This is a genomic window from Janibacter sp. CFPM2_SD2 (assembly GCF_057364645.1).
This window is the reverse complement of sequence record NZ_JBNFOF010000001.1, coordinates 1-42,883: the sequence shown is the minus strand read 5'-3', so window position 1 is coordinate 42,883 and position 42,883 is coordinate 1. Positions and strand designations below refer to the sequence as shown.

General features: G+C 71.3%; 39 protein-coding genes and 4 pseudogenes. 13 read left to right on the top strand and 30 right to left on the bottom strand.

Features of this window, described 5'->3' with window-relative positions:
• Both AC2W7J_RS00215 and AC2W7J_RS00210 read right to left on the bottom strand, forming a co-directional pair.
• A partial coding sequence (locus tag AC2W7J_RS00215) for a cupin domain-containing protein (protein WP_485980834.1) occupies positions 1–776 on the bottom strand: 776 nt, incomplete at its 3' end.
• A gap of 105 nt (positions 777–881) precedes the next feature.
• Entirely contained in the window at positions 882–1,088 is a 207-nt protein-coding gene (locus AC2W7J_RS00210) for a hypothetical protein (protein ID WP_485980833.1), read from the bottom strand.
• A gap of 138 nt (positions 1,089–1,226) precedes the next feature.
• On the opposite strand from AC2W7J_RS00210, the gene AC2W7J_RS00205 reads away from it, so the two are divergent.
• Positions 1,227–1,595 (top strand): hypothetical protein, encoded by a 369-nt coding sequence (locus AC2W7J_RS00205; protein WP_485980831.1) that lies wholly within the window; start codon positions 1,227–1,229, stop codon positions 1,593–1,595.
• Complete coding sequence (locus tag AC2W7J_RS00200) at positions 1,486–2,526, top strand: saccharopine dehydrogenase family protein (protein ID WP_485980829.1); 1,041 nt, start codon at positions 1,486–1,488, stop codon at positions 2,524–2,526. Before AC2W7J_RS00205 ends, AC2W7J_RS00200 begins: the two co-directional genes overlap by 110 nt.
• 104 nt (positions 2,527–2,630) lie before the next feature.
• Here AC2W7J_RS00200 and AC2W7J_RS00195 read toward each other — a convergent pair whose 3' ends face one another.
• From AC2W7J_RS00195 to AC2W7J_RS00175, 5 genes are all read right to left on the bottom strand, one after another.
• Complete coding sequence (locus AC2W7J_RS00195; RefSeq protein WP_485980827.1) at positions 2,631–3,485, bottom strand: GNAT family N-acetyltransferase; 855 nt, start codon at positions 3,483–3,485, stop codon at positions 2,631–2,633.
• Between the two features lie 44 nt (positions 3,486–3,529).
• A complete protein-coding gene (locus AC2W7J_RS00190) occupies positions 3,530–4,528 on the bottom strand; it encodes a crotonase/enoyl-CoA hydratase family protein (RefSeq protein ID WP_485980825.1) in 999 nt (332 codons plus the stop codon).
• 114 nt (positions 4,529–4,642) lie between these two features.
• Positions 4,643–5,425 carry a hypothetical protein gene (locus AC2W7J_RS00185; protein WP_485980823.1) on the bottom strand — a complete coding sequence of 261 codons (783 nt, stop codon included), beginning with the start codon at positions 5,423–5,425 and terminating at the stop codon, positions 4,643–4,645.
• Positions 5,426–5,926: 501 nt separating this feature from the next.
• Positions 5,927–6,403 (bottom strand): SRPBCC family protein, encoded by a 477-nt coding sequence (locus AC2W7J_RS00180; protein ID WP_485980821.1) that lies wholly within the window; start codon positions 6,401–6,403, stop codon positions 5,927–5,929.
• A gap of 11 nt (positions 6,404–6,414) precedes the next feature.
• The gene (locus AC2W7J_RS00175; protein WP_485980819.1) at positions 6,415–8,937 is read right to left on the bottom strand and encodes an MMPL family transporter; all 2,523 of its coding nucleotides are present in this window, start codon (positions 8,935–8,937) and stop codon (positions 6,415–6,417) included.
• Between the two features lie 153 nt (positions 8,938–9,090).
• Here AC2W7J_RS00175 and AC2W7J_RS00170 point away from each other — a divergent pair, with 153 nt between their 5' ends.
• The 3 genes and pseudogenes from AC2W7J_RS00170 (at position 9,091) to ppdK (ending at position 13,669) form a co-directional block, all read left to right on the top strand.
• Positions 9,091–10,248, top strand: coding sequence for an MFS transporter (locus AC2W7J_RS00170; RefSeq protein WP_485980817.1), 1,158 nt, complete (start codon positions 9,091–9,093; stop codon positions 10,246–10,248).
• Between the two features lie 80 nt (positions 10,249–10,328).
• Positions 10,329–10,841, top strand: a complete 513-nt coding sequence (locus tag AC2W7J_RS00165) for a GNAT family N-acetyltransferase (protein ID WP_485980816.1) — start codon at positions 10,329–10,331, stop codon at positions 10,839–10,841.
• Positions 10,842–10,952: 111 nt separating this feature from the next.
• Positions 10,953–13,669: pseudogene (gene ppdK, locus AC2W7J_RS00160) on the top strand (pyruvate, phosphate dikinase).
• 280 nt (positions 13,670–13,949) lie between these two features.
• Here ppdK and AC2W7J_RS00155 read toward each other — a convergent pair.
• Positions 13,950–14,189, bottom strand: a complete 240-nt coding sequence (locus AC2W7J_RS00155; protein ID WP_084449710.1) for a hypothetical protein — start codon at positions 14,187–14,189, stop codon at positions 13,950–13,952.
• Between the two features lie 93 nt (positions 14,190–14,282).
• Between AC2W7J_RS00155 and AC2W7J_RS00150 the strand changes: the two genes are divergently transcribed.
• Positions 14,283–15,185: a LysR family transcriptional regulator gene (locus AC2W7J_RS00150; protein WP_255184645.1), complete on the top strand. Its 903-nt coding sequence runs from the start codon at positions 14,283–14,285 to the stop codon at positions 15,183–15,185.
• On the opposite strand, the gene AC2W7J_RS00145 is transcribed toward AC2W7J_RS00150, so the two are convergent.
• Positions 15,094–15,762: a GNAT family N-acetyltransferase gene (locus AC2W7J_RS00145; protein WP_485980814.1), complete on the bottom strand. Its 669-nt coding sequence runs from the start codon at positions 15,760–15,762 to the stop codon at positions 15,094–15,096. The genes AC2W7J_RS00150 and AC2W7J_RS00145 overlap by 92 nt on opposite strands.
• Positions 15,759–16,169 (bottom strand): DUF1801 domain-containing protein, encoded by a 411-nt coding sequence (locus AC2W7J_RS00140; protein ID WP_485980813.1) that lies wholly within the window; start codon positions 16,167–16,169, stop codon positions 15,759–15,761. Before AC2W7J_RS00140 ends, AC2W7J_RS00145 begins: the two co-directional genes overlap by 4 nt.
• A 725-nt stretch (positions 16,170–16,894) precedes the next feature.
• On the opposite strand from AC2W7J_RS00140, the gene AC2W7J_RS00135 reads away from it, so the two are divergent.
• The gene (locus AC2W7J_RS00135; protein WP_485980811.1) at positions 16,895–17,905 is read left to right on the top strand and encodes a hypothetical protein; all 1,011 of its coding nucleotides are present in this window, start codon (positions 16,895–16,897) and stop codon (positions 17,903–17,905) included.
• A 66-nt stretch (positions 17,906–17,971) separates the two neighbouring features.
• Here the strand turns inward: AC2W7J_RS00135 and AC2W7J_RS00130 are convergent, their stop codons facing one another.
• From AC2W7J_RS00130 to AC2W7J_RS00115, 4 genes are all read right to left on the bottom strand, one after another.
• Entirely contained in the window at positions 17,972–18,511 is a 540-nt protein-coding gene (locus AC2W7J_RS00130; protein ID WP_255184650.1) for a type I restriction-modification enzyme R subunit C-terminal domain-containing protein, read from the bottom strand.
• Positions 18,508–18,684: a hypothetical protein gene (locus tag AC2W7J_RS00125; protein WP_255184651.1), complete on the bottom strand. Its 177-nt coding sequence runs from the start codon at positions 18,682–18,684 to the stop codon at positions 18,508–18,510. The genes AC2W7J_RS00130 and AC2W7J_RS00125 overlap by 4 nt, the downstream gene beginning before the upstream one ends.
• The gene (locus tag AC2W7J_RS00120; protein ID WP_485980809.1) at positions 18,657–19,631 is read right to left on the bottom strand and encodes an Abi family protein; all 975 of its coding nucleotides are present in this window, start codon (positions 19,629–19,631) and stop codon (positions 18,657–18,659) included. Before AC2W7J_RS00120 ends, AC2W7J_RS00125 begins: the two co-directional genes overlap by 28 nt.
• Before the next feature lie 140 nt (positions 19,632–19,771).
• The gene (locus tag AC2W7J_RS00115) at positions 19,772–20,518 is read right to left on the bottom strand and encodes an N-acetyltransferase (protein WP_255184653.1); all 747 of its coding nucleotides are present in this window, start codon (positions 20,516–20,518) and stop codon (positions 19,772–19,774) included.
• Between the two features lie 263 nt (positions 20,519–20,781).
• Between AC2W7J_RS00115 and AC2W7J_RS00110 the strand changes: the two genes are divergently transcribed.
• A complete protein-coding gene (locus AC2W7J_RS00110; RefSeq protein ID WP_485980808.1) occupies positions 20,782–22,893 on the top strand; it encodes an NAD(+) synthase in 2,112 nt (703 codons plus the stop codon).
• Here the strand turns inward: AC2W7J_RS00110 and AC2W7J_RS00105 are convergent.
• Complete coding sequence (locus AC2W7J_RS00105; RefSeq protein ID WP_485980806.1) at positions 22,807–23,817, bottom strand: DMT family transporter; 1,011 nt, start codon at positions 23,815–23,817, stop codon at positions 22,807–22,809. The two genes, AC2W7J_RS00110 and AC2W7J_RS00105, sit on opposite strands and share 87 nt — an antisense overlap.
• On the opposite strand from AC2W7J_RS00105, the gene AC2W7J_RS00100 reads away from it, so the two are divergent.
• A complete protein-coding gene (locus AC2W7J_RS00100) occupies positions 23,816–25,222 on the top strand; it encodes an aminotransferase-like domain-containing protein (RefSeq protein ID WP_485980804.1) in 1,407 nt (468 codons plus the stop codon). The genes AC2W7J_RS00105 and AC2W7J_RS00100 overlap by 2 nt on opposite strands.
• Here the strand turns inward: AC2W7J_RS00100 and AC2W7J_RS00095 are convergent.
• Positions 25,215–25,511: a hypothetical protein gene (locus AC2W7J_RS00095; RefSeq protein ID WP_255184655.1), complete on the bottom strand. Its 297-nt coding sequence runs from the start codon at positions 25,509–25,511 to the stop codon at positions 25,215–25,217. The two genes, AC2W7J_RS00100 and AC2W7J_RS00095, sit on opposite strands and share 8 nt — an antisense overlap.
• A 116-nt stretch (positions 25,512–25,627) precedes the next feature.
• Here AC2W7J_RS00095 and AC2W7J_RS00090 point away from each other — a divergent pair, with 116 nt between their 5' ends.
• Positions 25,628–27,091 (top strand): cytochrome P450, encoded by a 1,464-nt coding sequence (locus AC2W7J_RS00090; protein WP_421007928.1) that lies wholly within the window; start codon positions 25,628–25,630, stop codon positions 27,089–27,091.
• Between the two features lie 3 nt (positions 27,092–27,094).
• Here AC2W7J_RS00090 and aztD read toward each other — a convergent pair whose 3' ends face one another.
• Positions 27,095–28,393: a zinc metallochaperone AztD gene (aztD, locus tag AC2W7J_RS00085; RefSeq protein WP_485980801.1), complete on the bottom strand. Its 1,299-nt coding sequence runs from the start codon at positions 28,391–28,393 to the stop codon at positions 27,095–27,097.
• An 88-nt stretch (positions 28,394–28,481) separates the two neighbouring features.
• Here aztD and AC2W7J_RS00080 point away from each other — a divergent pair, with 88 nt between their 5' ends.
• The gene (locus tag AC2W7J_RS00080; protein WP_255184658.1) at positions 28,482–28,811 is read left to right on the top strand and encodes an ArsR/SmtB family transcription factor; all 330 of its coding nucleotides are present in this window, start codon (positions 28,482–28,484) and stop codon (positions 28,809–28,811) included.
• The gene (locus AC2W7J_RS00075) at positions 28,808–29,323 is read left to right on the top strand and encodes an SRPBCC family protein (RefSeq protein ID WP_485980799.1); all 516 of its coding nucleotides are present in this window, start codon (positions 28,808–28,810) and stop codon (positions 29,321–29,323) included. The genes AC2W7J_RS00080 and AC2W7J_RS00075 overlap by 4 nt, the downstream gene beginning before the upstream one ends.
• Positions 29,324–29,326: 3 nt before the next feature.
• Here the strand turns inward: AC2W7J_RS00075 and AC2W7J_RS00070 are convergent, their stop codons facing one another.
• The 12 genes and pseudogenes from AC2W7J_RS00070 to ahpC all read right to left on the bottom strand — a co-directional run bounded on the left by AC2W7J_RS00070 (position 29,327) and on the right by ahpC (position 40,710).
• Positions 29,327–30,829 (bottom strand): acetate--CoA ligase, encoded by a 1,503-nt coding sequence (locus tag AC2W7J_RS00070; RefSeq protein ID WP_485980797.1) that lies wholly within the window; start codon positions 30,827–30,829, stop codon positions 29,327–29,329.
• Positions 30,830–30,887: 58 nt separating this feature from the next.
• Positions 30,888–31,718, bottom strand: coding sequence for an aldo/keto reductase (locus AC2W7J_RS00065; RefSeq protein WP_255184661.1), 831 nt, complete (start codon positions 31,716–31,718; stop codon positions 30,888–30,890).
• Positions 31,719–31,964: 246 nt separating this feature from the next.
• Positions 31,965–32,957: an NAD(P)H-dependent flavin oxidoreductase gene (locus AC2W7J_RS00060; protein ID WP_485980795.1), complete on the bottom strand. Its 993-nt coding sequence runs from the start codon at positions 32,955–32,957 to the stop codon at positions 31,965–31,967.
• Between the two features lie 19 nt (positions 32,958–32,976).
• Positions 32,977–33,764, bottom strand: a pseudogene (locus AC2W7J_RS00055) (SDR family NAD(P)-dependent oxidoreductase).
• A gap of 1,117 nt (positions 33,765–34,881) precedes the next feature.
• Positions 34,882–35,289, bottom strand: a pseudogene (locus AC2W7J_RS00050) (FAD-containing monooxygenase EthA); the annotation flags it as partial.
• 65 nt (positions 35,290–35,354) lie between these two features.
• A pseudogene (locus tag AC2W7J_RS00045) lies at positions 35,355–35,498 on the bottom strand (hypothetical protein); the annotation flags it as partial.
• Positions 35,499–35,540: 42 nt separating this feature from the next.
• On the bottom strand, positions 35,541–35,843 hold the full coding sequence (locus tag AC2W7J_RS00040; protein WP_485980836.1) for a hypothetical protein: 303 nt from the start codon (positions 35,841–35,843) through the stop codon (positions 35,541–35,543).
• Entirely contained in the window at positions 35,744–36,913 is a 1,170-nt protein-coding gene (locus AC2W7J_RS00035) for an FAD-dependent oxidoreductase (RefSeq protein WP_485980793.1), read from the bottom strand. Before AC2W7J_RS00035 ends, AC2W7J_RS00040 begins: the two co-directional genes overlap by 100 nt.
• Positions 36,914–36,937: 24 nt before the next feature.
• On the bottom strand, positions 36,938–37,753 hold the full coding sequence (locus AC2W7J_RS00030) for an alpha/beta fold hydrolase (protein ID WP_485980791.1): 816 nt from the start codon (positions 37,751–37,753) through the stop codon (positions 36,938–36,940).
• Positions 37,754–37,858: 105 nt separating this feature from the next.
• Positions 37,859–38,287, bottom strand: coding sequence for a cupin domain-containing protein (locus AC2W7J_RS00025; RefSeq protein WP_485980789.1), 429 nt, complete (start codon positions 38,285–38,287; stop codon positions 37,859–37,861).
• A gap of 50 nt (positions 38,288–38,337) precedes the next feature.
• The gene (ahpF, locus tag AC2W7J_RS00020) at positions 38,338–40,017 is read right to left on the bottom strand and encodes an alkyl hydroperoxide reductase subunit F (RefSeq protein WP_485980787.1); all 1,680 of its coding nucleotides are present in this window, start codon (positions 40,015–40,017) and stop codon (positions 38,338–38,340) included.
• Between the two features lie 126 nt (positions 40,018–40,143).
• The gene (gene ahpC, locus AC2W7J_RS00015; RefSeq protein ID WP_485980786.1) at positions 40,144–40,710 is read right to left on the bottom strand and encodes an alkyl hydroperoxide reductase subunit C; all 567 of its coding nucleotides are present in this window, start codon (positions 40,708–40,710) and stop codon (positions 40,144–40,146) included.
• Between the two features lie 310 nt (positions 40,711–41,020).
• On the opposite strand from ahpC, the gene AC2W7J_RS00010 reads away from it, so the two are divergent.
• The gene (locus AC2W7J_RS00010; RefSeq protein WP_485980785.1) at positions 41,021–42,184 is read left to right on the top strand and encodes a S1 family peptidase; all 1,164 of its coding nucleotides are present in this window, start codon (positions 41,021–41,023) and stop codon (positions 42,182–42,184) included.
• A gap of 100 nt (positions 42,185–42,284) precedes the next feature.
• On the opposite strand, the gene AC2W7J_RS00005 is transcribed toward AC2W7J_RS00010, so the two are convergent.
• Positions 42,285–42,883, bottom strand: a 599-nt coding sequence (locus AC2W7J_RS00005; RefSeq protein WP_485980784.1) for a 3'-5' exonuclease, incomplete at its 5' end; no start/stop codon positions are given.

Sequence of the window (42,883 nt, the reverse complement as noted above, 5' to 3'; positions counted from 1 at the left end):
CTGCGCAGCTGCTCGTCGACGACGACGAGGTCGTCGGCGATGGCCTCGGGGTCGGCGACGTCCACCCCGGGGCGAAGGGAGGTGCGCTGCGACTCCTGCGCAGCCAGCCCCCTTCGCGCGGCGTCGAGGACGGCCTCGGCGAGGTGTCCGCGGTGCCACACGTGGATGCCGACGGTCAGGTGCGTGCTCACGCCGCCGAGGGCGGTCGCCGAGTGCAGCCAGCCACGGGGCGCGTAGAGCACGTCGCCGGGCCGAAGCGTGACCTCGAGGTGCGGCTCGCCGGTGGCCGCCTGCTCGACGGCCGGGCGCCGGTCCTGCCACGGCTGGTCACGCAGCGGGTGCGGCTGGACGGGGGCGTGCAGGCGCCAGCGCTTCTCCCCCGCGGTCTGCAGGACGAAGACGTCGTGCACGTCGTAGTGGGCGGCGAAGCCGCGGCTGCTCGGCGGGGTGACATAGGCATTGACCTGCACGGGGTGGCCGAGGTCGGCGGCGAGGTCCTGGGCGAGCTCGAGCACCGGCGGGTGGGTGCGGTGCAGGCCCTGCAGGACGAGGGTGTGCCCCTCGGCGAAGAGGCGCAGCAGCGCGGTGTCGTCGAGCTGGTCGGTCACGCCCGCGCCGACGCCACCGCCGCGGGTGAAGTCGGCGTCAGCGAGCGTGTGCCCGTCACGGGCCACGCGCAGGAAGGGAGTGCGCAGGCCACGACGCGAGAGCAGGTCGTCGACGTCACGGGTCGTCAGCAGGTCGTCGAAGGGGGTCGGCAGCGCCGCCGCGGGCACGTGCCGGGGCTCTCGACCCCAGGAGTGCTCGAGCTCCTCGGGGCCGAGGTCGTGACGCGGGCGAGGCCGTGCACCGCGCGGGTGCACCGGCCTCGTGGGCGTCGGTCACTCAGGCTCCGCCGTCGGCGCCACCGTCACCGGCAGCGCCGTCGCCAGCGGCTCCGTCGGCGCCACCGTCACCAGCGGCACCTCCGCGCCACCGTCACCAGCGGCGCCGTCCGCACCGCCGTCACCGGCGGTCGGGGCCTCGACGGGCACGCCGCCGATGGCCTCCTCGGGCAGGTCAGGGGTCTCGTTCGGAGGCTGCGTCATGGTGCTACTCCTTCACAGTCGAGAGGAGGGACGGCATCGTCCCCGGGCTCCCTGTCTATCGGAGAGCGCCCCGCAAGGGAAGGGGGCGAGTCGGTTGAACATGAAACAGGTTGAGGCACAACGGGTTAGTGTCGATTCATGACTGCACCCACCGCTGCCCGCGACCTCGACGTCGTGCTTGTCGGAGCCACCGGCTTCGTCGGTCGACTCACCGCGGCGCACCTGCGCGACCACGCCCCCGACGGCCTGCGCGTCGCCCTCGCCGGACGCTCGCGGGACAAGCTCGACGCCCTCGCCGCCGAGCTCGGTGACGCCGCCGCCGACGTGGCCGCGGGTCGTCGTCGACGTCTCCGACCCCGCCGCCTGCGCGGACCTCGCCGCCCGCACGCGCGTCCTCGTGACCACGGTCGGCCCCTATGCCGCCTACGGGCGCGAGCTCGTCAAGGCCTGCGCCGTCGCCGGCACGCACTACGCCGACCTCACCGGCGAGGTGCTCTTCGTCCGTGACTCCGCCGAGGCCTTCCACGAGGTGGCCCAGCGCTCCGGCGCCCGGGTCGTCCACTCGTGCGGCTTCGACTCGATCCCCTCGGACATCGGCGTCTGGGAGACGGCCCGGGTCGCCCGCGAGGAGGGCGCCGGCGAGCTGACCGACACGGTGCTCTTCGTGCGCCGCCTGCGCGGCGGCCTCTCCGGCGGCACGATCGACTCGATGCGCCGGCAGACGATCGCCGCGCGCGAGTCCGTCGAGGACCGGCGCGTCATCAACGACCCCTACGGCCTGAGCCCCGACCGCGCCGCCGAGCCGACGAGCGCCGACCGGGCCGAGATCGCCCCGACGACCACCGAGCACTCGCGGGTGCGCTCGGCGCTCGGCAAGGTCGGCTCCCGGCTGCCGGTGCGCCGCACCGCCGACGGTCACTGGACCGGCCCCTTCATCATGGCGTCGTACAACACGCGCATCGTGCGCCGGAGCAATGCCCTGCTCGGCTGGGCCTACGGCCGTGCCTTCCGCTACCACGAGGTGACCGACTTCGGCAGCCGCGCGAAGTCCCCCTTCGCCGCCACCGGCATGACCGCCGGCCTGCTCGGTCTCGTCGCCGGCCTGTCCTTCGCGCCGACCCGTCGGGTCGTCGACCGCTTCCTGCCCGAGCCGGGCGAGGGTCCGGACGAGCAGACGCGGGTCAACGGGCGCTTCACGATGGAGGTCGTCGCCTCCACGACCGGTGGCGCGCAGTACGCGACGACGGTCGCGGCCAAGGCCGACCCCGGCTACAACGGCACTGCGATCATGCTCGGCGAGGCCGCGCTGTGCCTCGCCCAGGACGACCTGACGAGCGAAGGGGGCGTGCTCACCCCCGCGGTCGCGATGGCCGCCCCGCTCATCGAGCGCCTGCGGGCGCAGGACTTCGCCATCGAGACCCGGCGCATCGACGCCTGACGCTCCCCGGACTCCGCATTGCCCAAGGGCAATGCAGCAGGGCGGCGACCTGAGGCCGCATTGCCGTTGGGCAATGCGGCCTCAGGTCGTGCGAAGGGGGAAGCTCAGGACTCGTCGAGGCGGGCCTGCGGCACCGGGGCGTCGGTGCCCTCGGCGCGCACGTCGCGGTGCCAGGACTCGGTGCGATAGCGGGTGACCCAGCCCATCGACGCATAGATCCCGTCGGCGCCGGTCGGGCTGTCGGCGTCGACCTCGAGCGAGACGCGGTTGCGGCCGCGGCGAGCGGTGTCGGCGATGACGGCGTGGAGCAGCGACTTGGCCACCCCGCGACCGCGGGCCAGGCGGTGGACGCCGATGTAGTCGATGTAGGTGCCCTCGTGGCCGTCGGCGTCCTCGGGCAGCACCGCTGCGGCCACCGCGCCGCCGGGCACCCACTGGCCCTCGATCTCGATGTCGGCGATCCACCAGTGGTCCCACCGGTGGCCGGGCGCCTCGCGCAGCCGCGAGAGGAACTCCGGGAAGGACTCGCGATAGGAGTTGAAGTGGTCGGCGAAGGACTCCTCGATCATCCGGTAGACCGCCTGCAGGTCCGCCGCGACCGGGGTGCCGTCCTCGCGGCGCGCGACCTGGCGCACGACGACGCCCTCGCGGGTCTCGGCGAGCTCGGCGTCGCCGGGACCGATGGGCCGGCTCATCTGCAGCCACCGACGCGCTCGGGTGAAGCCGGCCGGCTCGAGCATGCTGCGCAGGCGGTCGTCGTCCTCGTGCACCGACACGTCGAGCCGGGTGCCTCCGAGCCCGCGCCCGCGGGAGATGCGCAGCGCGACCGCCTCGGCCCAGGCGAGCAGCGAGGCCGCGAGCGCCTGACCGTCCTCGCGACCGAGCGCCGGGTCAGCGGTCAGGTCGACGTGGACCGGCCGGCGCCCGGTCGTGCACCCGGGCCCACACCCGGATCGCACCCTGCGGATCAGCGACGACGACCTGACGACGGGTCCACGAGCCCTCACCGACGGCCTCGCCGGCGACGAGCTCGGCCTCGACGGCACCGGAGCCGTCGACCGCCCGCTTGGCCGACGAGACGAGCGCGATGAGCTCGTCGACGTCGGTCTCGTCGGGCACCCGGGTCGTCCAGCCCTCGGGCAGGTCCTCCGGGACGATCGGGAGGAAGCCGGTCTGGTTGCGGGGGCCGCCGCTCACGGGACCATCCGTCGCTGACGGGGCAGGAAGTCGGGGGACTCCTTGCGGGCATTGGCCGCTCGTGCCCGAGCGGCGTTGGGCCCGAAGAGCAGGGGCAGCTGCTCCCTTCGCTCACGGGCGAAGGTGTAGCGCGGGCTGCGGTTCCACGTGCCGTCGAAGAGCCGCTTGGTCGCGGCGAGCGCGTCCGGCGAACGGGTCGCCAGCTGCTGCGCGAGCTCGGTGCCGCGGCCACGGGGTCGGCGGCGACCTCGGTCGCGAGCCCGAGCTCGTGCGCCCGGGTCCCCGAGATCTTGTCGGCGGTCATCGTCAGCTTCTTCGCCACGTCGATGCCGACGAGCTCCGAGAGGGCCTGCACGCCGGACATGTCGGGGATGATCCCCCAGCGGCCCTCGAGCACCGACCACGTCGCCTCGGGATGGGTGATGCGGAAGTCGGCAGCAAGCGCGATCTGCAGCCCGCCACCGAGGCAGTGCCCGCTCACGGCCGCGATGACCGGCACGGGCAGGCGGCGCAGCGCCCACGGCGCCTCCTGGAAGGTGTTGGTCCCCCGCCACGGCCGCGGGACGAAGCGCGACGCGATCGCCGACGGCTTCTTCATCGCCGAGCCGAAGTCGAGCCCGGCGCAGAAGGAGTCCCCCTCCCCCGAGACGACGACGGCCCGCAGCCGTCGGTCGGAGCGCAGCCCGTGGGCCGCCGCGGCGAGGTCGTCGAGCATGTCGAGCGTCAGCGCGTTGAGCTTGTCGGGCCGGGACAGGCGCACGTGTCCGATGCCGTCCTGGATGGTCGTCGTGATGTGCCGGGGCATGGCCCCAAGACTAGGTGGGTCCGGGGACGACGGAAGGGCCCCGTCCGAGGACGGGACCCTTCCGGTCGTGGCGGGGACGCGGGTGCGCCGCCGCGTGGGCGGGGTGCTCCCGGGTCAGACCGCCTTGAGGAGCTGGTCGAGGATGCCCGAGACCTCCGAGGCGGACTTCGACGTCGCCGAGGTCACCAGGTAGGTCGTGCCACCCGCCTCGCCGGCGCACTGCGTCGTCGAGGAGAGCTTGCCGCAGTGGTTGTCGCCGACCTTTTCGTCGCCGTCCCAGATGGCCTCGAAGTCGGCCGGCTTGACGCCCTCGCCGATGACGACGGAGATCGTGTCCGAGCCCTTGGTGTAGACGGCCGTCTGCTGGCCGCTGTTGTCGCTCGTCGTGCCACGCTTCCAGCCGTCGAACTCCTCGGGGAACTCAGCGGTGCCGCCACCGGCGGTGGAGGAGGACGAGGTCTCGGAGGTCGGCTCGCTCGTCGACGAGGTGGTCGGCTCGCTCGTCGTCTCGGAGGTCGGCTCCGTGGTCGAGGACTCGGTGCTGCTCTCGGTGGTCGACTCGCTCGTCGTGGTCGACGAGCTCGACTCGTCGTCGTCACGGTTGGCGATGACGACGCCGCCGATGCAGCACAGGACCACGACGAGGGCGATGACGCCGGCGATGGCGGCGATCAGGCCCTTGCTGCGGCTCTTCTTCGGCGGTTCACCCGGGCCACCGGACATGCCGTAGGGCTGGCCGGGGCCACCGGGACCAGCAGGACCACCGGGGCCGCCGCCGTAGCCCTGGCCGGGCTGGCCCTGACCGAACTGCCCGGAGGGCGGCTGGGTCTGGCCGAAGGAACCGCCCGGGGGCGGAGGGACGTTCGGGCCGCTCGGACCCCCTGCTGGTGTGGACATGAGCCAATCGTGGCACAGCCGGTGCGCACGACGCGGCGAAGGGCGGAACTCCCCCTGTCGAGTTCCGCCCTTCGCGTCGGTCCGGAACCCCCCTGCAGGCTCCGGACCGGTGTCGGGGGTGGCGTCCCCTGTGCCCTTCCGACACCGACAAACCTATGGATGTGCTGGGAACCGGTCGATGGGGAGAAGTACCCATCCGACCCGGGGGCTGGCCCCCGGGCGCCTCATCGGGCGAAGGGAGGCTGCCTCGAGTCAAAGACACAGCGCGTGAGCGAACACTCGCTGTGTCTGTGTCCGAGGGGGGGCGTCGGTGGGCGGAGGGCCAAGGGAGCCGCAGGACGAAGGGGGATGGCTGCGCACATCAAGCCGAAGTCAGGCACGACAACGCCGGCGAAGAGGAGAACGAAGGACTTCGGCGGGCGCAGCCGCCCCCCGTCGTCCGGAGGCCAGCAGTCGTCCCCCGTCGCCCGGAGGGACGCACCTCAGCCGGAGGGACGCACCTCAGCGCGCCTCGAGCAGCTCCTTGAGCCGGCGCAGGGTGACGGCCATGCCCGCCTCCATCTCGCGGTCGAAGTCGGAGACGCCACCGAGCACCTTGTCCTGCAGGGTGCGCGAGATCTGCGTCGTGCCCTGCGGGGCCTCGCGGCGGTGGGTCACGGTCGTGCCACCCGCGGCCGAGGGCGCGAGCTCGAAGGACCAGATCGTCGCGTTGTCCTTGACCCGGAAGGCGTAGTCGCGCGACGGCTCGAAGCGCACGACCTTGGCTCGGGTCGGCCACAGCAGCGGACCGCGACGGTTGATGTTGATCGTGCGCGTGCCGAGCCCGACGGGGGCCGTACCCACGACGTGGGTGCGCACCACCTGATCGGACAGTCCGCCGAGGGCTCGCGGATCGGTGATGACCGCCCAGACCTGCTCGGGCGTGGCATCGATGTCGGTCGTGGACTCAAGGAGCGGGGCGTTCTGCGTCGTCGTCATGCGACCCGACCCTATGAGCCGCTGACGGGCTCCGCTGTGGCCGAGGTCTCCCCCTTCGTCACCGGACCCTGCTCCAGGGCGGCGCCCTCGACGTCGAGGTCCGGCAGGATCCGGTCGAGCCAGCGGGGCATCCACCAGGCGCCCTCACCGAGCAGGTGCATTACCGCAGGAGTGAGGGTCATCCGCACGAGGAGCGCGTCGACGAGGACTCCGACGGCGAGCGCAAAGCCGATCGGCCGGATCATCGTCAGGTGGGCGAAGATGAAGCCCGCGAAGACCGCCGCCATGATCAGGGCCGCGGCGAGCACGACCTTGGCGCCGTGGGTGAAGCCGTGCCGCACCGCAGCGCGGGCGTCGGCGCCGTGAGCGTGCGCCTCCTTCATCCCGGACACGAGGAACATCTGGTAGTCCATCGCCAGGCCGAAGAGGACGCCGATGAGCATGATCGGCATGAAGCTGAGCATCGGCCCGGGGGTGTCGACACCGAGGATCGAGCCGAGCCAGCCCCACTGGTAGACCGCGACGGCGGCACCGAAGGACGCGGCGACGGACAGCAGGAAGCCGGCGGTCGCGACGAGCGGCACGAGGATGCTGCGGAAGACGATGGTGAGCAGGACGAGCGAGAGCCCGATGACGATCGCCAGGTAGGGAGGAAGCGCGGCGGCGAGCTGCTCGGAGATCTCGATGTTGGCGACGGTCTGGCCGGTGAGGCCGATCTCGGAGTGCGTCGCCGTGCCGATCGGTCCGGCGCTCGCCTTGAGGAGGCGGACGGTGTCGCTCGTCTCCTTGTCCGCCGGGCCGCCTACGGTGACGACCTGGAAGGCGAGCGTGGTCCGGTCGTCACTGACCCCGAAGGGGATGACCGCCTTGACGCCGTCGACGCTGCGCAGCTCCTTGACGAGGTGGCTCTGCTCGACGAGGACCGCGTCCGTGTCCTTCGCCGGCTCGTCGAGGGTTGCGACGGCGATGATCGGACCGTTGGCCCCGGCGCCGAAGTTGTCCTCGACCTCGACGTAGGTCTGGTGGGCGGTGGACTCAAGCGGCTCACTCGACCCGTCCGGCAGCCCGAGGCGAAGGGAGAGCGCCGGCACCGCGATGATCCCGCACAGGGCGATGACAGCGAGCACGACGAGCGCGGGTCGCTTCGTCACGCCGTCGACGTAGCGCGACCCGAAGACCTGGTCGGTGTCGGGCCGGGCGGCACGCTTGGCCCACGCGCGCTTCGAGATGACCCGGCGGCCGACGACGTGGAGCAGGGCCGGGGTGAGCGTCAGGGCGACGCACACGGCGACGACGACGGTCGCGGCGGCGACGAGTCCCATCTGGCCGAGGAGCGGCACGGGGGTGATGACGAGTGCGGTGAGCGCGATGGCGACGGTCGTGCCGGCGACGACGACGGCGCTGCCCGCGGTGCCGACGGCGTGCGCGATGGAGTCGGTCATCTCGCGCCCGTCGAGCAGCTGGATGCGGTGCCGGTTGACGATGAAGAGCGCGTAGTCGATGCCGACGGCGAGGCCGAGCATGAGCGCGAGCGCCGGGGTCATCGCGTGCATGTCGAAGAAGTGCGTCGCGGTCATGGCCCCGGCGAGGCCGACGCCGACGCCGAGGAGGGCACCGGAGATCGGCAGTCCGGCAGCGATGAGCGAGCCGAGGGCGAGGGTGAGCACGATGGCAGCGATGACCAGGCCGACGACCTCACCGGGACCGACGAGGGTGTTCTCCTGGGTGATCTCGACGCTGTACTCCGTCTGGATCCCGACGTCGTCGAGCTGCTTCCCGATCTCGACGATCGCCTCCTTGACCTCGGGGTCGACGGAGTTGGTGTTGGTGTCGAACTGGATCTGGGTCAGCGCGTAGCCGTCATCGGTGACAAATCGTGTGTCCGCGGCCCCGTGGGCGACGATCGTGCCGGCGTCGTACTGGGTCCGGCCGGCCTTGAGCTTGCGCTCCCCCTTGGCGTAGTCCTTCTTGGCCTTGGCCATCTTCTTCTCGCCGTCCTTGACCTGCTGGCGGATCTCGGCGAGGTGCGGGCTGTCGGGGTCGTTCTTCTCGAAGTAGTCGATCCACGCGTTGCCGTAGTCGAGCTGGCCCTGGGCCTTGGAGATCTTGACCCAGGCCTTGTCGAGGTCCTTCTGACCCTTGTCGAGGTCCTTCTTCGCCTCCGTCAGGTCGGTGCGCGAGTCGTCGAGGGTCCGCTGGTTGTCGAAGGGGTTGATGACCCGCTTGACGCTCGGCTGGTCCTCCCACTCGCCGTAGACCTTGTCGATCGCCGTGCGCTGCTCGGAGGTGAATGCGCCGTCCTCGGTGTGGAGCACCACCGTGCCGAAGCCGCCTGCTGCGTCGGGGATCTCGGTCTGCAGGTTGTCCAGCACCTCCTCGAACTCGCTCCCGGGCACCGACACCTCGTTGGTCAGGGGGCGACCGAAGGCGGCGGCGCCGGACCCGGCCAGCACGAGGACGACGAGCCACGCCGCGAGCACGCTCTTGGCGTGGGTGGCGCACCAGCGGCCGAGGCGGTAGAGGCGAAGTGCCATGCGAGTGATCTCCTGGTCGAGTCTTCTACTTCCGTAGAACAGTCATCTACAAATGTAGAGGTAATGTCGTTGAGAGGTCAAACGGTGGGAGAGAATGGATCGGTGAATCTCCTTTCGCCCCCCACGGTTGCACGATCGTCCACCGATGGTCGGGTGGGGACAGCCCTCGCCGCCCTGGTGCTCGGGGGCGTCGGCATCGGCGTCACCGAGTTCGTGACGATGGGGCTGCTGCCGGAGATCGCCGAGGGCATCGGGACCTCGATCCCCCGGGCCGGCCACACGATCTCCGCCTACGCGCTCGGCGTCGTCGTCGGCGCACCGACGATCGCGATCTTCGGCAACCGGCTGCCGCGCCGCGAGCTGCTCGTCGCCCTCATGCTGCTCTTCGCCGCGGGCAACGCGCTGAGCGCGCTGGCGACCGGCTACGAGCTGCTCATGCTCGCCCGCTTCGTCTCCGGCGTCCCCCACGGCGCCTTCTTCGGCATCGCCTCGATCGTCGCCTTCGACATGGTGGCGCCCGGCCGCGGCGGCTGGGCGGTCAGCCGGATCATGCTCGGCATCCCGATCGCCAATGTCGCGGGCGTGCCGCTGGCGACCTGGCTCGGGCAGCAGACCGGCTGGCGCTCGGCCTACTGGCTCGTCGCCGCGATCGGCCTGCTCACCGCCGCCCTCGTCGCGACCGTCGTGCCGCACCAACCCGCCGACACCGAGGCCCGGGTGAGCAGCGAGCTCGCGGCCTTCAAGGACTCGCAGGTGTGGCTGACCCTGCTCGTCGGGTCGATCGGCTTCGGCGGCGTCTTCGCGATGTACTCCTACATCTCGCCGATCCTGCGCAACCAGACCAGCCTGCCCGCCGACGCCGTGCCGGTCTACCTCTTCCTCTACGGCATCGGTGGCCTGCTCGGCACGATGATCGCCGGGCGCCTTGTCGACCGGTCGGTGCTCAAGACCCTCGTCGGGTCGACGATCGCCACGGGGGCGACCCTCGCGCTCTTCGCCTGGGCGGCCGACTGGGCGATCCCCGCCGGCATCGTCCTGCTGCTCATCTGCATCTCCGTCTCCGCCTTCGTCCTGGCGCTGCAGCTGCGGCTCATGGAGGTCGCCGGTCGGGCCCGCACCCTCGGCGCCGCCGGCAACCACGCCGCACTCAACATCGCCAATGCCCTCGGCGCCTGGCTCGGCGGGGTCGTGCTGTCCGCCGGCTGGGGCTGGCGCGCCCCCTCGCTCGTCGGCGCCGGCCTGTCCCTCGCCGGCCTCGTGACGCTGCTGATCTCCCTTCGCATCCACCGCGGTCGCACGACGCTGGACTGACCGTCACCCTTCGCCCTTGGCCCCTTCGAGACGCTTGCTGCGCAAGCTCCTCAGGGACCGGAGGGCATATCGTCGGCCCCATGGCGCACCCCGACATCCGCCCGGCCTCGCCGGAGGACCTGCCCGACCTGATCCGTCTGGTCAAGGACCTGGCGACGTACGAGAAGGAGCCGGACGCGGCCGTCGCCACCGAGGACGACTTCCGCGCCGCGCTCTTCCCCACGGGCAAGGGCGCGACGCCGATGGCCTGGTGCCACGTCGCCGAGGCGGGCGAAGGGAGGGACCGCCAGGTCGTCGGGATGGCGCTGTGGTTCCTCACCTTCTCCACCTGGACCGGCCGGCACGGCATCCACCTCGAGGACCTCTACGTCGAGCCGCGGCACCGCGGGTCGGGCTTGGGCAAGGCGCTGCTCGAGACCCTCGCGCAGGAGTGCCGCGAGCGCGGGTACAAGCGGCTGGAGTGGTCCGTGCTGCGGTGGAATGCACCGTCGATCGCCTTCTACGACTCGCTCGACGCGACCCCGCAGGACGAGTGGCTGACCTACCGGCTCGACGGTGACGCTCTCGAGGCGCTCGGCCGCGACGACGACTGAGCGGACTCCCCCTTCGCCCCCGCCCGTCCGGCCACGTGGAACCGGACGTGGAGATCCGGGTCACGCCTGCCATAGTGGGCGGGTTCCACGCACGCATTTGGGAGGCACCCGGTGATTCAGTACGTCCACATGTTCAGCGAGGGCGATCGCGACCAGAAGGATCTGCTCGGCGGCAAGGGGGCCAACCTCGCCGAGATGGTCAAGCTGGGCCTGCCGGTCCCGCCGGGCTTCACGATCACCACCGAGGCCTGCCGCGCCTACCTCTCCGAGGGACGCGTGCCGCCGGAGGTGCGCGTCGAGGTGACCCAGCGCCTGCGTGACGTCGAGGACCTCATCGGCCGCACCCTCGGCGACTCCGAGGAGCCGCTGCTGCTCTCCGTGCGCTCCGGGGCGAAGTTCTCCATGCCCGGTATGATGGAGACGGTGCTCAACGTCGGCCTCAACGACGACACCGTGCACTCGCTGGCCTCCTTCGCCGGCGACGAGCGCTTCGCGTGGGACTCCTACCGGCGCCTCATCCAGATGTTCGGCAAGACGGTGCTCGACATCGACTCCGAGCGCTTCAGCGACGTGCTCGACGCGCACAAGGAGCAGGCCGGGGTCCAGGCGGACGTCGACCTGACCGCCGACCACCTCAAGGAGGTCGTCGCGGAGTTCAAGCAGATCGTGCTCGACGAGACGGGCAACCCCTTCCCGCAGACGCCGCGTCGCCAGGTCGACATGGCGATCGAGGCGGTCTTCCGCAGCTGGAACACCGAGCGCGCCCAGCTCTACCGCCGCCGCGAGCGCATCGCCGACGACCTCGGCACCGCGGTCAACGTGCAGGCGATGGTCTTCGGCAACCTCGGCGAGACCTCGGGCACGGGCGTGTGCTTCACCCGCGACCCCTCCTCCGGTCACTCCGGCGTCTACGGCGACTACCTGCCCAATGCGCAGGGCGAGGACGTCGTCGCCGGCATCCGCAACACCCTCGCGCTCACCGACCTCGAGCAGCGCGACCCCGAGGCCTACAAGGAGCTGCGCGCCGCGATGCGCCGGCTCGAGACCCACTACCGCGACCTGTGCGACATCGAGTTCACCATCGAGCGCGGCAAGCTGTGGATGCTGCAGACCCGCGTCGGCAAGCGCACCGCCGGTGCCGCCTTCCGCATCGCGACCCAGCTCGTCGACGAGGCCCTGATCACGATGGACGAGGCGCTCGAGCGGGTCACCGGCGAGCAGCTGAGCCAGCTGCTCTTCCCGCAGTTCGACCGCGAGGCCGAGCGCACCCTCATCGCGACCGGCATGGGCGCCTCCCCCGGCGCCGCCGTCGGCGCCGTGGCCTTCGACAACGCGAGCGCCGAGGCCAAGCAGGCCGAGGGCAGCTCGGTGATCCTCGTGCGTCGCGAGACCTCCCCCGAGGACCTGCCCGGCATGATCGCCGCCGCCGGCATCCTCACCGCGCGCGGTGGCAAGACCTCCCACGCGGCCGTCGTCGCCCGCGGCATGGGCAAGTGCGCCGTCGTCGGCGCCGAGGACCTCGTCGTCGACGTGGCGAGCAAGGAGATCCGGGTCGGCGAGCACGTCGTGCGCGAGGGCGACACGATCGCCATCGACGGCAAGACCGGCGAGGTCTTCCTCGGCGACGTCCACGTCGTCGACTCCCCCGTGATGACCTACATCTCCGAGGGCATCGAGGCCGCCCGGGCGATCTCCGACGGCCAGGAGACGACCGAGCTCATCGAGGCCGTCGACCGGCTGCTCACCCACGCCGACGCCCGTCGCCGGCTCAAGGTGCGCGCCAACGCCGACACCGGCGAGGACGCCCAGCGCGCCCGCGACCGCGGCGCCGAGGGCATCGGCCTGTGCCGCACCGAGCACCAGTTCCTCGGCGAGCGGCGCCAGCAGATCGAGCGGGTCGTGCTCGCCGAGACCGACGAGGAGCGCGATGCCGCCCTCGCCGAGCTGCTGCCGGCGCAGATCGAGGACTTCGCCCAGCTCCTCTCCGCGATGGACGGGCTGCCGACGACGATCCGGCTCATCGACCCGCCGCTGCACGAGTTCCTCCCCGACCTCACCGACCTGACGGTCGAGGTCGCCCTGGCGGAGGAGCGCGGCGAGGGTGGCCCCGAGATCGAGCGGGCGCGCGCGCTGCGCGACGCGGTGCGGGCGATCCACGAGTCCAACCCGATGCTCGGCCTGCGCGGCGTGCGCCTCGGGCTGAAGATCCCCGGCCTCTTCGGCCTGCAGATCCGCGCCATCGCCGAGGCCGTCGTGCGGTTGCGTGAGGAGGGCAAGGACCCCCAGCCGGAGATCATGGTCCCGCTCATCGGCTCCAACCGTGAGCTCGTCATCGTCCGGGCCCAGGCGGAGGAGATCATCGCCGAGGTCGCCGAGGCGCACAACCAGTCGATCGACCTGCCGATCGGCTGCATGATCGAGCTGCCGCGCGCGCCCTCACGGCCAACCGCATCGCGCAGACCGCCGACTTCTTCTCCTTCGGCACCAACGACCTGACCCAGACGACGTGGGGCTTCTCCCGCGACGACGTGGAGACGGCCTTCTTCCCGAAGTACCTGGAGAACGGCGTGCTGACGATCTCCCCCTTCGAGACCCTCGACGCACTCGGCGTCGGCGAGCTCGTGCGGATCGGTGTCGACAAGGGCCGGAGCACGCAGCCGGGCCTGAAGACCGGCGTCTGCGGCGAGCACGGCGGCGACCCGGAGTCGATCCACTTCTTCAACGAGGCCGGCCTCGACTACGTGAGCTGCTCCCCCTTCCGCGTCCCGGTGGCGCGCCTGGAGGCCGGCCGCGCGGTCGTGCTCACCGACGACGTCGGCACCCGCTGACCGGACCTCGTCCGGGCACGTCCGGGCCTCGAGACCGCACAGGGCGGGACTCCCGACGAGGGGGTCCCGCCCTTCGTCATGCTGGCCCGGTATTGAACCGGTAGCCCCGGGAGCCGGCGGGCCCCTTGGACTGCTGCCGGCTTCCAGGGCTACCGGTTCAACACACAACCTTCATGACGCATGGGCGTCAGTACCTCGTCCGGGCACGACGAAGGCCCCGCACCACATGGTGCGGGGCCTTCGTCACGTCCGGGCTGGATTCGCCCCCGGACGGTCGCGCTCAGCGCGTGGAGAGGACCGGGTGGAAGCGGTCGCTCATCCGGTTGTCGTAGGGCGCGTTGTAGCGCGGCGCCGACTCGGCGGAGACGATGAGGTCCTGCTTGGACGTGCGGGTCTCGTCCTGGGACATGGCGGCCAGCTCGGCGGCCATGCGGGTGTGGTCGGAGTCCGGGCCGGCACCCCAGTGGCGGTTGGCGGCGGGACGAAGGGCGTTGATGTAGGTCATCCAGAGCTTCTCCATGGCCACAATGATGTCAGCGTCAACTATCCGTGACCAATGCAGTTTTGTGGCAGATCATGCAGGTTTGCTTCATCATCGGCTACTCTTCCGGGCATGGTCGACGCCCACCGACTCCGGACCTTCTTGTCCGTCATGGCCTCCGGCTCGGTCAACGCCGCCGCCGGGCACCTCGGCTACTCACCGTCGGCGGTGAGCCAGCAGATCGCCGCGCTGCAGAAGGAGACCGGGCTCACACTCTTCACCCGCCACGGGCGCGGGATCGAGCCCACACCGGCGGCCCACACGCTCGCAGCGGAGTCCGAGCAGCTCATGACGGAGCTCAAGCGGGTCGATGCCGTCGTCGACGACCTGCGCGAAGGGAGCACCGGCTCGCTGGCGATCGGGTACTTCGCGTCGGCGGGCTATCGGTGGATGCCGCAGCTGGCCAAACGCCTGCAGGCGAAGATGCCCGAGCTGACCCTGCAGATGGTCCTCACCGAGGGCTACCCGCGCGGCGAGGCGCCGATCGTCGACATCGACGTCGTGCCCGCCGACCCCACCACCTCGGTCCGGGCCGGCCACCTCGTCACTCCCCTGATGACCGACCACTTCGTCGCGCTCGTGCCGGCCGACCACAAGCTCGCCGGCCGGCGCCGCGTCGAGATGGCCGAGCTCGCCGACAGCCCGTGGATCAGCAACGACATCTCCGCCGGCATCACCCAGGACATGGTCGACCGGGCTTGTCGCGCAGCGGGGTTCCGGCCCCGCTACACCGTCGAGGCGCAGGACCACTACACGGCGACGGCCTTCGTCGCGGCGGGCGTGGGCATCACGGTCCTGCCCGACCTCGCCAGCCGCTCGATCCCCAAGTCGGTGCGCCGACTGCGCCTGACGAACCCCAACCCGGTGCGCGACATCGTCGCGCTCACCGCGCCCGTGGCCCGGTCCAACGAGGCGGCGAAGCTCGCCGTCGATCTGCTGCAGCAGATCGCCGCCGCCTCTGCCCGGCGGCGGTGACACCCCCTTCGGCTCTGGGCCACTCCTCGCGCAGGATCCCGTAGGTGTAGCCGTCGACCCAGCCGAGCTCGGCGTGCCACGAGTCCTTGACGCCGTGCTGCTCCCTGCGCATGCCGATGCGCTCCATGACCCGCCACGACGGGGTGTTGTCGGCGAAGCAGCCGGCCGTCACCCGGTGCAGCCCGAGCTCGTCGAAGGCGATCGACAGCAGGCCGCGCGCCAGGTGCGTGCCGTGGCCGCGACCGGCGTGCGCGGGGTCGATGGTGTAGCCGAGACTGCCCTGGGCCCGGCTCCAGATGTCCTGACCGGCGTGGACCTGACCCATGGCGTCCCCGATGGACAGCGAGCCGGTCCCCACGAGCTGACCGTCGACGTGTGCGGCCACGCCGAGGCTGTCGGGGTCGTCCTCGAGCCAGCTGCGCGTGTACGTCTGCGGGTCGACGGTCGTCAGCAGCAGCCACCGCGTGACCTCGGGGCTGTTGCGCCAGGTGAGTGCCTGCGCGATGTCGTCGGGTGTCGGTGGGCGAAGGGAGAGTGGCCCGGCCTGTCGTGGCCAGGCGAGGTCGGCGACCTTCACTCGCCGGACCCCGCCCAGGACCGCTCGACGAGCTCGCGCAGGACGTCGGCGTCGACGTCCTCCAGTCGCTTGATGTAGACGCATCCCTTGCCGGTGGTGTGCGTGCCGAGGCGGTCGAGCAGGTCCTCGTTGGACCCGTAGAAGGTCAGTCCGTAGAGCGTCAGCGCTGCCTTGCGCGGGGCGAGGCCGATGCGGAACCACTCGTGCTCCTTGCCGTCGGCCGTCGTGTAGGGCTGGGCGCCGAAGCCGATCATCGACGGCCCCCACACGACCGGCTCGGCCCCGGAGACCTCGCGCATGAGGTCGAGCACGGCCTGCGCGTCCGCGCGGCGGCGCTCGTCGGCCACCGTCGCGAGCACCTCGTCGGGAGCAGTGTCGGTGGGCTTCGTCTTGCGGTCGCTGGCCATGGACCGAGGCTAGTCCGGTTGGAGGCCGTCACTGAGGGACGCGAGCGCACGCACCCGCGGCCGGGGCTGGCACAGCCCCAAGTCAGGACTCCGAGACGGACCTCGCCACGTGCCCTAGGGTTGGGAGCCAAACCTAGGGGGGTTACGTGCCACAGTTGACACATGGAGCCGACGTCGAGCGACTGCACGACATTGCGGCATCGCTCGGCGAAGAGTGCGAGAAGATCACGACGTTGAGTCGACAGGGGTCAGCAATGGCCGACGTTCTCAACTCGAACTGGTCCGGTACGGACCAAGCGACCTTCCAATCCGAGTGGTCCGCATCCGTCACCGCCTTGACGTCCGCTGCCAGTGCACTCCGTGCGTGGTCCGCGCGCCTCCTAGAGCAAGCCGAGGACCAGGTGCAGGCAAGCACAGCCGCACGTGGAGGCGCGGCCAGCGGGAAACCGGCCCCACTGACCGGTCAGCCGCCGGCCACGCCCGGGCCCACGACGTCCAGAGGTCAGTCCGCGCAAGCGACCAGCACGTCACAAGCGGCTGTCGGCAGTCGAGCTCCTGATGTCAACAAGGTCGACAATCAGGTGGTCGGCGGTACCGGCGGACCAGACCCGCACCGACCCGACGGGTTGGGAACAGGGAGACCTGGCACGGCTGCGCCGACCAAGCCGAGTGCACCTGCATGGACTCCACCCGATGGAGGCGCGGGCAAGCACGACTCCCAACCGGTGTCGAAGGACGCGCTCCAGACTCTGGCGAAGGCGCGCGGCATGGTGGCTGGAGCGAGAGTCAAGGGTTGGGACGACGCGGCCAGACACATGGACCACTACCTCGACGGATCCGGCGAGCCACTCGGGGTGGACGTGGACGAGTTGATCCGAGACAACGGCACAGTGGCCGATGCGATCAAGCAACGCGAGAACGATGTCGCCTCTGCCGCCGTGGAGAAGGCTCGCAAGGAGGGCGTCCACGGCCCCGTGACCTACCCGGTCAACACCACGTGGGCTCACACCTTCGCCGACAACAGTCAGAACTGGTACTACGCGACGAACGGCATGGCACACAACGCGGCCGGTCACGTCACGGTCTACCCGCCTGACACGCCCAACGGGAAGTGGCGCTACGAGATGGAGACCCAGGTCAACTACCGGGACCGCTACAACTTCGACGACGGGAAGTCTGCTCCGGTGAACGGAGACACCGTCCCGGACAAGGACCTGGCCGACCTGCACCGCGCCGGCTTGGCCAAGGAGTACACCCTGCACGGCACCTCATCGACCGACGTCGGTCAGGCAGCATCTCGTGAAGGTGCTCGCCATCTCCGGGGCCACTCTCCTCGCGGCCGCGTGCACCGCCGGCTGGCCGAGTCCGCCGCCCACCACCACCCCCACAACGTCGAACGTCGCGCTCGAGACGTCACCGCGGAGGTCGGGATCGCTCTCCCAAGGGGCGCCGAGGTGACGAGCACCCACAACATCGCGGATGAGCCGACGACGTACCGCATCATCTTCACTGCCCCTCACGACTCCGTGCGCGCTTGGTGTGCCGACGAGATCGGAAGCGACCTCCCTGCAACCGGTCTCACGGAGCAGGACCAAGAGCTGCTCGGGGTGGACTCGGCTCCGGAGGGAGCAAGGATCTGCTCCGCGCTCTCGAGCAACCACACGTGGCAGCAGACCGCACTCGTCACCACCGACACCCCGGCGAAGGTCCGACTCGCGGTCTACCGAGCGTCATGACCGCGGCCTCGAGCAGGCTGAGACAGCACAGAGGTGGATCCGCTCTTTCAGATCCGGTCCCCGGTCTCACGCACCTCGTGGCTGAGCCCGGAACTCCACGTCGCGGAGGATCTCGACGATGTCGTCAACTGCGCTCTCGTCGACGATCAGCTCGACGAAGCGCACCTGGTGGACGTCGAAGCGCGCACCGTCGAGGTAGCCACCGAAGGCCTCCTTGGCCGCTTCGCGGTCGAGCCCGACGAGCGACCTCACGAAGAGCCCGAGCCCGCGCGCCTTTTCAGCCGCCCGCTCCACGTCCGCGGCAGCCCCGGCTCCGCTCTCCAGCAGCATCTGCTCGAGCGCGCTGAGGTCACCCTCGGTGAGCTGCCGGTTACGCCGCAGCCGCTGCAGGGCGATGTTGCTCTCGTGGGAGCGCAGGTAGGCACTGGCCTTCGCGCGGAAGCGCTCCATGTCGGTGCCCGGCACCGTCCCGGGCAGCGTCACCTCGGTCGCCTCACCGAGCTCGTCGGCGAAGTCCGTGTAGACCGGGTTGCGTTTCGTCTTCTCCACCAGGCGAACGAGCGCCCGCAGCTTCAGGCGCATCTGCTCGAGCATCGGGAGCGTCACATCGACCCACCACTCGTCACCCGCCACGGGACGAGATAACCGTCGGCGACGGCTTCGTCGAGGCTGTAGGCACCGGTCGGGACACCGTACTCGAGCTGGAAGAGCCGGTAGGTGTTGTGGTCGACCTCGTCCTTGGGCGTGGCGGTCAGCGCGCGAACCGGCCCTGCGACCACAGTGGCGTGGCCTGCCAGCCCTCTGGGAACCCCATCTCTCCCACCGACCGCCCGGGCAAATCTTGGAACGTGTCCTCCACGAGATTCCTGACCTTGGAGGTCCAAGAACTCCCGGGCGACGTCCCCTGCAGCAGGTAGCCCATGAGGGTGAGCGCACCAAATGCTCGCTCGCTCTGCCCCTCGGGCAGGCACTCAAGGGCGTCGATCGTCCTCAGTCCAGCCGTCCCAACAGGGGTGAAGGACCGATTCCACACACGGCCATGGTGCGCTGCGCTGTTCCGGATGACAGTCAAGTGCTCGAGCCAACGTGCCAGCGGATGCACCTTTCTGCCCTTCTTCCGCTGGTTGGCAGTCAATCTTGCTTCGTCGACCCGGACGCCAAGGCGCTCCGCAACTGTCCACTGATCACGAACGAGCATCCCGTCGTAGAGCTTGGAGACGTCCGAAAAGTCCAGGACCTCCGTCAGGACCCAGATCGGCACCCGCCCGCCGTACTTCTTCTCGTAGTGACGGATCGGCTCACTGTGTCTCTTGGCACGATCAACGCGCCGCCGTGCTGTCGCCAACCACTCCGAGTGCTCGAAGGCCGGGCGGAAGAGGCTCGGGTTCTCATAGCCCAATGGGTCGTGCTCCGCGATGCGGTAACTGACCCTGCTCCGCAGAGCCACCTCGATGCGCTCGACCCCGTCATGGATCTGGGTCCTGAGCTTCCGGTCAAACTCATACAAGCGGACGACGTCGTCGAACCTCGCATCCTGGACGAACTGATCCCCACGGACGCCTGTGTTGAGTGCCCGGTACGGGTACCAGTAGCCGCTAAGGCGGTAGTACCCGACCACCGTTAGCCACCGCTCAGCTTCGTCTCGATCCAGCATCATCCCACGCGCTCGCAGCAGCTCGACCTGCTTGCCGATCGTGGTGAATGGCTTGACCACCTGCTGGGCCATGCGTCCCCCTACATAGAGATCCAGCCCGCACCAAGCGAACTTGGGCGGGCTGAACGATTGCGGACAACGCTACCATCCCCAGGCGTCAGCCAGAAGCGCCCGGCGCGGTTTCGAGGCTCGGCCGCGGGCGGCCTCACACCTCACCCAGCGAGGGGGCGCAGGTCGTGGTGGACCCAGACGTTGGGCTCGACGTAGACCGCGTGGTCGTTGGCCAGGTCGACGTGGACGGGGGCGAGGCCCCCTTCGACCTCGACGGACCCGTCCACGTCGAAGGGCAGACCGGTCCACTCCCGCCACTGGGCCAGCGTGCCGGGGATCGTCATGGACAGCGGCGCCACCTGCACGATGCGGCCGCCGAGGCGCACGTGGGCGCGCAGCCATGGGTCGACCGGCAGCCCGTCCTCGCGGACCCGACGCGCGTACTCGTCTGCGGCAGTGCGGGGTTCGAGCCACTTGCGGGTCGGGCGGACCGGGCCTAGGAGGTCACGGCAGCCGAGCGCGGCATAGCGACGCCGCGCCTCGGCGAGCAGCGCGCCGCTCAGCCCCTCGCCCCGTCGGTCCACCGCCACCCGGGCCTCGATGAGGCTGATCGTCGACAGGTCCGGGGCTTCCCCCTTCGCCGCCAGCCACTCGGCCTCCTGCATCGCGGCATCCCAACCACGAGGCGGCAGGTCCGCCAAGGCATGACCGAAGGGCACCGCGTGCAGCCGCGCTACCGCGGCCTCGCCCTCCATGACGACGAGGTGCAGCTGCGGGAAGGCGTCGACCGCCGCCTCGTAGGCCCGGTCCGAGGTCGGGTCCTGGAGCATGAAGGTCGGCCAGTCCCCCGCGATCGACCAGAAGGCGTCGACGAGGTCCGGCCGCTCGGCGAGCGAGTGCGTCTGCATCGGTCCATCCAAGACGAAGGGAGCCGCCCCGACCAGTGGGTTTTCGCCCGCGGGTCGAAGAAGGAATGCCCGCTCGAGCGAGCGTTCCTTCTTCGACCGGGCCGCGGAGACGCCTGCGCACGTCGAGCGGACGGGGAGGAGGTCCGGCGCAGCGTCAAGCCGAAGTCGAGAACGACAACGCGACCACGGGAGAACGAAGGACTTCGGCAGCGCGCCGGGCCTCCTCGCCGGGAGCAACCGGGCAGGGGCCATAGGCTCGGGGCATGACGGATCGCGACTTCCGCAACCTCTACCGCCACGGCTTCGCGCGGGTGGCGGCGTGCACGCTGCCGGTGACCATGGCGGACCCGCGGGCCAATGCCGCGGCGATCCTCGAGCGGGCCCGGCACGTGGGCGACCAGGGGGCGGCGGTCGCGCTCTTCCCCGAGCTGAGCCTCACCGGCTATGCCATCGACGACCTGCTCCTGCAGGACGTGCTGCTCCGCGAGGTCGAGGCGGCCCTCGTCGACCTCACCCGGGCCACCGCCGACCTGCTGCCGCTCGTCGTCGTGGGCGCCCCCCTTCGCCACCGCAACCGCCTCTACAACTGCGCGGTCCTCATCCACCGCGGCGAGATCATCGGCATCGCGCCCAAGGCCTACCTGCCCAACTACCGCGAGTTCTACGAGAAGCGGCACTTCGCCGCCGGCGCCGGCATCGTCGACGAGTGGTTCCGGCCGACCTTCGCCCAGGGCGAGGACGCCGCGGTGCTCGACGGCGTCCCCTTCGGCACCGACCTGCTCGTCCACGTCGACGACGTGCCGGGCCTCGTGGTCCACGTCGAGGTCTGCGAGGACATGTGGGTGCCGGTCCCGCCGAGCGCCCACGCCGCCCTCGCCGGCGCGACCGTCCTGCTCAACCTCTCCGCCTCCCCCATCACCGTCGCCCGGGCAGAGGACCGGCACCTGCTCGCCCGCTCCGCCTCGGCCCGGTGCAATGCCGCCTACGTCTACGCCGCCGCGAGCGAAGGGGAGTCCACCACCGACCTGTCGTGGGACGGCCAGACGATGGTCTACGAAGGGGGCGACCTCCTCGGCGAGTCCGAGCGCTTCCCCTCCGGTCCCCGCGAGACCCTCGTCGACGTCGACGTCGACCGGCTGCGCCAGGAGCGCCTGCGGCAGGGCAGCTTCGACGACAACGGCGTGGCCCTGGGGATCGGCTCCGAGTCGGCGCCATACCGCGACCTGCACCTCGAGCTCGAGGCACCCACCGGCGACCTCGGGCTGCTCCGCCCGCTCGACCGCTTCCCCTTCGTCCCCGACGACGAGGCCCGCCTCGCCCAGGACTGCTACGAGGCCTACAACATCCAGGTCTCCGCGGTGGAGCAGCGGCTGCGTGCCATCGGCGGCGCCGACTGGCAGCCCAAGATCGTCATCGGCGTGAGCGGCGGGCTCGACTCGACCCACGCGCTGCTCGTCGCGGCCAAGGCGATGGACCGGCTCCAGCGGCCGCGCACCGACATCATCGGCATCACGATGCCCGGCTTCGCCACGAGCGACCACACGAAGACCAATGCCGTCGCCCTCATGGAGTCGCTCGGCATCACGTGGGAGGAGCTCGACATCCGGCCCACCGCGACGCAGATGCTGCGCGACATGGGCCACCCCTACGGGCTCGACCCCGACGCCAACCACCCCGACGAGGTCTACGACGTCACCTTCGAAAACGTCCAGGCCGGGCTGCGCACTGACTACCTCTTCCGCATCGCCAACCAGCGCGGCGGCATCGTCCTGGGCACCGGCGACCTGTCCGAGCTGGCCCTCGGCTGGTGCACCTACGGCGTCGGCGACCAGATGAGCCACTACGGGGTCAACGCCGGCGTGCCCAAGACGCTCATGCAGCACCTCGTGCACTGGGTCGCCGACACCGGCCAGCTGCCGGAGGTCTCCGAGACGCTGCGCTCGGTCCTCGCGACCGAGATCTCCCCCGAGCTCGTCCCGAGCAAGGACACCGACCGGCCGCAGTCGACGCAGGACAAGATCGGGCCCTACGCGCTGCAGGACTTCACGCTCTTCCACGTGCTCCGGCGCGGGGACCGGCCGAGCAAGATCGCCTTCCTCGCGGAGCAGACGTGGTCGGACGCGACGAAGGGAGAGTGGCCCAGCTCCGTCGCCGAGGAGGACCGCGGCGCCTACGACCTCGCCGAGATCAGGAAGTGGCTCGTCGTCTTCGTGCAGCGCTTCTTCGACAACCAGTTCAAGCGGTCGGCGCTGCCCAACGGGCCGAAGGTGCTGCCGGGCGGCGCGGTCTCACCGCGAGGCGACTGGCGGATGCCCAGCGACGCGGCCGCCACCCGCTGGCTCGCCGACATCGAGGACAACGTCCCGGCGGGGTGAGCCGCCGGGGGCGGTCTGCCGCGAGCGGACCGCCAGGGCGGCGCAGAGGATGACGGCGATCCCGCCCACCAGCGTGAGCACGGTGACCTGCTCGTGGAGGAAGAGCGCCGCCCACGCGATCGTCATGACCGGCTGGGTCAGCTGGACCTGGCTCACCCGAGCCATCGGCCCGATGGCCAGACCGCGGTACCACGCGAAGAACCCGAGCCACATGCTGACGACGGCGAGGTAGCCGAAGGCCGCCCACTCCACGGGGCCGGCCTGCGGGGGCGCAGCGACCCACGCGCTCGCCGTGAGCACGGCCATGACCGGGCTGCTCACGACGAGTGCCCACGAGACGGTCTGCCAGGCCCCGAGCTCACGAGCGAGCAGGCCCCCTTCGGCATATCCCACGGCGGCGGCCACGACCGCGCCGAAGAGCAGGATGTCGGGCGCACCCACGCCACCCAGACCGCCGCCCTGGACGACGGCGAAGCCCACGGCGACCACGGCACCCACGATCGAGGCGATCCAGAAGGTGCGCGGCGGCCGCTCACCGACCCGCAGCACCGCGGCCACGGCCGTCGCTGCCGGCAGCAGGGCGATGACGACGGCACCGTGCGCCGCCTCGGTGCGGGTGAGGGCGAAGGAGGTGAGGAGCGGGAAGCCGACGACGACCCCGCCGGCGACGACCACCAGTCGCCACCACTGCGCGCCCTGCGGCAGACGCTGCCGGGTCCAGGCCAGCGCTGCGGCGGCCAGACCGGCCGCCACGACGGCTCGCCCTGCCCCCACGAGGAGGGGTGAGAGCGCACCGCCTCCGACGGCGACCCGGGTGAAGGGCACGGTGAAGGAGAAGGCGAGGACACCGAACAGTCCCCAGAGTGGACCCGAGGCGGGTATCGGAGTCGGCGGGGAGGCGATAGCGCTACTGTGCTCTCTCATGAACGACGATAGCAGTTCACGGATCGTCGACGAGCTCCGCACGTGGATCGCCACGGCTGCACCGGGGGCCCGCCTGCCGTCGACCCGCACGCTCGTCCGGCAGCACGAGGTCAGCCCACTCACCGTGCAGAAGGCCCTGCGCTCCCTCGTCGCCCTCGGGCTCGTCGAGACCCGCCCCGGGGTCGGCACCTTCGTGCGGGCACCACGGACAAGCCGTCCGCACGACTTCGGCTGGCAGACCGCGGCGCTCGGCGCGCCCCGCCGGCAGATCCCGGCCCAGTCCCGAGCCCTGCAGCCGGTGCGGCACGACGCGATCGCCTTCCACTCCGGCTACCCGGATCGCGACCTTCTGCCCGAGCGGCTCGTCCGGTCCGCCTTCACCCGGGTCGCTCGCACCGACGCGGCCATCGCCCGCCCACCGTCGTCGGGGCTACCCGAACTCCAGTCGTGGTTCGCGGCCGAGCTCGCCGCTACGACGCCCGCCTCCGTGTCGGCGCCCGGGCCGCAGGACGTCATCGTCGTGCCCGGCAACCAGGGCGGCCTCACCGCCTGCCTGCACGCGCTCGTCGGAGCCGGACGCCCCCTCGTCATCGAGTCACCGACCTACTGGGGCGCGATCCACGCCGCGGCGCAGGCGGGCGTCGAGCTGGTCCCCATCCCCAGCGGGCCGCCCGGCCCCGATCCCGACGTGCTCGCGCAGGCCCTCGCACGGTCCGGGGCGCGAGCCTTCTACGCCCAGCCGACCCACGCCAACCCGACCGGAGCACGGTGGTCGACCCAGCGCGCTGACGCGGTCCTCGCGGCGGTCCGGGAGCACGGCGCCTTCCTCATCGAGGACGACTGGGCGAGTGACTTCACGCTGACGGGCGAGGCCACGCCCCTCGCCGCCCGCGACGACGGGGGCCGTGTCGTCCACCTGCGGTCGCTGACCAAGAGCGTCGCGCCATCCGTGCGGGTCGCCGCCGTCACGGCCGCGGCGGCACACGAGCGCATCCTCACCGAGGTCCGCGCGGCCAACATGTACGTGAGCGGCGCACTGCAGGCCGTGGCCCTCGACGTCGTCACGCAGCCTGGATGGCGCACTCACCTGCGCTCGATGCGGCGTGAGCTCGCCGACCGGCGCGACCTGCTCGTCGCGGCGGTGTCGGAGCACCTGCCGTCCGCTCACCTGACCGCCATCCCCACGGGCGGTCTGAACCTCTGGATCCGGTTACCGGACGGGACCGATCTGGGGCGCCTGACGAGCGGCTGCGAGGCGAAGGGGGTGCTCGTCGCCCCGGGCGACGAGTGGTTCCCGGCCGAGCCGGTCGGTGCGCACCTGAGGTTGAACTACTCCGGCCCCAACCCCGGGGCCTTCGTCGAGGGCGTGCGCCTCATCGGCGCCACCCTCGACGAGATCACTTGATGCCGACCGACGCGCTGTCGGTGGCGGTGTCACCCTTGCCGTAGGTGTAGGAGCCCAGGCCCATCTTCGACATGACGACACCGACGACGATGGTCAGCACGGCGAGCACGGCCGCGACGACACCGAGCATCGGGCTGAGGACGACGACCGCCCACGTGCCCACGGCGCCAGCGATGATCCCGAGCGTCATGACGGTCCACCACGCGGGGTTCTGGGACTCCCCGAGGTCCTCGACAGCGTGCGGGCCGGTCGGGGGGTGCGAGAGACGCTGGTGCTTGTGCTTGCTCATGGCGCACATCATCCCATGCGGGCCGCGCCGATCGGCAAGGGCCGATCCCTCGCCATGCCGTCCGGCGAGGTCTACCGTGAGTCGGGTCACTACACCTGACGAAAGGACCCGGCACCGTGGCCGTGACCGACACCCTCGTGGACCATCCCCCGACGACCGGGATGGGGTGGGCGGACCACGACTTCCCGCACCCGCCGGGTCGTCGTCGGGTGCTGGGTGACGCCTTCCGCAAGGGCATGGACCCGACCCAGCCGGTGCAGAACATGCTGCGGCTCGGGGCCGATCTCGGGCCGATGTTCGAGATGCTCGCGCTGGGCCGCAAGTTCGTCTTCGCCCGCGGTGTCGACCTCGTCGGCGAGCTGTGCGACGACCACCGCTTCACCAAGGCGCTCGCCCCGGGCGTCGAGGACCTGCGGATGTTCGTCGGCGACGGCCTCTTCACCGCTCACAGCCACGAGCCCAACTGGCGGCTGGCCCACGACCTGCTCATGCCGGCCTTCAGCAAGTCGGCGATGCGCGGCTACCACGACGTCATGGTCGAGGCCACGGACGAGCTGATCGGGGTGTGGGACACGGCAGCAGGCGAAGGGAGGACCGTCGACGTCTCCCCGTGGCTGACCAAGCTCACCCTCGAGACCATCGGCCGGGCCGCCTTCAGCCACACCTTCCGCAGCTTCGAGACCGAGGAGGTCGACCCCTTCGTCACGACCTTCGTCGCGGACATGTCGCACGCGGCCTCCCGGTCCAACCTGGCGGGCCTGCCCTTCGCCCGTCGGTGGGTGCGTCGCCGGGACGCCCGCGCGCTGGAGCGTCACGCCCACATCGACCGGCTCCTGCGCGGAATCGTCGCCGAGCGGGAGGCGAGCGGCGACCGCCGCGAGGACCTGCTCGGCCGGATGATGCACGTGCCCGTCGACGACTCGGGCGACCTGCTCGAGGCGACGAACGTGCGCCACCAGATCCTCACCCTGCTCGTCGCCGGCCACGAGACGACCTCCGGCGCGCTCTCCTTCGCCCTCTACCACCTGGCCCGCGAGCCCGAGGTGCTCGCGCGGGTGCGGGCCGAGCTCGACGAGGTCCTCGGCACCGACCCCACCGCGACCCCGACCTTCGAGCAGGTGCCCAAGCTGCGCTACCTGCGCCGGGTCGTCGACGAGACCCTGCGCCTGTGGCCGACGGCACCGGGCTTCGCCCGCTCGCCGCGGCAGACGACGACGATCGGCGCCGACGGCTCGGCCGGCGTGCCCGGCGGTCTGCGGATGACGCCGCAGGACAAGGTGCTCGTCTTCATCCCGCTGCTGCACCGCGACCCCGACGTGTGGCCGGACCCGGAGCGCTTCGACCCCGACAGGTTCCTGCCGGAGCACATCCGGGCCCGGCCGGCCCACGCCTACAAGCCCTTCGGCACCGGCGAGCGCGCCTGCATCGGCCGCCAGTTCGCGCTGCACGAGTCCGTCATCGTCCTGGCCAAGCTGCTGCACCGCTTCGACCTGACGCCCGAGCCCGGCTACGACCTGAAGATCACCGAGCGGCTGACGCTCATGCCGGTGGGGTTCCGGGTGGGCCTGACCCGGCGCTGACCATCAGCCGAGGGTGCCGTCGATCTCGTTGGGCACCACCGGCAGGGCGCCGCTGCTGATGACCTCGCCGGAGTGCAGGTCGACGAGGTGCAGCTCCTTGCTCGCCGGGTCGGTGACATAGGCGGTGCCGTCCTGGACGTGCACCGTCGGCCGGGGCTGCTGCCAGTCGCTCGGCTCGGTCCACTCGTCGACGACGTCGACGGAGCGGCTCACCTCTCCCTTCGCCATGTCGATGAGGTGGAGCCTGCCGTCGGTGCCGAGGACGACGCCCTCGCCGTCGGGTCCGCGCTCGAGCGAGCGGAAGGAGTAGCTGGCCGGCAGGTCGACGAGTCGGAGCGACCCGTCGCGGGTGTCCGTGACGCTCACCCGCGTCGGCCGCTCGAGCTCGGCATCGGGGTCGGTCTTGTAGTCACCCAGGACGAAGGGGGACTCCTCGCTGCCCGCCTGGTTGCCGATGCGCCCGTAGTCGTCCGGGGCGTCGACCTTGGTGATGTCGTCGTCCTTGACGAGCAGCAGCCCGTCCTCGCAGCCGAAGACGAGGGCGCCACCCTTCGCGGCCGCCTCGCCGTGGACTCCGGGGCACTCGTCGGACGAAGCGACCCTCGCTCCCTTCGCGTCGCGGATGACGATGCCGGAGCGCTCCTCCGCCGTGCCGACCGTCGTGACGATCGACCCGTCCTCGCGCTCGACGGCCACGCCGTGGTGCGGCGTGCGCTCGGCCCGTTTCGTCACCTCGGGCTTCGCGGTGGCGCCGTCCCGCAGGGCGTCGGAGTCGAAGGAGCGGATGGAGCCGTCCCCGTCGCCGTAGAGCACGGTGCGCCCGTCGTGGACGACGACGTGACCGGGGTGCTTGGCGGGGAAGGTCATGTCGGTGAGCGTCGGCCGGGTCGAGTGGTGGTGGTCGTGGTCGCCGTGCGGCAGGGACCAGCCCCCGAGGTCGAGGACGCGGAAGCCCTCGCCCTCGGTGACCATGAGGTGCCGCCCGTCCCCGACGGGGTTGAGCCGGGTGAATCCGGAGAGCGGGAACTCCCCGAGCAGCTCGAGCGAAACCGCGTCGAGGACGATGACGCCCTCGTCGTGGGTGATCGCCAGGCGCGCCGCCCGGCTGCCCTCCTCGACGGTCTTGCCCGAGGGCTCACCGACCGAGGTGGAGACGTCGGCGGCGCGCGGGATCGCCGAGGCGGAGGGGGCGGCCGAGCTCGTGGCGGAGTCCGTCGTCGTCCCGGTGCCGCACGCAGTGAGGCCGAGGGCGAGCAGGGTCGCGACGGAGAGGATCTGGGTGTGGCGTCGTGTCGTTCGCATAAGTGAGAACGATTATCGTTTTAGATATAAAGGTCAAGTCGAGGCAGATTCCTTGACAGGCATATGCTTTGAGAGGAATATTCATCGCATGGCCACGCGCGACGTCTTCACCCTCCTCGCCGACCCGACCCGACGGCGGATCCTCGAGGAGCTGTGTGCGGGCGAGCGCACCGTGGGCCAGCTCGTCACCGCGCTCGGCACGCCCCAACCCAGCGTGTCGAAGCACCTCAAGCAGCTCGGCGAGGCCGACCTCGTCCGCGCTCGCGTCGACGGGCCTCGACGGCACTACGCCGTGCAGGCCGACCAGCTGCTGGTCCTCGACCTGTGGCTTGCGCCCTTCCGCAGGGCCTGGGCCGATCGGCTCGACGACCTCGAGCGCCACCTCGACACCATGGACGACCACCAGGAGCAGTCATGACCCAGTCCACCAGCACCCCGCTCGGCACCGTGACCCGCGACGGCGCCGCCGTCGTCCTCACCTACGACCGCCACCTCGCGCACGCCCCGGAGAAGGTGTGGCGCGCGCTCACCGAGTCAGAGCACCTGCACGATTGGTTCCCTGCCGACTTCGTCGGCGAGCGGGCGAAGGGAGCCCAGGTCACCCTGCCCTTCTGGCCGGAGGCGGACGAGCAGCCGGAGGACACCCCCACCCTGACCGGCGAGATCCTCGAGTGGGACCCGCCGCGGACCTTCGCCTTCATGTGGGACAGCGAGAAGATCCACTTCGAGCTCACGCCCAGCGACGAGGGCACCCGGCTCGTGACGCGGGTCCACGTCGTCGACCCGGCCGAGCGCGGCTGGCCGAGCAATGCCGCGGGGTACCACATGTGCCTCGACGCGCTCGCTGCCTCGCTCGACGGGCAGCGGATCGCGATCTTCGAGCAGGTCGGCATCCCCGAGCTCGAGGCCACCTACACCGCGCGCGGCTGAGCCTCAGCCCAGGTCGCGCCGCACCACCTTGCCGTTGGCCGTGCGGGGCAGCGCGTCGGCGAAGCGCACCTCGCGCGGTCGCTTGTAGGCAGCCAACCGCTCGGCCGCTCGCTCGACCACCTTGTCCCGCAAGGCATCTCGGTCGGTGACGTCCGGCGTCGGCACGACCCAGGCGCACACGATGCTCACCCCGTCGCCGACGTCGAGGGCGGCGACGGCCACCTCGGCGACGCCCGGCACCCCGGCGAGCGCCTCCTCGACCTCGACCGGGGAGACCCGGTAGCCCATCGCATTCATGACGTCGTCAGCACGGCCGTGATAGGTCAGGTAGCCGTCGGCGTCGACCTCCGCGAGATCGCCAGTGACGAACCACTCGCCCCGCATGACCTCGGCCGTCTCGTCGGGCCGCTGCCAGTAGCCGAGCATGAGGCCGGGGTCCTCTCGGTGGACCGCCAGACGGCCGACCTCGCCGACCGAGAGCTCTACGGGCGAGGACTGCGGGTCCTCGAGCACCTCGGGGTCGAGGACCCCGATGCGCCGGCCCGGCTGCGCCCGCCCCGGGCTGCCGGGCCGCACCGGCATGCCTGGCCCGGTCGAGACGAAGGTCGAGATCTCGCTCATGCCGAGCGACTCGTGCAGCGGCACCCCGGTCGCGGCGCCCCACTCCTCGAGCAGTGCCGTGGGCAGCGCCTCCCCGGCGACGAGCGCGGCCCGCAGGGAGCTCAGATCCCACTCCCCCGGGTCGCCGTGGCGCAGCAGGTGACGGTAGACCCCGGGGACGGCCGCGAGATGGGTCGCCTGGTGCGCGTGGACGATTCGCGGCCAGACGAGCCCGTCGCGCGGGCCGTCGTGGACGATGGCGGTCGCGGCGTTGGCCCACGGGTCGGTGAGCCCGACCCCGAGCGTGTAGGTCCAGTTGAGCGCCCCGGCGTGGAGCATGACGTCGCCCTCGCCGAGGCCGTACCAGCCGCGGTACATCGGGCGGCGGCCCCAGGCGCTGCGATGGGCGTGGACGACCCCCTTCGGCCGTCCGGTCGTGCCGGAGGTGTAGGTGATGAAGGCGGGGCGGTCGGGGTCACCGAGGTCGTGCTCGGCCCGCTCGCCGCCGGCCACCCACCGGTCGACATCGTCGGAGGTGACGACCGAGATGCCTTGCGGCACAGCGAGATCGAGGTCGGGATCGAGGGCCACGGCCCGGGCGCCGCTGTCTGCGAGCAGCCCGGCGGCCTCGTCGGCGGTCAGCTGCGCGCTCGTCGGCACGGCGACGAGCCCGGCCGCGATGGCCCCGAAGAAGACGAAGGGGAACTCCGCCCGGTTGCCCATGCGCAGCAGCACCCGGTCGCCCGGGTCCAACCCCAGCCCAAGGAACCCGGCGGCCACCGCACGCACCACGTCGTCGACCTGCGCGAAGGTCCAGCGCGAGTCCTCGTCGTCACCGTGGACGACGACGAGCGCGTCGCGCCCCGGTGCACGAGCGGCGGGGTCGGCGACGCAGTAGGCCGACATGCGACGGACGGGGACGGCACGCCGCACCCGGGCGACGGGCCGACGGCCAGCGCTGCGCTCACATCTCCTCGTGGCGGTCCGGGTCGGCGTCGAAGAGGCGCCCGTCGGGACGGCCGAGCGCGGTGATCGCCTCGGTCTCGGCCTCGGAGAGGTCGAAGCCGAGGACCTCGAGGTTGGTCCGCTGGCGCTCCGGGTCGCCGGACTTCGGCAGCGGGAGCGACCCGAGGTGCAGGTGCCAGCGCAGGACGACCTGGGCGGGCGTGACGTCGTGGGCCCGGGCGGCGGCCACCACGGGAGCCGCCTCGAAGATCTCGCCCCGGCCGATCGGGCTCCACGCCTGCGTCGTGATGCCCCGCTCGGCGTCGGCGGCCCGCTGCTCCGTTTGCGGGAAGGCGGGGTGCATCTCGACCTGGTTGCTCGCCGGAGTCACGCCGGTCGCCTCGATGATCTCGTCGAGGTGGGCGGGCGTGAAGTTGCTGACGCCGATCGAGCGGACCAGCCCCGCCTCGCGCGCCTCGACGAGCCCCTGCCAGGCCTGCACGTAGTGCCCCTGCGAGGGGTTGGGCCAGTGGATGAGCACGCTGTCGAGGTACTCGAGGTCCATGACCTGCAGCGAGGTCTCGATGCTCTTGCGGGCGCTCTCGTGGTCGCGACCGGGGACCTTGGTCTGGACGAAGACATCGCCGCGGTCGACGCCACTCGCCCGGATCGCCTCGGTCACCTCGCGCTCGTTGCGGTAGTTGACCGCCGTGTCGATGAGTCGATAGCCCACCTCGAGCGCCGACGCGATGGCGCGCACGCCGTCGTCCCCGCGCAGGGGGTAGGTACCGAATCCGAGGACCGGCACCGACGTGCCGTCCCCGAGGACGCGAGTGGGGATCTCAGCCATGCCCTCCACGCTAGCCCCGCGGTCCACCGGGACGAAGGGGGGTTCCGCACCCGCTCACGGCGGGTCTTCGACGCCAGCCAGCGGACGACGGGGACGGTATGGCCCGACTCATGAAGAAGTCCGGTCGCCAACTCTGCAAGACCCTAAGGTCTTGCAGAGTTGGCGACCGGACTTCTTCTTAGGGCCACGCCGTCCCCGTCGGGAGCCGACCAGGATGGAGGTCGGGGAACGTCTCCCTGGGCTCACCTACTCGCCGAGGACCGCGAGCAGCTCCCCCTTCGCCTGGGTGTACTCGGCCTCGAGCTGGTCGACGAGCTCGGCCACGGGGACGACGGAGTCGATGCCGGCGACGGACTGGCCGGCGCTCCAGATCTCCTTCCAGGCCTTGGGCGCGGTCGTCGAGGTCGTGCTCGGCGGCTCCTCGGCGTGCGGGTTGGTCACGTGGCCGAGGTCGACCCGCTCGGGCACCGGCAGGTGGTCGGGGTCGAGGCCGGCGGCGACGATGCTCTCGCGCAGGAAGTTCGCCGGGATGGTGCTGATCGACGGGGTGTAGACGATCTGCTCGGCGCTGTGCCCGACGAGCATGTCGCGGTACTCCTGCGACACGAGCGACTCGCTCGTCGCGAGGAAGCGCGTGCCCATGTAGGCCAGGTCGGCACCGGCGGCCTGGGCGGCGAGCACGTCGCGACCGCTCGACAGGGCACCGCTCAGCGCAAGCGGCCCGTCCCAGACCGCGCGCACCTCGCTGATCAGGGCGAAGGGGTTGAGCCCGCCGGCATGCCCACCGGCACCGGCGGCGACGAGGATGATCCCGTCGACCCCCGCGGCAGCAGCCTTGGCCGCGTGCTTGGCATTGGTGACGTCGTGGAAGACGAGCCCGCCGTAGGAGTGGACCGCGTCGACGACCTCCTTGGCCGCGCCGAGGCTGGTGATGACGAGCGGCACCTCGTGGGCGACGATCCGCTCCAGGTCGGCCTCGATGCGCTTGTTGCTGCTGTGCACGATGAAGTTGACGCCGTAGGGAGCCGGCTGCCGATCGCCGGGCTCGGCCAGCGAGTCCTCGATCTGGGTCAGCCAGCCGTCGAAGTCCTCGGTCGTGCGCAGGTTGAGCGCGGGGAAGGTCCCGAGGACCCCCGCGCGACAGGCACCGACGACGAGGTCGACACCCGACCCGAGGAACATCGGCGCGGAGATGATCGGCAGGCGCAGTCGGCCCTGGAGCTGCTGGGGCATCGTCATGGCCCCATGGTGGCAGTCGCTACTGGCGCTTCGCCGCGAGGGCCATCCCTCGACCCATGAGCGACCAGTACCGCGCGGGCAGCAGCCGGGCGACGGCGTCGAGCGCGCGGGCGTCGTTGCCGATGAGCAACCGGGGGCGCCGGGCGACGGCGGCCTCGATGATCTCCTCGGCGGCCCGGTCGGCCGGGTAGCGCAGCACCTTGTCGAAGGCCGCCCGTCCGCGCTCGGCCTCGTCGGGGTCGGTCCCCGCGGGGATCCGAGCGTTCTTGGCGATGCCGGTGCGGATGCCGCCCGGGTGCACGCTCGTGACCCCCACCGGCTGGCCCTCCGCCTCGAGCTCGCTGCGCAGCGACTCGCTGAACCCGCGCAGCCCGAACTTGCTCGTCGAGTAGGCCGACTGCCCGGGCGGGCCGATGAGCCCGAAGAGGCTCGAGGTGTTGACCACCTGCCCCTGACCGTTGGCGAGCATGAGCGGCAGCAGCGCCCGGGTGAGCCGGATCGGCACGAGCAGGTTGATCTCGAGCAGCCAGTCGAAGTCCTGTGCCGAGACGTCGACGAACCGGCCACCGACCGCGACGCCGGCGTTGTTGAAGAGCATCGTCACGCCGGCGTGCTCGTCGCGGATGCGGGCGATCACCTCGTCGGCAGCGGCCCGGTCCGACAGGTCGACGACGAAGGGGGTGACCCTCGCCCCGGGCGTCTCCCGGCCGATCTCCGCGAGACCCGCTCGAGGCCGGCGGCATCGCGGTCGAGGACGACGAGGTCGGCCCCGCGTCGGGCCAGCCCCTTGGCCAGGTGCTCGCCCATGCCACCGGCGGCACCGGTGACGACGGCCGTGCCGCCGGCGACGACGAGCTCTGGCCGGCTCACCGGACGATCTCCGCCGGCACCTCGGTGGCCGCATCCGTGGTCGGCCGTCGGCGAGCCCTCCTGCAGTCGCGCCCTGACCGGCGCCGGCAGGCACCTCGACGACGTCGCCGACGGACCCGTCGACATTGCTCGAGCTGCCCGGCAGCGGCAGCTGCGCCGGGGCCGCGGCTCCCTGGGGCAGGGACACTCCCTTCGCCCCGAGCGGAGCGAAGAACATGTCCTCGGTGACGTCGGCGCGGCCGAAGGCGATCTTGTCCTTGACGTAGCTCTGCGGCATCGTCCACGGGGCGCGGTCGCCGACCTTGGGGAAGGCCGAGACGATGCGCTGCACGTAGCCCGAGGTGAGGTCGAGGATCGGCCCGGCGGTCATGCCGTCGGGCGCGACCGGCACGGCGACGCCGAGGCCGTGGTCACGCAGGTGCACGAGCAGGCGGGCGACGTAGCGGCTGACGAGGTCGGCCCGCAGCGTCCACGACGCGTTGACGTAGCCGACGGTCATCGTGAGGTTGGGGACCCCGGCGAGCATGAGGCCGCGGTAGGCATAGGCCCGCTCCTGGGCGACCGGCTCGCCGTCGACCGACAGGCTCGCGCCGCCGAGCAGCTGCAGCCGCAGGCCCGTCGCCGTGACGACGATGTCGGCCTCGACGACGCGACCGTCGGTAAGACGGACCCCCTCGGGGACGAAGCGCTCGATGTGGCCGGTGACGACCTCGGCGCGACCGCGGCGGATCGCCGCGTAGAGGTCGCCGTCGGGGACGGCGCACAGGCGCTGGTCCCACACGTCGTAGGGCGGGGTGAAGTGCTCGTCGACGACCTCCTTGGGCAGGAAGGCGCGGGCCTGGCCGAGGACGATCGCATTGGCCGCCCGCGGGCGCTTGCGCGAGAGCTCGTAGAGGAAGGTCTGCAGTCCGAGGTTCTTGATCCGGGTCAGGGTCTGGACCCGCTGCGGGCTGAGCCGCTTGCGCAGGACCTGGACGAAGGGGTCGACCCCCGGCTGCGAGAAGACATAGCTCGGCGTGCGCTGCAGCATCGTCACGTGCGCCGCGGTCTGCGCCATCGCCGGCACGACGGTGACGGCGGTCGCGCCGGAGCCGATGACGACGACCCGCTGCCCGGCGTGGTCGAGGTCCTCCGGCCAGAACTGCGGGTGCACGACGGCGCCGCGGAAGTCCTCGACACCGACGAAGCCCGGGTCGTGCGCCTGCTCGTAGTCGTAGTAGCCGCTGCCGAGGTGCACCCAGGCCGCGCGCACCTCGCGCCGCCCGGCGGCGGTGTCGACCTGCACCGTCCACTCCTGGGCCTCGCTCGACCAGTCGAGCGAGACGACCCGGCAACCGGTGTGGGTCCGCTCGTCGAGCCCGCCCTCGCGGGCCGTCTCGCGGACGTAGTCGCGGATGTCGCCGCCGTCGGCGATCGCCTTGCGCCCCTGCCACGGGCGGAAGGGGAAGGACAGGGTGAACATGTCGAGTCCGACCGCACTCCCGGGTAGCGGAAGAGGTCCCACGTGCCGCCGGTGCGCTCCCGCGCCTCGACGATCACGAGGTCGACGCCGGGGTCGGCCTCCAGGATGCGGTGGGCGGCGCCGATCCCGGAGATGCCGGCACCGACGACGAGGACGTCGACGTGCTCCGGCAGCTCCCGGACGGCGGTGTCCTCGGGCGCGGTGGTCATGCGGTGCCTTCCTGCGGTGCGGCTAGTTGCCTCACCAGTAACCTACGCGTCGCGCGGCGGCCCCGCCAACACCTCGTTGAGCGCCTCGGTCGACGAGGGGTGCGTCCAGATGCCGTCGCGCAGCTCGCTCGCGGTCACCCCGGCGCGCATCGCCAGCGCCACGAGGTTGATCAGCTCCTGGGCGTCGACCGTGTGCAGCGCGGCCCCGAGGACGAGGTCGGTCTCGGGGTCGACGCAGAACTTGATCAGCCCATGGGTCTCGCCGAGGATCTTCGGCCGCGGCATGGCGGCGATCTTCGCCACCGGCTTCGCATGGACGGCGACGTCGACCCCCTTCGCCCGCAGCTCCTCCTCGCTCGCGCCGACCCGGCCGAAGGGGGCGAGACGAAGGTCGTCGTGGGGACGGCGACGCGGTCGGCGGTCGAGCGCGATCCGTCACCGGTGAGCAGCGAGAGCACGATCCGGTGGTCGTCGTAGGAGACATAGGTCTGCTGGGGGCCGCCGTTGACGTCGCCGGTGGCGAAGACGCCTTCGGCGCTCGTGCGCAGGTGCTCGTCGACGACGATCGCGCCGGCGTCGTCGGTCTCGATGCCGGCGGCGTCGAGACCGAGCCCCTCGGTCGCGGGGACCCGGCCGACGGCGACGAGCACGGCGTCGGCGACGAGCGAGCCACCCTCCCAGCCGACGGTGACGGCGCTGCCGTCGTCCTCGAAGCCGCTCACGGCGACGCCGGTGCGCACCTCGACACCGCGGTCGGTGAGGGCCGTGGTCACGGACTCGGCGACGTCGGCGTCCTCGCGGGCGAGCAGCCGCTCGCCGCGCTCGAGGACGGTGACCTGCGAGCCGAAGTCGGCGAACATGCTCGCGAACTCGAGGGAGATCGGCCCGCCGCCGACGATCGCCAGGCGCTGCGGGAAGGGGCTGACGTGCTGGATCGACGTCGAGTCGTGGATGCGCGGGCCGTCGGCGCCGGGGACGTCCATGCGGCGAGGCACCGCGCCCGTGCCGACGATGACCGTCTCGGCGGTGATGAGCAGGTCGTCCTCGCCAGCGGTCACGCGCACCCGGCGCGGGCCGACGAAGCTGGCCGCGCCGCCGACGACGAGCCGCACGGCGTCGACGGTCTCGAGCATGGCGCGGTTGGCGGCGTTGAGCTTGGCGATGAGGGCCTCGCGCGCGTCGACCGAGCGGTCGAACCACGCGGCCGGGTCGTCGCCCTCACGCCGCTCCTCGGCCTGGTGGACGAGGGCCTTGGTCGGGACGCACCCGATGTTGATGCAGGTGCCGCCGATCATGTCGGCGGCCTGCTCGACGATGGTCGCGGAGCGGCCGGCCCGGCCGAGGGCACCCGCGAGGGTCTTGCCCGCCTTGCCCCAGCCGATGACGAGGACATCGGTCTGAAGTTCTTCGCTCATGGGGCCGACGCTAGCCCCCCGGGCTCACGACGCGGGTGCCACCTCGGCGGCGCGGCCGATCGTCGCGAGCACGACGTCGACGACGAGCTCGGGGTGGTCGATCTGCGGGCAGTGCCCGCAGTCGGGCAGCGGGACGTGCGTCGCCTCGGGCAGCCGCTCGCGGGCCGCGCGGGCCTCCGAGGGCAGCAGCAGCCGGTCACCGTCGCCCCAGGCGATCGTCGTCGGGACGACGACGTGGCTGGTCGTGCGCAGGAAGGTCCCGCGGACGAAGTGCGGCCAGAAGCCCTTGGCCCGGCGCAGGTTGAGGGTGTCGCCGACCGCTGCCTCGACGGTGACCTTCTCCGGGTGCGTGTAGAGGGCGCGGAAGGCGAGCTTGCGGAACCACGCGTGGGCGGTGAGGCGGCGGTGCAGCGCCTCGGGCAGGTGGCTGCCGACCTTCATGAAGAGCAGGTTGCCCGCGACATTGGCCAGGTGCCACGGCGGGAAGAACCCGGCCGGCGACAGGGCCGTCGCGCTGCTCACGACGCCCTCACGGGCGGCCATCTCGAGGACCATCGCCCCGCCGAGGGAGTTGCCGACGACGTGCGGGCGCTCGATGCCCAGCTCGCGGAAGAGTCGCTCGAACTGCTCCGCGTGACTGCGCATGGACCAGCCGTCGGGGCGGGTCGGCCTCGGCGACTCCCCGTGGCCGGGCAGGTCCACGACGTAGACGTCGTGACCGCGTGCCGCGAGCATCTCCGGTACCTCACCCCATGCCTGTCGGCGGTGGCCGATGCCGTGGACGAGGACGACCGGCGCGCCAGTGCCGGGGAGGTGCGTGTAGGCGATGCTGCTCTGCATGAGTGGGAGGTTACTGGCCAGTCACCTCGAGCGCCAGACCCTGCACGAAGGGTGGGACCCGCCGGCTGGCAGGTCCCACCCTTCGTCGCTGGTGGAGCGGACGGATCAGTGCTCGTTGGGGTCCGCGTCCTGGTCGGCCTTGGTGGCGTGGACCGTGCCGTGCACGTGCTCCGGCGGGCCGTAGAGGGAGTAGACCTTGAGCGGCACGTCGCCGATGTTGGTGACGTTGTGCCACTGACCCGCCGGCACCATGATGATGTCGTCGTCGCCGACCTCGCGGTCGAAGGAGAGGTCGTCCTCGGCCGGCCCCATCTGGGCGCGGCCACGGCCCTCCTCGACCCGGATGAACTGGTCGTGGTCCTCGTGGACCTCGAGCCCGATGTCGTCGCCGGGCGCGATCGCCATGACGGTCAGCTGCAGGTTGGTGCCGGTCCACAGGGTGGAGCGGTAGTTGGAGTTCTGCAGCGTGGCCGACTCGATGTCGACGACGTAGGGGGCGGGGCCGTGGTCGGAGAGGTCGATCTGCTCGCTCATGCGCACTCCTGATGTGGTCGAAGGGGGATGACGGCGACGGTAGCGGTGGGTCAGGCCGAGGCGCCCACCGAGTCGGGGACGTCGATCTGGTCGCCGGCCTCGAGCGGGCCGTCGGCGGCCTTGGTCGCCGCGACCGCGGCCTCGTCGCTCGGGGCGCTCGTGCGGATCAGGTGGTCGAAGGCGCTCAGCGAGGCCGTCGACCCGGCACCCAGGGCGGTGACGATCTGCTTGTAGGGCTCGACCGTGCAGTCGCCCGCGGCGAAGACGCCAGGCAGGTTGGTCCGGCCGACGCCGTCGATGACGATCTCGCCGCGCTCGGAGAGCTCGACCGCGTCACCGAGCCACTCGGTGTTGGGCAGCAGGCCGATCTGGACGAAGACACCCTCCAGGGCGAGGGTCTCCCCTTCGCCGCCGTCGCGGGGCTCGACGACGATGCCGGTGACCTTGCCACCGTCGCCGACGACCTCGGTCGTCTTCGTGCCGAGGCGGATGTCGACGTTGGGCAGCGAGCGCAGCTTGCGCTGGAGCACCTCGTCGGCGCGCATCTCGTCCATGAACTCGACGAGCGTCACGTGACCGACGATGCCCGCGAGGTCGATCGCAGCCTCGACGCCGGAGTTGCCGCCGCCGATGACGGCGATGCGCTTGCCCTTGAAGAGCGGGCCGTCGCAGTGCGGGCAGAAGGTGACGCCCTTGTTGCGGTACTCCTCCTCGCCGGGGACACCCATGGTGCGCCAGCGGGCACCGGTCGCGAGGACGACGGTCTTGCCCTTGAGCGTGGCGCCGCCCACGAGGTCGATGACCGTCAGCCCGTCGTCGCCGGTCGACAGGCCGGCCGCGGCCTGGCTGCGGATCATGTCGACCTCGTACTCGCCGACGTGGCGCTCGAGGTCGGCCGCGAGCTTCGGGCCCTCGGTGTGCGGGACGGAGATGAGGTTCTCGATCGCCATCGTGTCGAGGACCTGGCCGCCGAAGCGCTCGGCGACGAGACCGGTGCGGATCCCCTTGCGCGCCGCGTAGATCGCGGCGGAGGCACCGGCGGGGCCACCGCCGACGACGAGGACGTCGTAGGGCTCACGCGCGGAGAGCTCCTCGGCCACGCGGGCGGCGGAGTCGCCACCGGACAGCTCGTCGACCTTGCCGACGATCTCGGCGAGCTCCATGCGGCCGGAGCCGAAGGACTCGCCGTCGACGAAGACGGTCGGCACGGCGAGCACGCCGCGGCGCTCGGCCTCCTCGGGGAAGACGGCGCCGTCGATGGCGGTGTGGGTGATGCCGGGGTTGAGCACGCTCATGAGGTTGAGGGCCTGGACGACGTCCGGGCAGTTCTGGCAGCTGAGCGAGAAGAAGGTCTCGAAGTGGTGCTCACCGGTCAGACCCTTGATCTGCTCGATGACGTCCTGCGCGGCCTTGCTCGGGTGCCCGCCGACCTGGAGCAGCGCCAGGACGAGGGAGGTGAACTCGTGGCCCATCGGGATGCCGGCGAAGCGGACGGACACCTGCGGGTCGGACACGCGGGTGATCGCGAAGGACGGGATTCGCTCGTCGAGGTCGCTCCCTTCGGCCACCCGGCGGGTGATGAGGTCGCTCATCCCCTCGATCTCGACGATCAGCTCGTCGAGCTCACGGGACTTGGGGCCCTCGTCGAGGCTCACGACGAGCTCGATCGGCTCGCGGAGGTTGTCGAGGTAGGCCTTGAGCTGGGTGGCGAGGTTCTGGTCGAGGGCCATGGTGCGAGCGACTCCTGCAGGGACGAAGGGGGTGTGGCTGGGGGTGGGTGGGGGCGGGCGGCGAACGCCGCCCCCACCAGAGATGCACCGTGCGTGACGGCGATCAGGTCGAGCGGAGAGGCTCGATCAGATCTTGCCGACGAGGTCAAGCGAGGGGGCGAGGGTCTCGGCGCCCTCTTCCCACTTGGCCGGGCAGACCTCACCGGGGTTGTTACGGACGTACTGGGCAGCCTTGACCTTGCGGACGAGCTCCTTGGCGTTGCGGCCGATGCCCTCAGCGGTGATCTCGAGGAACTGGATGACACCGTCGGGGTCGACGAGGAAGGTGCCGCGGTTGGCCAGGCCCTCGTCCTCGCGCAGGATGTCGAAGTTGCGCGAGATGGTCGCGGTCGGGTCGCCGAGCATCGGGTAGGTCACCTTGCCGACGGCGTCGGAGGTCTCGTGCCACGCCTTGTGCGTGAAGTGCGTGTCGGTCGAGACGGAGAAGACCTCGACGCCCAGGCCCTTGAGCTCCGCGTCGTACTCGGCGGCGAGGTCCTCGAGCTCCGTCGGGCAGACGAAGGTGAAGTCGGCCGGGTAGAAGAAGAAGATCGCCCACTTGCCGGCGATGTCCGCCTCGGAGAAGTCCTTGAAGTCACCGTTGATGTAGCCGGTGGCCTGGAAGGGCTTGATCTGGGTGTTGATGAGGGACATGCGTGGTCTCCTGTGCATCTCTCGGGTTCAGGTCGCTCCATCCGGCGCGGACTTGACCGCTCCGTTGATTGGAACGACTCCAGATTAGCCAAGGCCCTCCTTCGATGCAAACCGGGGCGGCGACATCGACGTGAACCCTGCGTGTGAAGGGCGCGAACTCACCCGGCAAGAGTCAGGGGGACCGCCCCAGCGGTCGGGATATCGCCAGCCGGTCCCGGATTCGGTCAGGTGGCGTGGCGCGGGTCACATCTTCCCGCCACCCTCGACTCACCGGCCGGACACCCCCGGCTCGCCACCGAAGGAGAACCCCATGACCTCGCGCAGCACCCTGATGCTCACGGCCGCCCTCGCCGGCGCCGGCACGCTCCTTGCCCCGGCCGCCACCGCGGCCCCCGTGCCGGACGGCGGGGTCTCCACGCAGGACCCGATGACCTCCTACGTCATGGAGCGCGACGGCAAGACCCGGGCACAGGCCCGCGCCTACCTGGCGACCAAGGACACCAAGCAGGCCACGCTCCGATCGCTCGAGGCGAAGGGGGTCACGGCCGACGGCGCGTGGTTCGACGGCACCCAGCTCGTCGTCGGGGTCGACTCCGCAGCCGACGCCGCGAAGGTCCGTGCCGCCGGGCTGCGCCCGAGCACCGCTGTGGGACAACGGGATCTGGATCGCGTCGCGGCCAAGGTGCTGGGCCAGGCCGGCGCCTCGAAGCACGTCGTCACCGTCGGACCCGACCTGCAGCAGGGCGTCGTCGAGGTGCGGATCGCCGCGGACGCACCCGACTCCCTTCGCCAGCGCATCGCGGCCATGGACCGGGTGACCGTGACGACCGCCGACGAGCTGACGACGCAGGCCGACGTCGTCCCGGGCCGGATCATGGACCTCTCCCCCGGGACCAACTGCTCGCTCGGCTACCCGGGCAAGACGTCCAGCGGCAACAACGTCCTGCTCACCGCCGGCCACTGCGTCGAGGGCCTGCCGGACATCCTCGACGCCAACGGCACCCACATCGGGCGGGGCACCCACACCCGCTTCCACGAGGGCTACAGCAGCGTCGACATGGGCCTGATGGACATCGACTCCGAGGACGTCGGCCAGCCCTACGTCGACAGCCGCGGCCACTCCGGGTACTACGCCGTCCAGGGCGCGAGCAAGAACGCGGTCGGCTCCGAGATCTGCAAGGCCGGCAACACGACGGGCTGGACCTGCGGCACGATCAAGGCCTACAACCGCACCGTCAACTACGGCGGCACCATCGTCTCCGGCCTCGCCGAGGCGAGCGTGTGCACGGAGGGCGGCGACTCCGGTGGCGCCTACATCGGCGTCGGCAACCTCGCCCAGGGCATGACCTCCGGCGGTCCCGTCGGTGCCGACTGCGGGTACAACCGCGGCTACGCGGCCGGCTCCTACAGCTTCTACCAGCCGGTCGTCGACGCGGCGAACTACTACGGCGTCACGATCGACACGGCGAACTGACCCTCCTCACCCACGCTCGACCCTTCGCATCCCCCTATGGCAATGCAGAGTCTCGATGTCGAGAGACCGCATTGCCGTAGGGGGATGCAATGTGGGGCCCTCAGCCGGACACGTCCGCGAGGGTCAAGGGCGTGCGCGAGCGAAGGGCGAGCTCGGCCACCTGGGCGAGGTAGAGCTCCGCGCACCCGAGGGCGTCGGCGAGCGGGTCGTGGGCGCGGTAGCGGGGCAGGCCGAAGCGCTGGCGCGCGGCCGCGAGCCGCAGCTCACCGCCCGCGGGCTCGGGTTCGGTGCCGAGCGGTCCCTCGAGGACCCGACGCTGCAGCCGCATCGTGTCCACGGACGGCGGGACGAAGGGGGCGCCGAAGACCCGCTCGCACTCAGCCGAGAGGAATCCGGCCTCGAGACCCGCGTGGTGGGCGAGCAGCACCCGACCGGCCAAGGCATCGAGCAGCCGCGCGAGGGCCTCGCGCGGTGGCACCCCGGCGGCCACCGCATCATCGGTCAGTCCGTGGAGGGTCGCGGACTCACCGACGTCCGCCCCCGGCCTGACGACGAGACGTCTGGCTCCCCCGAGGACCACGCCCAGCCCGTCGACGGGCACCCAGGCGACTCGGCGACGATCCGGTCCCTGCCCGGGGTCCCAGACCCCGTCGTCTCGAGGTCGACGGCGAGCAGCGGCAGCTCGGCCACCGGGGTCCC

Excerpts from the sequence above, each read along its gene's own strand:
- AC2W7J_RS00140 (WP_485980813.1), bottom strand. The coding sequence starts at position 16,169 with ATGGCCAGCGACCGCAAGACGAAGCCCACCGACACTGCTCCCGACGAG.
- AC2W7J_RS00100 (WP_485980804.1), top strand. The coding sequence starts at position 23,816 with ATGAACGACGATAGCAGTTCACGGATCGTCGACGAGCTCCGCACGTGG.
- ahpC (WP_485980786.1), bottom strand. The coding sequence starts at position 40,710 with ATGTCCCTCATCAACACCCAGATCAAGCCCTTCCAGGCCACCGGCTAC.
- AC2W7J_RS00010 (WP_485980785.1), top strand. The coding sequence starts at position 41,021 with ATGACCTCGCGCAGCACCCTGATGCTCACGGCCGCCCTCGCCGGCGCC.
- AC2W7J_RS00070 (WP_485980797.1), bottom strand. The coding sequence starts at position 30,829 with ATGTCGGCCTACTGCGTCGCCGACCCCGCCGCTCGTGCACCGGGGCGC.
- AC2W7J_RS00110 (WP_485980808.1), top strand. The coding sequence starts at position 20,782 with ATGACGGATCGCGACTTCCGCAACCTCTACCGCCACGGCTTCGCGCGG.
- AC2W7J_RS00120 (WP_485980809.1), bottom strand. The coding sequence starts at position 19,631 with ATGGCCCAGCAGGTGGTCAAGCCATTCACCACGATCGGCAAGCAGGTC.
- AC2W7J_RS00150 (WP_255184645.1), top strand. The coding sequence starts at position 14,283 with ATGGTCGACGCCCACCGACTCCGGACCTTCTTGTCCGTCATGGCCTCC.
- AC2W7J_RS00210 (WP_485980833.1), bottom strand. The coding sequence starts at position 1,088 with ATGACGCAGCCTCCGAACGAGACCCCTGACCTGCCCGAGGAGGCCATC.
- AC2W7J_RS00025 (WP_485980789.1), bottom strand. The coding sequence starts at position 38,287 with ATGAGCGAGCAGATCGACCTCTCCGACCACGGCCCCGCCCCCTACGTC.
- AC2W7J_RS00065 (WP_255184661.1), bottom strand. The coding sequence starts at position 31,718 with ATGGCTGAGATCCCCACTCGCGTCCTCGGGGACGGCACGTCGGTGCCG.
- AC2W7J_RS00190 (WP_485980825.1), bottom strand. The coding sequence starts at position 4,528 with ATGCCCCGGCACATCACGACGACCATCCAGGACGGCATCGGACACGTG.
- AC2W7J_RS00205 (WP_485980831.1), top strand. The coding sequence starts at position 1,227 with ATGACTGCACCCACCGCTGCCCGCGACCTCGACGTCGTGCTTGTCGGA.
- AC2W7J_RS00180 (WP_485980821.1), bottom strand. The coding sequence starts at position 6,403 with ATGACGACGACGCAGAACGCCCCGCTCCTTGAGTCCACGACCGACATC.
- AC2W7J_RS00080 (WP_255184658.1), top strand. The coding sequence starts at position 28,482 with ATGGCCACGCGCGACGTCTTCACCCTCCTCGCCGACCCGACCCGACGG.
- AC2W7J_RS00075 (WP_485980799.1), top strand. The coding sequence starts at position 28,808 with ATGACCCAGTCCACCAGCACCCCGCTCGGCACCGTGACCCGCGACGGC.
- AC2W7J_RS00035 (WP_485980793.1), bottom strand. The coding sequence starts at position 36,913 with ATGAGCGAAGAACTTCAGACCGATGTCCTCGTCATCGGCTGGGGCAAG.
- AC2W7J_RS00185 (WP_485980823.1), bottom strand. The coding sequence starts at position 5,425 with ATGTCCACACCAGCAGGGGGTCCGAGCGGCCCGAACGTCCCTCCGCCC.
- AC2W7J_RS00155 (WP_084449710.1), bottom strand. The coding sequence starts at position 14,189 with ATGGAGAAGCTCTGGATGACCTACATCAACGCCCTTCGTCCCGCCGCC.
- AC2W7J_RS00165 (WP_485980816.1), top strand. The coding sequence starts at position 10,329 with ATGGCGCACCCCGACATCCGCCCGGCCTCGCCGGAGGACCTGCCCGAC.
- AC2W7J_RS00105 (WP_485980806.1), bottom strand. The coding sequence starts at position 23,817 with ATGAGAGAGCACAGTAGCGCTATCGCCTCCCCGCCGACTCCGATACCC.
- aztD (WP_485980801.1), bottom strand. The coding sequence starts at position 28,393 with ATGCGAACGACACGACGCCACACCCAGATCCTCTCCGTCGCGACCCTG.
- AC2W7J_RS00095 (WP_255184655.1), bottom strand. The coding sequence starts at position 25,511 with ATGAGCAAGCACAAGCACCAGCGTCTCTCGCACCCCCCGACCGGCCCG.
- AC2W7J_RS00175 (WP_485980819.1), bottom strand. The coding sequence starts at position 8,937 with ATGGCACTTCGCCTCTACCGCCTCGGCCGCTGGTGCGCCACCCACGCC.
- AC2W7J_RS00115 (WP_255184653.1), bottom strand. The coding sequence starts at position 20,518 with ATGCAGACGCACTCGCTCGCCGAGCGGCCGGACCTCGTCGACGCCTTC.
- AC2W7J_RS00060 (WP_485980795.1), bottom strand. The coding sequence starts at position 32,957 with ATGACGATGCCCCAGCAGCTCCAGGGCCGACTGCGCCTGCCGATCATC.
- AC2W7J_RS00030 (WP_485980791.1), bottom strand. The coding sequence starts at position 37,753 with ATGCAGAGCAGCATCGCCTACACGCACCTCCCCGGCACTGGCGCGCCG.
- ahpF (WP_485980787.1), bottom strand. The coding sequence starts at position 40,017 with ATGGCCCTCGACCAGAACCTCGCCACCCAGCTCAAGGCCTACCTCGAC.